The following is a 56890-nucleotide window of genomic DNA, read 5'->3' on the forward strand; positions in this document are numbered from 1 at the left end:
AACGCGATGCCAATGACAATTTGCTTCAGGGTGATGTGTTGCTAGAAGACTCCCAGCGCTGCCTGGTGCGTGGTGAGAGCCGCTTGGTCAGCCTTCTCGGTGTATCCGACCTGGTTGTTGTCGATACTGACGATGCGCTTCTGATCGCTGACCGGCAACGGGTCCAGGAAGTCAAAAAACTGGTCAGTAACCTCAAGAGCACTGGCCGCAGTGAGGCCCAAAGGCACCGCAAAGTATATAGGCCCTGGGGCTACTACGACTCGATTGATGCGGGTCCACGCTTTCAAGTGAAGCGTATTGTGGTGAAGCCGGGCCAACAGCTATCCCTGCAGATGCATCACCACCGCGCTGAACACTGGATTGTGGTGCAGGGAACTGCGAAGGTTACCCGGGGTGAAGAAGAGGTCCTGATCACCGAGAACCAATCGACTTATATCCCCCTGGGGGTGGTCCACCGTTTGGAGAACCCCGGTACGATTCCCCTGGAGCTGATCGAGGTGCAATCCGGCAGTTATCTCGGGGAGGATGACATTGTCCGCCTCGATGATGAGTACGGTCGTAACTAGTTGTGGATAAAAGTTGTGCTGTTTCCCCTACAGCCGGGAGGCGGCTCACTGTACAATGCGCGCCCTATTTGATGCTGTTCCGGGATTTGCATGAATTCCATTGAGCGCCGCGCCCTGGGTGGGCTGGCTTCCCTGTATGTCTTTCGTATGCTGGGCCTGTTTATGGTCTTGCCGGTTCTCACTGTGTACGGCGAGGGCTATCGCGATAGCACGCCCATGCTGCTGGGGCTGGCAATGGGTGCCTATGGCCTGAGTCAGGCGATACTCCAAATTCCTCTGGGGCTCCTGTCCGATCGCTGGGGGCGCAAGCCGGTTATTTATACCGGCCTTGCACTGTTTGCCCTGGGCAGTGTCATCGCTGCGCTGACAGATTCGGTTTACGGCCTTATTGTGGGGCGGGTACTGCAAGGTTGTGGTGCCATTGCCGCGGCTGTGATGGCGCTGGTTGCCGACTTAACCCGCGATGAAAAGCGCGGTATTGCGATGGCGATTATCGGAGCGTCTATTGGCGTCGCATTTATGCTGGCGGTGATCCTGGGGCCGGCGCTGGCCGGTGTGGGCGGCTTGCCGGCAATTTTCTGGGTCACTGCTGGATTAGCACTGCTGGGTGGACTGTTGGTTTGGCGCCTGGTGCCGACGCCAGAGGCGGCTAGGCGGCCGGCCGTTTATGGCAGTGGTTTTCGTACGGTAGTTAAAAGCGGTCTTGTTTGGCGCTTGGTTTCTGGGGCCTTTTTCTCCCACTTGTTGCTCACGGCATTGTTCGTCGCCTTGCCATTAGTGCTAGTCGATAGATTGGATTGGCCGGCGAGCGAACACTGGAAACTGTATGGGCCACTAATGCTCGGCACCTTCCTGGTGATGTTGCCAATGATGAGGGCGGCAGAGAAAAGTGATCGGGTGCCTTTTGCGCTTAATTTTGCTTGTTTAGCTTTGATCGGTGGCAGTGCGGCCTTGTTGTCTGCAAGCACCTGGGTGCTGGTAGTCTTGCTGGCAGTGTTCTTTACCGGTTTCAACCTGCTTGAAGCCCTGTTGCCAGCGCAGCTAACCAGGAAAGCTCCGGCGGAAGCGAGAGGTGCAGCTACGGGGCTCTATGCGACTTTACAGTTCTTTGGCACCTTTGTCGGCGGTAGCCTGGGTGGCCTGCTGTTCGGTCTGGGGGGCGCTTCCGCAGTTGCTGCTCTGGGCTTGGCGGTGCTGCTGCTATGGATGTTGCTGTGGTGGGGTTTGCGCGAGAGAGCGTGAAGGTAGCGCTTACTAACACTGAGCCGCTATTGTATCCTACTGGATAAAAATACAATATTTACCGATGGTGCAATGCAGCACTGACGGTATTTCATAACACTTGATAGATTAATTGATTGTTTAAATAGTTTATTGCCCCGGGTGGAGCCCGGGTTGACGAGAGGAGAGGGCCATGGCCAGGGGTATTAATAAAGTAATTCTGATCGGTAATCTGGGGAATGACCCGGAAACCAAATATATGCCGAGTGGCGGTGCTGTTACCAACATCAGCCTGGCTACCAGTGAGAGCTGGAAAGACAAGCAGACTGGCCAGCAGCAGGAGCGCACTGAGTGGCATCGCGTAGTATTTTTTAACCGCCTGGCTGAGATCGCCGGTGAGTACCTGCGCAAGGGGGCCAAAGTTTATGTAGAGGGCTCTCTACGCACCCGTAAGTGGCAGGATAAGAATTCCGGCCAGGACCGCTACACCACTGAAATCGTTGCCAGCGAAATGCAGATGCTGGACGGTCGCGGTGAGCAGGGCGGCTTTGGTCAGGGTATGGGTGGCGCTGGAATGGGCGCAGCCGCAGGTGGCCAAATGGGTGGCGGCCAGCCGATGGGTGGTTCCAGCGGTTTTGACCAACAGGGCGGCGGTTTCCAGGGTGGCTACCAGCAGCAGGGCGGCCAGGAGGCATACGGGCAGGGGCGTACCGCTCCCTCACCGATGGCGCCAGCTAACCAGCAGCCCCAGCAACAGCCGAACCAAGGTCCTGCCGGTGGTTTCGATAATAGCTTTGATGACGATATCCCGTTCTAAGAACTGGATTTACCAGTGTCTGAATTGAATACAGGTTATATGCCGGATACCGTCGCCATTATCACAGCAGGTAATGAGATTGATGGTGCGCTGCAAAAAAGACTGCAGCGCGCAGGCTTTCGCATACAGCAGTTGACCCCCGGGGAAATCGATCAATTGAGACCGGGCTCAATTGTGATTAATGCCTCCGCCTGTGCCGACAATCGAGGCATGCCGGAGTCACTGCTGGTGAGTAAGCGGCTTTGTGCTGCACCCTGTGAACATATTATTCATCTCTCATCCTACCAAGTTTTTTCTGGCGGTGAGCGCCGCCGCTATGACGAAGATGAGCCCGCAGAACCACAGTCCCCGAGTGGACGCGAATGGCTGGCCTGCGAAGATGCCTTTAATGGGCTACAAAACCTGACGATTTTGCGTTTTGGCTGGATGGTGGATAGTGGTCAGGATGCCTTGTTAGGGCGTATTTTACGCAACTTTGTGTCTGGGGAGCCTTTAGCCCTGGATGGAAGGAACAGCGGCAACCCGGTGACAGTGGTGGATATGGCTCGTGTCGCAGTGGCGGTTGCCCAGCAGCTCGCTAGCGGGGCCAAGGCAGGAGACGTTTATCACTACGGTAGTTCTGATAGCTGCACAGCGATGGAGTTTGCCCTGGAGGTGGTCGAGCGCGCCCAGGCTTTTTACGATGAAGAGCGCTTTGCGCAATTTACTTCATTAGGGGATGAGGCTGAGAAGCGGGATCGCAGCATAGTACTTTCATGTGGCAAGCTGCGGGATGTCTTTGGTGTTCAGCAGCGGAGCTGGAGACAGGGACTGACACGCCAAGTTGAGCTGTGGTTGGAGCGCTTGCACGCGACTCCTGAATAGTTTGGTTTCTGTTGTGCAGTCAATAAAAAGGGCGCCTCGCGGCGCCCTTTTTATTTCGATTAGATTTTATCGAATATCAGGCAAGCATTAGTTCCGCCAAAGCCAAAGCTATTGGACATAGCCCGTTTGACTTCTGTCTCACGCAGCTGGCGGACAAGGTCCATGCCTTCCGCAGCGGGGTCGAGGTTCTCTACATTAGCTGATGCAGCAATAAAGTTATTCTGCATCATCAGCAGGCTGTAAATGGCCTCCTGAACCCCTGCAGCTCCCAGAGAGTGGCCTGTCAGAGATTTGGTAGAGGCGAATGCCGGAACTGTATCCCCGAAGACTTCGCGCATGGCTTTCAATTCGGCGACATCGCCTACGGGTGTAGAGGTGCCGTGGGTGTTGATATAGTCCACGCTACCCTGCAGGCCTTTGCCGTCCATACCGGCCAGAGCCTGCTGCATACAGCGGGTGGCGCCTTCACCGCTTGGGGCAACCATATCGTAACCATCGGAAGTTGCGCCGTAACCGGTCAGCTCCGCATAGATGGTCGCACCGCGAGCCACGGCGTGCTCCATCTCTTCGAGTACCAGACAGCCACCACCACCGGCGATCACAAAGCCATCGCGATCGGCATCGTAGGGGCGTGATGCTTTTGTCGGAGTATCGTTATATTTGCTTGAGAGGGCGCCCATAGCGTCAAACAAGTGAGTCAAACTCCAGGCTAGTTCCTCACCACCGCCAGCAAACACTACATCCTGCTTACCCATCTGGATAAGCTCAGCTCCGTTTCCTATACAGTGGGCACTGGTAGCACAAGCGGAAGAAATACTGTAGTTCACCCCTTTGATTTTGAATGGAGTGGCTAAGCATGCGGAAACGGTACTGTTCATTACCTGGGGCACGCGGTAGGCGCCTACACGGCGAACACCTTTTTCCTTCAGAGTATGTGCAGCGTCAATAATCTGCTGAGTGGATGTGCCGCCAGAGCCCATCACGATACCCGTGCGCGGATTAGATATCTGCTCCTCCTGCAGGCCCGACATCTCGATTGCTTCACGCATGGCAATGTACGCATAGGCTGCAGCGTCGCCCATAAAGCGAAGTTGCTTGCGATCGATATGCTCTTTGAAATCGATGTCCACAGGCCCAGCCACATGGCTGCGCAGGCCGAGCTCCTTATACTCTTCTTGGAAGCGGATGCCGCTTCGACCAGTTTTCAGTGACTCGGTGACTTCTTTAGTGTTGGTACCGATACAGGAAGTGATACCCATTCCGGTAATGACGACCCGACGCATAGTGATCTCCAGCATAGCTTGTCGGCAGAGGACTGATGGTTTCTACCGGTATTAGTCTTAAACGAGTTTAAAAATTGTCCGTACGGGTAAATAAGCCTACGCGAAGATCCTTTGCTGTGTAAATTTCTCTTCCATCCACAGAGACACTGCCGTCGCCAATACCCATAACAAGCCTGCGCTCAACAATCCGGCTCATCTGAATATGGTAAGTCACCTTCTTGCTGGTGGGGAGAATTTGGCCTGTAAATTTAACTTCACCACAGCCCAGTGCTCGACCGCGGCCGGGGTTGCCTTTCCAGGCCAGGAAATAACCCAATAATTGCCACATAGCATCCAGGCCGAGGCAGCCGGGCATTACGGGATCGCCGGGAAAATGGCAGTCGAAGAACCATAGGTCGGGGTGAATGTCGAGCTCAGCGATCAGCTCTCCCTTGCCGAAAGCACCACCTTCCTTGGATATATGGGTGATACGATCGAGCATCAACATATTGGGAGCCGGCAACTGGGCGTTGCCTGGGCCGAACATCTCGCCACGGGAGCAGGTCAGGAGCTCCTCTCTGGTATACTCACTTTTTTGTACAAAATTACTCATCATTTCCCCGTTAGTGGGTGGTTATGCAATTGAGATTGGACACTTTTGCAAGAGCGGGCATTCTAAGGGGTCTGTGTCGCTTGTCCAGTCGGTCAAGGTGGTTTTTGTGACTGGCGTGAGAATTGTCTTCACAAATACCCCCTATTTAGCGTATTAATTCCTCATCTTATTCGTATAGTTTTGGTGTTTATCCTCGGGGGAATTAACATTTTGGGCCAAGCTTAGCGTTATCGAGTGTAAGTGCTTGCACAGCGACGCTATGATAAGTTGCCAGCCCTGCGCGGGGGGTGCTGTTTTAAATTGATTGGGGGAGCAGAATGCTCAAGAAATGCCTATTTCCTGTTGCCGGTTATGGCACTCGTTTTCTTCCTGCCACTAAGGCGATGCCGAAAGAAATGTTGCCGCTGGTGAATAAGCCATTGGTTCAGTATGGCGTTGAAGAGGCTATAGAAGCGGGGCTGACCGAGATCGGTTTTGTCACAGGGCGAGGCAAGCGCGCAATTGAGGATCACTTTGATACTAACTTTGAGCTGGAACACCAGATCGCGGGTACCGGCAAAGAGCGTTACCTGGACTCAGTGCGTAAAGTGATCGATAGGGCGAGCTTTTCTTATACGCGTCAGGGCGAAATGAGAGGCCTGGGTGACGCTATTTTGCAAGGACATCGCCTGGTTGGCGATGAGCCATTTGCTGTCGTGTTGGCTGATGACCTGTGTCTAAATGAAGATATGGGCGTTTTGGGGCAAATGGTTCAGCTTTATAAGCAATTCCGCTGCAGTATTGTTGCGGTAGAGGAAGTGCCGAAGGAGCAGATCCATAAATTTGGTGTGATCGGTGGTAATGAAATTAAGCCTGGTCTGTATCAAGTCACTGACATGGTCGAGAAGCCTGCAGCGGAAGATGCCCCCAGTAATATGGCGATTATTGGTCGTTATATCCTGACACCGGATATCTTTGATCTGATCCGAGATACTCCTCCAGGCAAAAATGGTGAGGTTCAAATTACCGATGCACTGATGGCGCAAGCTCAGCAGGGCTGTGTATTAGCCTATGCCTTCAAAGGTCGCCGCTTTGACTGTGGTTCTGTAGAAGGCTTTATTGATGCTACTAACCACGTTTACGAAAATGTGTATTTGCCAGAGCAAGCTGCTGAGGAGAAAAGCAAGTGAGTGAGCTGACTTGCTTTAAGGCTTATGACCTTCGCGGCCGTGTACCCGATGAACTTAATACCGATATTGCATATCGAGTGGGGCGTGCCTTTGCCCAGTTCCTGAATGCTCGTCGAGTAGTTGTTGGGCATGATATTCGGCTTACCAGTGGCGAGCTGACAGATGCGCTGGTCAATGGATTGCGAGATGCGGGTGCCGATGTTTTCCATATCGGCGAGTGCGGTACAGAAGAGGTCTACTTTGCCAATTTCCACGGGGACTTTGACGGCGGTATTTGTGTTACTGCTAGTCACAATCCTATGGACTACAACGGCATGAAGTTTGTACGTGCAGGCAGTAGTCCAATCAGTGGTGATACCGGTCTACTGGATATTAAGCGCTTGGCAGAAGAAAACAACTTTGCTCCGGTTGAGCAAAGAGGCACTTTGCAGCGCTTTGAACACCGCGCTGATTTTGTGCAGCACTTATTGGGGTATATCGATAATACTGCATTGAAACCACTAAAATTGGTGGTTAATGCGGGTAATGGTGGTGCAGGGGCGGTTGTTGATGCGCTGGCTCCACACCTGCCATTTGAGTTTGTGCGAGTTCACCACGAGCCCGACGGCAACTTTCCCAATGGTATTCCCAACCCAATTTTGCCAGAAAACCGCAATTCTACTGCCGAGGCAGTGCGGGCAAGTGGTGCTGATTTTGGTATAGCCTGGGATGGTGATTTTGATCGCTGCTTTTTCTTCGATGAAAGTGGTGATTTTATTGAAGGTTACTATGTTGTTGGCTTGCTGGCAGAAGCTTTCCTGGCAAAAAACAACGGTGCCAAAGTTGTTCATGATCCACGCCTGCTCTGGAATACCGAGGATATTGTCCGCGCTGCTGGTGGAGAGCCGGTACAGAGTAAAACCGGTCATGCCTTTATTAAAGAGCGCATGCGCAAGGAAGATGCCATTTATGGCGGTGAAATGAGTGCGCACCATTATTTCCGGGATTTTGCCTACTGCGATAGCGGTATGATTCCATGGTTATTGGTTGCTGAGTTGGTAAGTCGCAGTGGTAAATCGCTGTCACAGCTTGTTGGTGAGCGCATGGCTGCTTTCCCCTGTTCGGGAGAGATTAACTCTAAGGTTCAGGATGCTGCAGCACTGTTAAAGGCGGCAGAGGAAAAGTATGGACCTGCAGCTGACAGCGTTGAGCACGTGGATGGGTTGAGTATCGCTTACCCCGAGTGGCGTTTTAATTTGCGTATGTCAAATACTGAACCGGTTGTTCGCTTGAATGTTGAATCCCGGGGAAGTGAGGAATTAATGCGGGAGAAAACAGAGGAGCTGCTTCAGCTTATCGGTTAATACTCGTTTTTTATTATTAAAAAGCCCCGCAACTGCGGGGCTTTTTGGTTTGGGGGTACTCAAAGTTATTTATCTGGTTTTATGGAAGAAATTATAAGAGTCGGGTGACAGCTTGGATGGGGCCTTTGGGAGTCTTTACGTGTTGAGCGAAGATTTGCCACTGGTTCTTAACCCGTACTCCAATAATATAGGCGTAGTCGGAGTAGAGATGATGGTGGGGCCTTAGGGTTGAGCGCCCAAGGGATTTTGTGACGTTACCTAAAAACCTGAATTTTCCCCGATTGATAATTTCATTGTGTGTGGCCTTGCCATTGAGTCCCTGCTTTTTCCTTGGGCGAACATGAGCAACGGCCGGCATATTCGCATTGCGCCCGCCAATACAGAAACAGCAGTCACTGAGTTGCCCGGTAATCATAATGTCGGCACCGCTGCGCATTTGGTAGGGCTCAAGGCGATCTAGGGCAAGGTCTTCATCCCAATCGATCATGCGAATATGGTGGACCTTGATTGTTTGTGGATCTTCGATAAAGACCCCTTGGCGGTGGAAAGCAAAAATTTCATTGGGGCTATCAATACCAGGTGCGCCCATGCCCATGGTGTAGGTCCCGAATTGATAATCCATGACTCCAGTATCTTTTGTACCGGTAATTCTCACCAGGTTATTTTTTAAGAACATTTCCGGGTAATTTCTAAGCTGATAAAGCGCAGTAGAGCTTCTCATGTGCTGATCTCTCTATACCAATTATATTTTTCTCGTTATTTTTGCTCCTGAGGAATTGGTGTTGGCGCTTGAAATAACAAGAGGAACAATCGTACCCAATGTTGAAGGGGCAGAGGAAAATAGATACGAATAAATCTTGGAGTCCGGTCAGGGTTGGTAGCTGTTCGAGGGGGTGGGAACTGCGTTGCTTCGCATTGTGCTTAAGGTAGCGGCGCTGCTGCCCGTGCTATCGATATAGCCCGAGCAGCATTTACTTCTAGACGTTTCTCTCTATAGCAAAACTCGCCAATTGTTGCAGGGCGGTTTTTTGTTCGCTCTCGGGCATAAAGGCCAATTGCTTTTTGGCGTCTTCTACAGCGGCCCGGGCACGATCCATGGTGTAGTCCAGAGCACCGCAGGCTTCAATGGCCTCTACTATTTCACTGAGCTTTTCCGCACTGCGCTGTTCAATTGCAGTTTTTACCAGCAGTGCCTGGTCCTTGCTGCCGTTGGCCATGGTGTAGATCAAGGGCAGGGTCGGCTTGCCCTCCGCCAGGTCATCCCCAACATTTTTACCCAGTTCTTCCGAATTACCGCGATAATCGAGAGCGTCATCAACCAGCTGGAAGGCGAGTCCCAGGTGTTGGCCGTAGAGTTTCAGTGCAGTTTGTTCTTCACTTGAGCAGTTGGCTAATACGGCCGCAGTTTCACAGGCGGCTTCAAACAGTGCGCCGGTCTTTTTGTGGATAACGGTGAAGTAATTCTCTTCGCTTACTGTGGGATCACCGGCGTTGACCAGCTGCTGTACTTCACCCTCTGCGATGGTGTTGGTGGTCTCTGAGAGTATTGCCATGATGCTCATGTCTTCCAGAGCAACCATCATTTGGAAGGCGCGGGAATAGAGGAAATCTCCCACGAGTACGCTGGGCGCATTGCCCCACTTGGCATTGGCGGTAAGGCGGCCGCGGCGCATGTCAGAGGTGTCTACAACATCGTCGTGCAGTAAGGTAGCAGTGTGAATAAACTCGATAATTGTGGCGAGATCGATATGGTTCTCACCCCGATAGCCGCAAGCTTTGGCACAAAGCAGTACCAGTAGTGGGCGCAGGCGCTTGCCCCCGGCTTCGACCAGGTAGTGACCTATATTTTCCACCAGGGGAACGTCCGAGTGCAGTTGATCGAGAATGCGCTGGTTAACCGCAGCAAAGTCTTCGGCGGCGACCCGGTGAAAAGGCAGCATGTGAGAGTTCCTTATACGACTAGACAGAGGCCTCCCGGGGGCCGGAAGGCGAAGGGGCGCTATTGTATCAACCCGGCGAATTGATTAGAATCTGCGCCCCGCCAATTGCGGGCTCTTTGCGGCTATTGGGTCGTCTGCGGGCCTTTTGGCGAATAGATGTTAAACACACGGCGCAAGCTCCCGAAATGCGGAGCAGTGACTTACTGGTCCTCCCGCTGCTTCGTGTCGTCCTTACCGGAGCATAGAAATATGTACGCTGTTTTTGAGAGCGGTGGCAAGCAACACCGTGTAGAGGAAGGCGAAGTACTTCGCCTGGAGAAGCTGGAAGTAGCAACTGGCGAATCCATCGATTTTGATAAAGTGTTCATGGTTGTCGATGGCGACAAGATCAACATTGGCGCTCCCATTGTAGATGGCGCTAAAGTAACTGCTGAAGTGGTAAGCCACGGCCGCGGCGAGAAGGTGAAGATCATCAAGTTCCGTCGTCGTAAGCACTCCATGAAGCGCCAGGGCCACCGTCAGTGGTACACCGAAGTTAAAATCACTGGCATCAAGGCATAAGAGAGGAGTAACGACTCATGGCACATAAGAAAGCTGGCGGTAGTACGCGAAATGGTCGCGATTCCGAGAGTAAACGCCTGGGCGTGAAGCGCTTTGGCGGCCAGTCTGTAGCAGCAGGCAACATCATCGTTCGTCAGCGTGGCACCAAGTTCCACGCCGGTGTTAACGTTGGTATGGGCAAAGACCACACCCTGTTCGCCACTGCGGACGGCGTTGTGAAGTTTGAAGTTAAGGGCCCCAACAACCGCAAGTTCGTTTCTATCGAAACTGCTTAAGCGGCCATTAGCCCAAGCTTCATAAAAAGCCCCGCTATTGCGGGGCTTTTTTGTTGGAAAAGTCGCAAAAAGACAGCGACGGGAAGTTAGGGTGGCAGTTGCCCACAGGAGGCGGCTTGTCGGCTGGTATGATGATAGTGCGCGCATCTGCGCACCGGATGAGACAACCGCTGTGGCGGTGGAGTGATTATGAAGTTTGTCGATGAGGCGCCCATCTCTGTGCAGGCAGGCAAGGGCGGCAATGGCTGCCTGAGCTTTCGCCGGGAAAAATTTGTTGAGAAGGGTGGCCCGGATGGCGGTGACGGCGGCGATGGCGGCTCCGTGTACCTGGAAGCTGATGATTCCCTGAACACCCTGGTGGATTATCGCTACCAGCCCCGCTACGCCGCTGAGAGTGGTCAGCCGGGTCGAGGGCGCAACTGTACTGGCGCCAAGGGTGAGGACCTGGTCCTTAAGGTGCCGGTGGGCACCACGATCATTGATGCGGATACCGGCGAGACTATCGGCGATATGACCGAAGCTGGTGAGCGTCAGCTGGTGGCTCAGGGTGGCTTTCACGGCCTGGGTAATACCCGATTCAAATCCAGTACTAACCGTGCGCCGCGTCAGACCACACACGGCACTGAGGGTGAGATGCGCAGCCTCAAGCTCGAGCTAAAAGTTCTGGCAGATGTAGGCATGTTGGGGCTGCCCAATGCGGGTAAATCCACGTTTATTCGCGCCGTCTCTGCGGCCAAACCGAAAGTGGCCAACTACCCCTTTACCACTTTGGTACCAAATTTGGGGGTAGTGCAGGTTCAGAAGCATCGCAGCTTTGTGATTGCAGATATCCCCGGCCTGATTGAAGGTGCCGCCGAAGGGGCGGGCCTGGGGATTCGCTTCCTCAAGCACTTAACCCGCTGTCGAGTTTTGTTGCACCTGGTTGACCTGGCTCCCTTTGATGGCTCTGATCCGGTAGAGAATGCCCGAGCCATTGAGCGTGAGTTGTCCACCTTTAGCCCGACACTGGCAGGGCGTGAGCGCTGGCTGGTATTGAACAAGACCGACCTGGTTCCCGCTGCGGAGCTGGAAGAGCGCTGTCAGGCGGTAGTGGATGCTCTGGGCTGGGAAGGGCCTGTGTTCCGTGTGGCAGCTATTCGCAAAGAGGGTACCGATGCCCTCGGCGGTCGCCTGATGGATTACCTGGAAGAACGTCAGGAAATTGAGGCGCGAGATCCCGACTTGGCTGTTGCGGAGCTGGAAGCGCAGCGTCAAATGCAGCGCGAAGCTCGCGAGCGTATCGAAGAGTTGAGAGAGAGTCATCGCGCCAAGCGCAAAGCGGCCAAGGGGCAGGTGGATGACGATGAGGATTGGGATGATGACGACGACCACGATGTGGATGTCGAGTATCGCTCTTAAATTGTGTGGAGCGAGCAGTTGCTGAAGTAGCTTGGCTCGCTCAATAGTTATCTTGTCCTGAGGGGGAAGCATGGACTCCGCAACAGTGTCCCGGCAGGCGTTGACCAAGGCCCAGCGGTGGGTGGTAAAAATTGGTAGCGCCCTTCTGACAGATAATGGTCGAGGTGTGAATACCACCGCCATTTCTGCCTGGGTTGCACAGATGGCTGATTTGCGCCGTCGAGGGATCGAAGTTGTTTTGGTTTCATCCGGTGCTGTTGCGGCCGGAATGGATCGATTGGGTTGGTGTCGCCGGCCCGAGTCTATCCACCAATTGCAGGCGGCTGCCGCTGTGGGGCAGAGCCACCTTGTGCAGGTGTATGAGCAGGCTTTTGGGTGCTTTGATATTCGCAGCGCTCAGATCTTGTTGGATCACGACGACCTTTCCAATCGCACTCGCTACCTGAATGCTCGCAGCACCTTGCGCACGCTCCTGTCACTGGGGGCTGTGCCTATCGTGAATGAAAATGACACGGTAGTGACTGACGAAATACGTTTCGGCGACAACGATACCCTGGCGGCCCTGGTTGCAAATCTGGTTGAGGCAGATGCGCTGCTGATTTTGACAGATGCGGATGGGCTGTTTACTGAAGATCCCCGCGATAACCCCGAAGCAGAATTAATCAGTGAGGCATCTGCGCTTGATCCCAAGCTGCTGGAGATGGCGGGGGATTCCCGCAGCGGTCTGGGCCGTGGTGGTATGACCACCAAGGTGCGCGCAGCGCAGCTGGCAGCGCGCTCAGGGGCTCGCACAGTGATCGCTGGCGGCGCCCTGGAGGCGGTGATAGATAAAGTCTGTGCCGGCGAGCAGTTGGGTACCCTGTTGCTGCCAGAGGCAGATCCCCTGGCGGCGCGTAAGCGCTGGCTTGCGGGACAGTTACAGGTGCGCGGAACCCTGTTAGTGGATGCCGGTGCCGAGGCGGCTATGATTGGGAGTGGTAGCAGCCTGTTGCCGGTGGGGGTTACCGCCGTTGAAGGGCATTTCAGGCGGGGGGATCTGGTGTCTTGCAGGAATGCTGAAGGTCGCGAGATAGCGCGGGGCCTGGTCAATTATGACAGTAGTGAGAGCGGTCGGATTCTGGGGCAGTCATCGGAGAAGTTTGCCGACCTTTTAGGGTATCGGGATGACGATGAATTGATTCACCGCGATAACCTGATCCTGCTCTGAATTGGCAAGTGTTGAATACAAAAAAGCCCCGCAATGCGGGGCTTTTTTGTGTCTGCTGCCTAAGGGATTAGGCGGCCAGAGCTTTGATCTGAGCGTTCAGACGGCTCTTATGACGAGCGGCTTTATTCTTGTGAATAATGCCTTTGTCTGCCATACGGTCAATAACGGGAACTGCTTCTGCGTACGCAGTTTTTGCTTTTTCCGCATCGCCGGCATCGATGGCCGCAACTACCTTCTTGATGTAGGTGCGCACCATGGAGCGCAGACTGGCGTTGTGCATGCGGCGCTTGTCGTTCTGGCGCGCGCGTTTCTTCGCTTGAGGTGAGTTGGCCACCGGTTGCTCCTGTCTGGAATCTATAAATCTGTAACTAACAGGCCCTGGGGCCCGATCGGGACGCGACATTATCCCCACAGTTGGTTGTTTGTCAACCATAGCGGGCGTCTCGGTGCAGATATGTTGTCAATCCGCAACGGCGGTTACCCGGTCGGCAACTCCAGGCTGAACTCTACACCGCTACCGTCGCTGCGGTTTCGGGCTTTTAAGGAGCCGCCGTGGAAGTCTGCGATCAGTTTTGCGATATGCAGTCCCAGCCCCAGGTGGCCGGCATTATCGCCCTGGTTGCGCACAGAAACGAGAGAGTCGAACAGCTTGTGAGCGTAACCTTCCGGGAGCAGAGGGCCGTCATTGCCCACTGTGATCAAGTAGGTATCTCTGTTTGTTGCCACTGACAGGCAAATTTCACTGCCTTCGGGAGCGAAGCTACATGCATTATCCACCAGCTTGTCCAGCAGTTGAGCCAATAACTCCGGTGCGCCGTGGCAGGCTAGCTCTCCAGTGGGTTTGTTCAGAGTAAATCGGTGTTCGCTGTGAGCATCGCCATAGCACTGTGTCATAACTTCAAGCAGGTCTGCCAGGTCGAAAGGCTCCCGCTCCGCTTGGTGGATGCTGGTTTCAAGATTGCTGGCTGCGGAGAGACTGTTGAGAATCCCCGACAGCCTTGCACTGCCATCCATAGCCCGCCCTGCATAGCGGCGGCTGTGGTCGTCGAGTTCTCCGGCGGCGAGGTTATCCAGGGATGAGCGAACCACTGCCAGCGGTGTGCGTAGCTCGTGTGACAACTTACTGGCGAGAGTGCGCAGGTACTGGTGATATTGGTCCAGTTCTGCGAGCAGGCTGGCGAAGGCCCGGTTTAAGTCTCCCAGTTCATCGCTTGCCTTTGAATGGGGAAAGTTGCCGCGCAGTTTGCCGCTGGAATCTATTGCGTTGCGGGCGGCCTGGTGTAGCTTGCGCACGCGCCAGGAAAGCCAGCTGGCGTAGCCCAAAAGGAAGAGCAGGGCAGTTGCGGCCGCGGCGCAGCTGATCAACCACAACCGGTGGGCTGCTCCCTCGGTGACTGATTGCATCGCTTCGCCAGATTGCAGGACGACGACTTGCCCCAGAAGTGGCCGCTCAACCACTTCGTCGACCCGGGTGATAACGGGCACACTCACCGCACCAATTCGGGATTGCAGCGGTCCTGAATACCATTGCTCCCGGGTGCCACGGCTGTCAGGCGTCGCAAGAGGCAAGCTATTTTCCGGCAGCTGTGGCAAATCCTCTCTGGAAAGCAATTTGCGATAAGCCCAGTCTCTCAGCCACGAATTGCTCTCGGAATCTGCCAGCTGTAGTTGTCCGTTGCTGGCAAGAAGAAACCCCTCGCTGTCCACTACTGCGAGGCGCAGTCCAGGGCGCGCAAAGTGGTCGAGTTCTCTTTGAAGGTCTGGCAGAGGGCTTACCAGGCGCCCTGGGTGACCATCTGCCGGAAGTGTGCTGGCGCTTCGAGTCGGTGAGGAACCACTGCTGTTTGCCCTGTCGTGAATACGGATAGCGAGGGCTCCACCGGTTAGGGTTTGTGGTAGAGCCAGCTCCAATTGGTAACCGGCACCAGAAGTTGTCCAGCGGCCCCTTAAGCGCAGCTCGCGCTCGTAGCGGCCCTCTCTCGGGTTGTGCCACAAGGCGCTGGCGGCCCCCTGGCTGGCGACGGGCAGGATGTAGTGCTGTTCAGCGGTAAACAGCTCTACGGTGTCGCCTCCAGCGATTAGGCCTGTGCGGGGGTCCCGATAGGCGGGGGTTGAGTCTGAAACAGTGAGGAGCAGGTAGACTTGCTTATCCAGTTGCCCCAGCGTCACCTGGGCCATAGGGGATAGCTGCCCGTCCTTAAGGGTTCTGGGCTCAAGTTGCTGCGCTCGCCACTCATCGCCATAGCCGTCGACTCTCGGAGCTTGAGATAGGGGATTCATGTAGAGCTGAGCCCCTGGTGGGCGCGATAGGCGCTGAGGATCCGGGGCGATAAGCTGAGGGGCACTGGCCAAGCGCGCGGCAATTGCCGCCGCAGTTGCTTCAATTGCCTGGATCTGGCCTTGTGCTAGGGCGGCGTCCACCTGGCGGAGGTGCTGGCAGCCGGCCCAGGGCAGGGTGAGTGCGACAAGGCTGACGAGCAAGAGTTGGCGGCGTAGGTTCATACTTAAATTTTTGAAATTGTTCGCCCGATGGCGGTTTACAGCTGCCAGCGATACCCCATGCCGTAGGCGGTTCCTATGGCATTAAACTCGGTGTCCAGTGCCTGGAACTTGCGCCTGATTCTTTTGACGTGAGAGGTGATGGTGTTGTCATCCAGCACTACGCGGGCCGCTTCCATAAGTTGGCTGCGGGATTTAACGTGACCGGGCCTTTTGGCCAGGGCGTGGACAATCCAGAATTCGGTCACGGTCAGGTCCACGGGTTGCTCATCCCAGTGGCAATGGAGCCTGGAAATATCCAGCCATAGCTTTCCCTGAGTTAAGCTCTCGCCTTCATCGTTTTGATCTCGCAGTACGCTAACGCGGCGCAGTAGGGCGTTAATTCGCGCCTGCATATGGGGTAGGGAGATATCCTTGGTGAGGTAATCATCAGCCCCCAGGCGCAGTCCGGAAATAATATCCAGCTCTGAGTCCCTGGCGGTGAGAAATAATATTGGCAGGCTCGGCGCCATAGCGCGCAATTCCCGGCAGAGCTCAAAACCGCCCTCCACCTCGCTGCCCAGGCCAACATCGATCACGGCCAGGTCCGGCAGCCGCTGGCGAAAAGCATCCATGGCCTCAATCCTGGCGCTGTATAAATCGACCCGATAACCGTGGCGGCGCAGAGCATCGCGGTAGTTTTCTGCGATAGCGCGTTCATCTTCGACAATGGCGATGGTTGCACTCATGACAAATCCCGACTTAATTCCTTTCTGGCGGAGAATCATGCACGAAGTTGCAGGGGTTAGGCAAAAAGGCGGGCGCAAGGCGCCCGCAAATACAACAGGGTTTCTATCAGCTTGGAGTTGCGTGAGTGGATTTGCGATCCACTCACGCTTATGTAGTGCGGCTTGAAGGCGAAGGGATATGCGGATTTGTTGTCCGCCGTGCCCCTTTGACTCAGAAGTTTCCCGCCATGGACTCCGGAAGGGAGAAGCGGATGTCGACGCGGCGCTCCATGGCGTAGGCGTCTACATCACCTCGGGCTGCCTGGGAATAGGTGGAGCCGAGTGCGCTGCGGCTGATTCTTGAGGCATCAACTCCAAGTGATACCAAAGCCTCTTCCACACTCAGGGCGCGTTGATCGGACAGTACATTGTTGTAGCCGTCGCTGCCGCGAGGATCTGCGTGTCCCTCCAGGTGAATTTGCAGGTGGGGGTGTCGCTTGAGAAAGTCAGCCATGGCACTCAGCTGGTGCATTTGGCCCTCCTGAAGCTCGTCCTCCCCAGTGGTAAACAGCATTTGGAATTGCAGTGAATCCAGGGCCAGTTGGCTGGCGTCGTTCGCGGACAGTTGAGCCGCATCCAATTGCTGTGCCAGGTTGCTGAGCTCTGCACGGCTCTCTGTCAGTTGTGTTGCCAGCATATCTGCCTCGTCTGCTTGCTTGATCTGCTCTCCGAGCCAGGCTCCGCCGAGTGCTCCGGCGATAAAGCCAACGGGCCCACCCAATGCTGCACCGGCAATTGCAGAGCCGGTAAAGACTGAGGCCTGCTTGGCCGGAGTCAAATTGGATTCGTTTTGTTCCTTAGCGTGGGCTCCGGTGGCAATCAGAGAGCCCAGGGCGACGGCCATCACTACTTTTTTCATTGTTCTGCTCCTTAGCGGCTTTTCTTACTCGTGTGGGCCTGTTCTGTTGTGGCCCGTTTGAGTGTTATTAAAAAGCTCCAAGGAGGCGCTGGCGTGGCGCAGCTATGACCAACTGCGGCTCAATTGTGGCGAAATATGGCGATCGCTCCGAAACCCAGCTCAGAAGCTGGAAGGGGCTGGGCGACCGCAGTTATAGCAGGGGATGGATGGACAGACGGGGCTGGGGCCATCAACAGCTGCTATGTACCGCACAATTGCCAGAACCAGGGCAATAATCAAAGCACTAATGGTCATCCCTTCTCTCCCCGCACCACCAGCTCCTTGGGTGGCGCGACTAGCTCGCTCTTAGTATAGGCTCGCGGTCCCGCAGTCGCAGGGCCTCAGCTCTGTAGAGGAGCCCATATATCCCCTGGTTTTGGGGTAGACTTGCCGGCCAACAAGTTTCAACTTTCGCCAGGAGTCCGAGTTTTGTCGCAGTCATCCCCAGCTCAGGAACAGGCAGTCGAAAAATCTGGTGCTTCCAGATTGCTGCGGGGCAGTTCAGTTGTCGGTGCTGCCACTATGCTGTCGCGAGTGGCCGGGCTGGTTCGCGACGTGGCGCTGGCCCGCTTTGCCGGTGCGGGCGATGCTGCCGATGCCTTTTTTGTCGCATTCAAGATTCCCAACTTTTTCCGCCGCTTATTTGCCGAAGGCGCATTTGCCCAGGCCTTTGTGCCGGTACTGGCCGAATATCGCCAAAAGGGCGGTAAGGCGGCTGCGCGTGAGTTAAATGACCGGGTTGCGGGTGCCCTTGGCGGCGTACTTTTGTTGGTTGCTCTGTTTGGTGTTCTCTGCGCTCCACTAGTTACGGGTATTTTTGCTTTTGGTTGGTGGTGGGACGGCAGTGAGCGGGAGAAGTTCGATCTCGCTACCGGTATGTTGCAGATCACCTTTCCCTATTTAATGCTGATTTCCCTGGCGGGATTTACCGGGGCAATACTCAATACTTTCGATCGTTTTGCGATTCCGGCGCTAACCCCGGTGATGCTCAATCTGGTTTTGATTGCTGCGGCGACGGTTGCTACCAGCTGGTTTGATCCGCAAATTATGGCGCTTGCTTGGGGCGTTTTTGTTGCGGGGGTGGTGCAGCTGCTGTTTCAACTGCCTTTTCTCGCTCGTGAAGGTTTGCTGCCTAGCCCTAAGTGGGATTGGCAGCACAAAGGAGTGCGTAAAATTTTACGCCTGATGGCGCCGGCGATTTTTGGTGTGTCAGTGACCCAGATCAGCCTGGTGATGGACACTCTGCTGGCTTCATTCTTGCCCAGCGGCAGTGTTTCCTGGCTCTATTTTTCCGACCGCCTCACCGAGCTGCCCCTGGGGGTGTTTGGGGTTGCAGTGGCCACGGTAATTCTGCCGAGCTTGTCGCGCCAGCACACTGACGGAGACCCCCGCCGGTTTCGTCATACCCTCGACTGGGCTTTGCGCAGTGTCACGCTAATTTCCCTGCCCGCTTCTGTAGCCTTGGTGGTACTGGCTGAGCCGCTCCTGACAACCCTTTTTCAGTATGGGCAGATGCAGCCGCGCGATATGCAAATGGCCGCCTGGTCCCTGCGCGCTTATGCCATGGGGTTGTTGGCGTTTATGCTGATTAAAGTGCTGGCGCCGGGCTATTTTGCCCGCCAGGATACCTACACCCCAGTGCGCTTTGGCTTAATCGCTATCTCGGCCAAAATGGTGTTGAGCCTGCTGTTTGTGATACCGCTTAACTACTACTTCAAGCTCGGCCATATGGGGCTGGCACTGGCTACGGCTTGTCAGGCCGCTATTAACGCCTGGCTCCTCTATAAAGGCCTGCGTCGAGATGATGTCTATAAACCTGAGGCTGGGTGGGGCACTTACCTGGTAAGGTTGCTTCTGGCGAATTTGGCGATGGTTGCGATTTTGCTCGGGGCCCTGCACCTGTGGTCACAGTGGAGTGAATGGGCCTGGTATGACCGCGCCTGGCGTATGGGGCTGATCGTAGCTGCGGGGGGAGCGACCTATCTGTCCGTTTTACTGGTTTCAGGATTGCGCCCCCGCCACTTCCGCGCCACAAGTTAGTTTTTTAAGTGGGCATATCTGGATAAATATGGCCTCTGGCCGCCCAGTGGGAATCCGCTATACTGTGCGGCTCGATTTTATGAGGATGGGAAAATCGCTTTGGCCCAGGAGCGCGAACTAATTTGCGGGTTGCACAACCTGCGCCCCCGCCACCGGGGAAGCGTGGCGACAATCGGCTCGTTCGATGGTGTACACCTCGGTCACCAGGCGATTATTGCGCAGCTCAAGCAGCGCGCGCAGGAACATGATCTGCCCTCGGTGGCGATTATCTTTGAGCCCCAGCCACATGAGTTCTTCTCTGGGGAAAGGGCGCCCGCGCGCCTGATGCGCTTTAAAGAGAAGGTATTGGCGCTATTTGATGCTGGTGCCGACCGGGTGCTGTGCCTGCAGTTTAACGAGAAACTGCGCAACCTGAGTGCCGATGCCTTTGTGCGCCGTATTCTGGTGGATGGCCTTGGAATCCGCCATTTGGTGGTAGGAGACGATTTCCGCTTTGGCTGTGATCGCAGTGGCGATTATCAATTCCTCCAGGGCGCCGGGGCCGAAAATGGATTCACGGTGGAAGACACGGCTACGCTTGAGATTCGCGGAGCCCGGGTGAGCAGCACCCGCATCCGCGAAGCGTTGCAACGGGGCGAATTTGAGTTGGCCGAGGCCTTACTCGGACGCCCTTACAGTATTACCGGACGGGTTGCCCCCGGCCGCGCCTTGGGCCGGCAACTGGGTGCTCCCACAGCCAATGTGCGTTTGCACCGCTACCGCTCCCCGCTGGTTGGCGTTTACACCGTTCGCACCAAAGCCGCGAATGGAAGTGAACTCGCAGCTGGGCGGCCGGAAATTGACGGTGTTGCCAATGTGGGGTTTCGCCCGACAGTTGAGGGAGAGGGCGCCCGGCCACTACTAGAAGTCAACTTGTTTGATTTTGATGGCAACCTCTACGGGAAAGAACTAGCGGTAGAGTTTTGCCACAAACTTCGCAATGAAGAGAAGTTTGCCTCCCTGGAAATCCTCAAAGCCCGCATCGCTCAGGATATTGACGATGCTAAAGACTGGTTTGTGCAAAACCCCAAGGGGCACTAACCGGTGTATAGACGATGAATTATTCTCTACTAGAGCTGAAGTAGACATCCAATGACTGATTATAAAGTGACCTTAAACCTGCCTGAGACCGACTTTCCTATGCGCGGCAATCTGCCCCAGCGCGAGCCGGCTATTTTAAAGAAGTGGCAGGAAACCAAGCTCTACGAAAAAATCCGCGAAGCGCGGGCGGGGCGCGAGCAGTTTATCCTGCACGACGGCCCTCCCTACGCCAACGGGGATATTCACATAGGTCACTCGGTCAACAAGATTCTCAAAGATATTATTATCAAGTCGAAAACCCTGAGCGGTTTTGACGCTCCCTATGTGCCTGGCTGGGACTGCCACGGCCTGCCGATTGAGCACCGCGTCGAGAAAAAGATTGGCAAGGCTGGCGCAAAGGTGGATCACAAAACTTTCCGCCAGAAGTGCCGCGAGTACGCAGCCAAGCAGGTGGACGGACAGAAGAAAGACTTTATTCGCCTGGGGGTGTTCGGTGAGTGGGACAACCCCTACCGCACCATGGATTTCCAATTTGAAGGCGATATCATCCGAGCGCTTGGGCGAGTGGTCAAAAATGGCCATTTGGCACGGGGTTTCAAGCCCGTGTACTGGAGCGTTGTGGGCGGATCAGCTCTGGCGGAAGCGGAAGTGGAGTATCAGGATAAAACCTCCTACTCCATTTACGTTTGCTATCCGGCGACGGAAGAGACATCCCTGGCTATCGCCGATGCGGCAGGTGGACACGCGGGTGAAGGCCCCCTATCCGTTGTTATCTGGACCACAACCCCCTGGACGCTTCCTTCCAGCCAAGCGGTTTCTGTCAACGCTGAGCTGGAATATGTTGTGGTGCAAACGGCTGAGCGCCGATTGCTCGTTGCCGAAGCACTCAAGGACGCCGTATTGGAGAAGGCGGGGCTCGAAGGTGAAGTGGTAGGCCGTATTCGCGGTGCCGCCTTGGAGCACCTGAAGCTAAACCATCCTTTCTATGAGAAGCAATTGCCGATGATCCTCGGCGACCATGTCACCACTGATGCAGGTACAGGCTGTGTACACACTGCGCCGGACCATGGTCCCGATGACTTCCAGGTGGGCAAGCGCTACGGCATCGATACCCTGAACTATATCGATGACAATGGCGTATACCGCGATATGGTACCGCTGTTTGCCGGCGAGCATGTCTACAAGGTGGACGACAAAATTGTGGCCCTGTTACAGGAGCGCGGAGTACTTCTGCACCAGGGTAAGATGGAGCACAGCTACCCCCACTGTTGGCGCACCAAGACGCCGCTTATTTACCGTGCGACTCCGCAGTGGTTTGTGAGCATGCAGCAGAATGACCTTCTGGAGAATGCACAGAAGGCAGCGGATGAAGTTCAGTGGATCCCCGGTTGGGGCAAGGCTCGTATCGATGCCATGCTCGATGGCAGTCCGGATTGGTGTATTTCCCGCCAGCGCACCTGGGGCGTGCCCATCGCTTTGTTTGTTCACAAAGAGACCCATGAAATCCATCCGGACACTCCCGCTTTGATGGACAAAGTGGCTGAAAAGGTCGACGCCGAGGGTATGGACGTTTGGTTTGACCTGGACCCGCAGGAGCTCCTGGGAGATGAGGCAGACCAATATCAAAAGGTTACCGACACCCTGGATGTCTGGTTCGATTCAGGTGTGACTCACTACGCCGTACTGGAGCGCCGCAACGGCCTGCGCTTCCCGGCAGATCTGTACCTTGAGGGCTCTGATCAGCACCGTGGCTGGTTCCAGTCTTCACTGAAGACCTCCATCGCCATCAACGATTGTGCCCCTTATAAGCAAGTGTTGACCCACGGTTTCACGGTAGATGCACAGGGACGGAAAATGTCCAAGTCCATCGGCAATACCGTTGCACCACTGGATGTAATCAACAAGTTGGGTGCAGATGTATTGCGCCTTTGGGTTTCCGCTACAGACTTCAGTGGTGAAATGGCGGTTTCCGATGAGATCCTGAAACGCACAGCGGACTCTTACCGTCGCTTGCGCAATACGGCTCGTTTCTTCCTGTCCAATCTGGCTGGGTTTGACCCGGAAAAAGATTTGTTGCCGGAGAGTGAACTTCTGGCGCTGGATCGCTGGGCGCTGGATAAGGCTGCGCGTCTACAGGATGAAATTATCGCGGCTTACGATAACTACCAGTTCCACCAGATCTATCAGAAGTTACATAACTTCTGCGTCGTGGAAATGGGTGGCTTCTACCTGGATATCATCAAAGATCGCCAGTACACCACTAAAGAGGACAGTACTGCACGCCGCTCTGCGCAAACTGCCCTCTATCATATTGTTCAGGCATTTGTTCGCTGGATTGCGCCTATCCTGAGCTTTACCGCAGAAGAACTGTGGCAGTTTATTCCCGGTGCCAAAGCGGACAGCATCTTTATTGAAGAATGGTATTCGCTGCCGAAGCTGCCAGCAGACTCGGTTAAAGGTGCGGACTATTGGGCCGCCATCGCCGAAGTAAAAACTGCGGTAAACAAGGTGCTTGAAGAGCAGCGTGGAGCTGGTGCTATTGGCGGCTCCCTGCAAGCGGCGGTGACTCTGTTCGCCGAGGATGACCTGCGTGAAAAGCTCTTGGAGCTCGAAGACGAGTTGCGCTTTGTTTTGATTTGCTCCTCCACTTCTGTACAGCCACTCAGCGATGCTGCCGGTGCAGAGTCCACAGAGCTGGAAGGATTGAAAGTAAGCGTAAGCAAAGTGGATCACCCCAAGTGTGCGCGCTGTTGGCATTACCGTGCCGATGTGGGTGTATCAGCAGAGTATCCAGACATTTGTGAGCGCTGCGTGGAAAACGTTTCTGGTGAAGGAGAAGTGAGGCACTATGCCTAGTTCCAACCCTGTTTGGGGGCATCCATGGCGCTGGTACTGGCTGGCGCTGGTGGTGGTTGTCCTCGATATCGCCAGCAAAGTCTGGGCCGTGGATATGTTTATGCACGGCCCTTCAATGCAAATTATTCCCGGCTTGCTGCAATTTACTTATGCCGAAAACTACGGTGCTGCCTTTAGCTTCCTGTCTGATGCTGGGGGATGGCAGCGGTGGTTTTTCGGAATTATTGCCTTTGTATTTAGCGTTGTTGTCAGTGTTTGGCTATGGCGCTTGCCGGCAACAAAGCGCTGGGAACCCTGTGCCCTGGCGCTAATTCTGGGGGGGGCCTTGGGCAACCTTTGGGATCGAGTGCTGCTGGGTTACGTAAGGGATTTTATTTCGGTCTATTACGGCAACTGGCACTTCCCGGTATTCAATGTTGCGGATATGGGAATTAGTATCGGCGCTGCAATGCTGGTTATTGAGCTACTTTTTTTTGCAGAAAAAGAAAGTGGCAAAGCAAAAAATAACGTGGAAGTCTAACGAACTATGAGTAATGCCGTTATCGGTGAACACTGCCGGGTGACACTGCACTTTAGCCTGAAATTGGACGATGGCACTGAGGTGGATTCAACCTTCAAAGGTGACCCAGCCTCTTTCAGTGTTGGCGATGGCAGTTTGCTGCCGGGCTTTGAAAAAGCGCTTTTTGGTTTAAAAGCGGGGGATGAAGCCGAGATCGAGATACCGCCGGAGATAGGATTTGGTCAGCGCAACCCGGAAAACCTGCAAAAGGTGCGCCGGGATACCTTTTCTCCCGATATGGAGCTGGAGCGCGGGTTGGTAGTCTCTTTTGACAATGGCAGCGGCGAACTCCCCGGAGTAATCAGTGAGATTGGTGAGGACGATGTTACCGTCGACTTTAATCATCCATTGGCCGGTCAAACCTTAAATTTCCATGTGAAAATTATTGCGGTGGATTCGATCCAATAGGGTCGGATTCCCTCTTTGTAGCAAGTAGGGTACAGAAGTAGACATGCAAATCCGAATGGCTAACCCCCGGGGCTTTTGTGCCGGTGTTGACCGGGCAATTGATATTGTGAATCGCGCCCTGGATGTATTTGGTGCGCCGATTTATGTCCGCCATGAAGTGGTGCATAATAAGTTTGTGGTGGAGAGCCTGAAAGAGCGCGGTGCGGTCTTTGTCGATGAACTCGATGAAGTGCCCGATGATGTTATCGTTATCTTCAGTGCTCACGGTGTTTCAAAAGCTGTGCAGCGCGAAGCTGAAGAGCGCGGCCTGCGTGTATTCGATGCTACTTGCCCGCTGGTTACCAAGGTGCATATTGAAGTGAGTAAGTTCAGCACCGACGGTGCTGAGTGCATACTTATCGGCCACGCCGGGCACCCGGAAGTGGAGGGCACAATGGGGCAGTATGACAACTCTGCTGGCGGTGCCATCTACCTGGTTGAAGACGAAGAGGATGTTGCGAAGTTAACTGTTAAAGACGAGAGTAATCTCGCCTATGTTACCCAAACAACACTATCCATGGATGATACCGCTCGAGTCATTGATGCCCTGAGGGTGCGTTTCCCGGAAATCCGTGGGCCTCGAAAAGATGATATCTGTTACGCGACCCAGAATCGCCAGGATGCTGTAAAGCAGCTGGCCCTGGAAAGTGACCTGGTCCTTGTTGTTGGTAGCCCGAATAGTTCTAACTCTAACCGCCTGCGTGAACTCGCTGAACGCTGTGGTGCTACTGCTAAATTGATCGATGGTGCAGATGATATCGATGCGGATTGGCTTCAGGATAAGACGGCCATAGGGATCACAGCGGGAGCGTCAGCACCGGAAGTCCTTGTACAGGGAGTGATTGATCGACTGCAACAACTTGGTGCAAGCCTTCCTGAAGAAATGGATGGAAGGGCTGAGAATATACGTTTCTCCCTGCCTAAAGAGTTGAGGTAATCAATTAGATTCTTTTGTGCCCCTTGAGCCTTGGTTTTGGGGGCTAAGAACACTGGTTTTGGTCCGCCTCTTCGACTCTCAAACGACCGCTGTGAAACAATATCAGGGCCAGGCCCTGTGATCCATCAAGGGTACAAACATAGAGGCTCCCCATTTGTAATGCACCTTGGGGAGAACCTGTCTTACGACTCTCACCAGTTCCAATAAAAGATATGTAATCTTTAACTGGAGAGTTGGATAGAATCTGTACTTTCTCTACCCTAGACCCGGACATTATTAAAGAGTCATTGTCATCGCGTATACCGTCATGATCGGTATCGATAAAAATTTCCCATCCTAGATCCCAGCTCCCAAAGTTACGCATAGTGACACGCTGATTTTTCCCTACAGCTGTATTTCTTGTTAGCTGTATAGCGCTAAAGAAATCATCCCCCACAAGTTCCATCTGTGTCTTTTCAATGATTTGCGTAAAGCTTGGCAGACCAATTAATAAGAGAATCGATAAAATACATAGGCTGATTAGCAACTCGAGTAGTGTAAAGCCCCGTTGAGTCATGGTTCCCCTCCTGGGGTTTTTAGACGCAGGTCTCATTTTGTTGACCATTGAATCTGCTGAAATGGCCACTAGTCGGTTTGATCTGGTGCGTAAGTTCAGTGAAATGCTACTTTCGCGAATATATCTACAGTCTTTTTCTCTTTCTAGGTGTTTGGCGGTAAAGTGAACACTGAATTATTGGTACAGGCGTAAGAAATAGATGCAAATTAGGAATAGAAGATTGGGTACTTCTACTCGGCGACAATATGGATTTACCCTGATAGAAATGATGATCACTCTTGTGATTCTGGCTGTTCTTGTAGGTGTTGCGGTTCCGAGCTTCACTGACATGATCAACAATAGTCGTTCTGTAACATTGGCTGAAGATATTGCAGGTGCCCTAAATTACGCTCGCTCAGAAGCTGTAAGAAGCGGTGGAAGAGTTTCTATTTGTGCGAGCACAGATGGGGCAAATTGTACTGCAGCTGATACCTGGGATCAGGGATGGATAGTATTTGTTGATGGTGCAGTTACCGATGATGCAGAGGCACCTGTTGTCAGTGAGCTGATAAGAGTATGGGATATAGAGGATGAAGATGCCACTATTCAAGTTGTGCAAGGAGTAGTTACAAACTTTATCCGTTATACAAGTATAGGCACATTGGGACGTTTCACTGATACGTCAGTAATTGCTAAAAACTCTAATTGTACTGGCTTCAATGAAAGAACTATAACAGTTGGCGCGGCAGGTTTGATAACCGTGGCGAAAACAGAGTGTTAAGGGGGCGAAATGCAATTGCTAAATTCCCAGCGTGGAGTTGGATTAATTGAAGTCATGGTAACGGTATTAATTCTTTCGACTTCTCTACTCGGCTTAGCTGCCTTGCAGAATAAAGCCCTACAATATAATCACAGTGCTTACATGCGCTCGCAGGCAAATATTTTGGCTCAAGATATCTTAGAGCGATTAAGAGCTAATAGTGACAATTTATCTGACTATGAGCTAGCTATTGATGATGCCACGCCTACTGCGAATTCAAATCGTGCTGACATTGATTTAGGTGAGTGGCGCGGATTGTTGGCAGATCGGCTTGCGGCTGGAACTGGAGGGGTAACCTGTAATGCAGATAACTTATGCACGGTTACTGTCCAGTGGGGAGAGGAGGACTCCATCGGTACTGGCGATGATTCGGGTACCAGTAGCTTTCAATATATGACAAGAATTTAATGGGAGTGGCAATGTATAAGCAGCAGGGAATTTCTCTTGTAGAGCTGATGGTGTCTATTACCGTCGGCTTGGTATTGATGGCTGGAGTAGTACAGCTTTTCTTGTCAAGCAAAGTCACATTTACTACTCAGCAGGCTATAGCAAGGGTTCAGGAAACAGGGCGTCTTGCTATTGATTTCATCAGTGAAGATATTCGTATGGCCGGTTACGTTGGCTGTTTGAATACCGCCAATTCATCAGATCAATTTGTTAACTATTTAAATAACGGTGAAACCACTCTTTACAATTTTGCAGTTCCTGCCGAGGGAATCGATGAAGATCAAATTGATGTGAGCTATCCCGACCACTCCTCCAATTCAGATGTTTTATTGTTAAGAAGTGCTAATGGTGCGGCAGTGGGAGTAACGGGAAATACCGCAAAAGATCGAATTTATATAGAAAACACTGATTTCGAAGAAGATGGCTGTGATGAGGATGAAGATAAGTACAGTGGTATTTGTAAGGAAGATATTTTAGTAATAGCAGATTGTACTAAAGGGCGAGTTTTCCAGGTTACCGAAATTGAAGGAAGTAGTACCTCAGATACAATTACGCTATTTCATTCTGATGACGATGGCTTCACGCCAGGAAATAACATTGCCGACTCCGGTGATGACGCAACGGAGAAAGAAAATTATTTCTTCAGTGATGCCCAAGTCTTTGTGGCGACCAGTACTTTCTATTACATTGATGACGGTACCTCGGGCCGGCCTAGCTTGTTTAGAGAGATTAATGGGGAATCACAAGAACTCCTAGCTGGAGTTGAACAAATGCAAGTCACCTATGCACTGAATGGAGGTGATTATAGGGAGGCTAAGGATGTTGCTGATTGGGGACAGCTAACAGGTATTAGGGTTGAATTACTAGTGTCCTCCGATGACGACAATGTTCTTCAAGATGTACAGCTATACACTTTCAATGGGCAAGAGGATCAAAACCCAGGAGATAAGCGCCTGCGGCAAGTTTTCACCAGTACCATATCTGTCCGCAGTCGTATGCCGTTAATGGAGATAGGTAAATGAGAAAAAAGCTTTATGTAAAAAGCCTGCAACAGCAGGGCGGGGCAACACTGCTTGTTGGGCTGGTTATTTTACTGCTTATGACGTTCATAGGGCTGGCAGCAATTCGTGGCAGTGGTATGCAAGAGTTAATGGCTGGCAATATGCGTGATCGCCAATTGGCCTTCCAAGCAGCAGAAGCGGCATTGCGAGTTGCAGAATTTAAGCTGGAATCAGAATCTGAACTTGCGATAAGTACGTTATTTAATGGTACTAATACTGGGTATGTTGAACAAATGGATGGATCTTCCTCCAGCGAATTTTGGTTAGTTTATGACTGGGATGGGGGATCTGTATCGACAAATCTCGGGCTAGATAATGTAGCGAGCCAACCGGCTTATGTGGTTGAAAAAATAGAGGGGTCGGTCTGGAATTCTGATGAAGGAGGAGACATTGGCTTCACTCCATCAGCAGCTGCTCCTGCCCCTGAGTACTACCGAATTACCAGTCGAGGTGTGGGGGGAACAGAGAGCGCCATAGTGATTCTACATTCGACTGCTGACCCTTAATAAATTGCGCTTGGAATATAAATTATGATTAGTTTGTTAAAAAGATTAAAAAGCGCCTCAACACTTACGGCCGCATTTCTTAGCTTAGGGATAACACATAGCGCTGTATCCCTAGATCTTGCTCAACAGCCACTTTTTTTGAGTACTTCTGTTGATCCCAATATTATGTTTATTCTGGATGACTCGGGATCAATGCAATTTGAGGTTACGCCCTCAGAAATTATTGAATATTTTTATATTCCTAAGAAAAAGGGATCCACAAGCTATCCGGTACGTTATGTGTTTCCACAAACTGAAGCTGGTAGTGGTAGTTCCGATGTGCAATTAACCCCCTGCCCTTATAGTAGTTCTTCGACATCTGGTTGTGATTATTGGAATGGCTCAAGTGATAGACAGGCTATAGCAAAATTCGATAGTGATAACAAATGGGCGGCACATTTTCGTTCTTCTCATAATAATAAGTCCTATTATGATCCTACAGTTCTATATCTTCCGTGGGCTGAGGAGGACGAAAATGGTTCTGAGTTTGACGATGCGAATCCCGAGAGAGCGTATCATAATCCCTTTGATACTTCTAAAGGGTGGCGAAATCTTACGGTAGATAATACGCAAAGTGCAAAGTGCTGGATAAAGGATACTGCCACTATAGGTTCAAGTAATTCATCTAGTAGTCTATGTGAGAATGGAAGCCTTACTTTTTATCCTGCAACCTATTTTAATTACAATGGTTCGGGTGATGTGTACTTAGCTAGTAGCTATAGCCGAGTTGAAATTAAGAATGATGGGAACACTTACGAGGGTGGAAGTGCGCGAACTGATTGTGCAAATACAAGTGCCTGTACTTATGAAGAGGAAATTCAGAATTTTGCCAATTGGTATAGTTACCATCGTTCCCGAGTGTTGATGTCTCGGGCAGGCATTGGTCATGCTTTTTCGGCTCAAGGAGAGGGATTGCGAGTAGGCTTTGGCACACTAAATGCCGGTTCCCATTATGTTGATGGCTATAGTACCGACGTGGTCCTTGCGGGAGTGCGAACTTTTAAGGGGACGGATAGAGAGGACTTTTTTGAAGAGCTTTATGGAACAGATATTCCTTCACAAGGTACTCCTCTATTAGGGGCACTAGAAGCGGCGGGTGAATACTATAGCAGGACAGATAGCAGAGGGCCCTGGTCTTCGACTCCAGGCGAAAGTGGTAGCACAAGCTCTGATATTGCATGTAGATCCAGTTATACCATCCTTATGACGGATGGGTATGGCGGTGACTACGGAAGTTTTAGTAGCTATGGCAATGTGGATGGATCTTATGGTGCGCCATACTCTGACTCGTATTCGAATACATTAGCAGATATTGCCATGCACTACTGGGAAACGGATTTAAATACCCATTTATCAGATGACGTGAGCCAAGCTGAAGGTAGTATTGACACTGCTACATGGCAACATATGGTAACTTTTGGTGTAGCGCTTGGAGTTACGGGTAACGTCAATTCGACTACGGCATTTGAGGCTATTGATACTGGGGCAACTATTTCCTGGGGCAATCCAAGTTCTAGTGATTCGAATAAATTGGACGATCTACTTCATGCCGCCCTGAATAGTCGTGGAGGCTTCTATAGTGCTGGTGATTCTACAACCTTTGCTAACCAATTATCGGCGGTGTTAAGTGATATTGGTGGTCGATCTGGGTCGGCATCTGCAGTAGCTGCTAACTCTACTCGTTTAGGAACTGACACATTAATCTTCCAAGCCCTATTTGATTCAAATGACTGGAGTGGCGAGATCAAAGCCATCGAAATGGATACCGACGGGAGCTTGAGTGATACTGCTATGTGGAGTACTTCCTCATCAGGGAAAATACCTACCTCTGGTAGAACGATGCTAACTTACAATGGCACTAATACAGTTAGTTTTGATTGGAACAATTTGACGGATGCTCAAAAGTCAGCACTAAAGGGTTCTGACGATGATGCTGTTGGTGAGGAGCGTGTGGATTGGTTATGGGGGAAATCTATTACAGGGATGCGTAGCCGTACTTATTTACTAGGAGATGTTGTGAATAGTAGTCCGGCTTTAGCAGATAATAGCGATATGAATTTTTCGTATCTGCCTGCTAACCTTGGGGGAGATACCTATGCTTCTTATCTAACAGATACTAAACAAGTTCGCTCAAAAGAAATTCTTTATGTGGGTGCTAACGACGGAATGTTACATGCATTTAATTCTGCAACAGGTGTTGAGGAGTTTGCATATATTCCAACAGGAGCTTATGAAAAAATCGCCGATTTAACTGCTACTGACTATGGCACTGAGTCTAATCCTCATGAGTATATTTTGGATGGGCCGTTATATGTAAGTGATGCCTATTTTAAGAAAGGAGCTAGTGAGTCATGGAGGAATATTTTAGTTGGTACTTACGGCGCTGGCTCTGAGGGATTATTTGTCTTGGATGTCACTAACCCCTCTAGTCCAGAGGTTTTGTTTGAACTGGATAGTTCAGATGATGACAGTATAGGTCATGTCATTGGGCGCCCTGTTATTGCACCAACACCGGCTGGATGGAAGTTGATTTTTGGAAATGGGTATAACTCCATAGATGATACTGCGTCTCTGGTAATTGTTGACTTGGCTAACCCGAATGATATTGAAGTGTTAGAGGCCGGTAGCTTAACCAATAACGGGCTAGCTGGACCATCACTTTTACCTGATATATATGGAGTAGTGAAAACTGCATATGCTGGCGATATTTATGGCAATATGTGGAAGTTTGATTTGAGCAGTGACTCTGAGAGTAGCTGGAATGTCGCATATGGAAGTAGTTCGTCACCTGAACCCTTATTTACTGCAAATGACGTTAATGGAAACCCACAGCCCATAACTGCTGCCCCAACATTAGGGGCCAATTCAAAAGTGAGTGGGGCGATCATGGTATATTTTGGAACTGGTAGCTATCTAACTACGGCCGATGATGATGAGGGGGATGTGGTCCACAGCTTTTATGGTATTGTTGATAGTGGTTCTAATATCTCATCTACAAATAGATCTGAGCTGTTTGAGAAAACTATTTCGGAGTCAGGAGATTCTAGAACTATAAATGGAGATAGTGATACATCTTGGTGGAGCACTCAAAAAGGGTGGTATTTGGATTTTGGAGCAGTGGATGCGGCCACAACATCCGAAGTAGGAACAACTGGAGAACGAATTATTAGTAAACCTTTGCTAATTCGTGATCGATTGATTTTTCCAACTTTAGTGCCGTCAGAAGATCCCTGTGCCTATGGTGCTACGGGCTGGACCATGGAGCTTATAGCTTTGGGCGATCCTCGCTTTGCAAATGAGAGCATTTTGGATGAGCCCAACTCAAAGCAGGATAGTGCAACTACCGGTTACTCCGATGTTATTACTGCCGGAAAAAAAGTGTTTATTCCTTACTCAGACACTTCAGGAGAGTATGGAAACATGCCTGGCGAATTGTCAGCGGGACGTTCTCGTTTATCTTGGCGGCAATACTAAGAGGTAGGGCCTTATGAATAAATCTAGCTTTAGTAAATCTTGTGGGTTTACTTTAATAGAAGTAATCATCGTTGTTGCAATAGTTGGAATACTAGCGGCTATTGCTTACCCCTCTTATATGGAATCGGTCCGCAAAAGTAATCGATCAGAAGCTAAAGCTGAAATGAACGATGTAGCACAGCGCTTACAGCGCTGTTTTACAGCCTTTAGCTCTTACGACGATGCAAATTGCACTGCAGCGAGTGATATATCAAATGGAAACACTCTTGCAACAGAAAATAACTACTATTCAATTTCAGGTGTACTTACTGCGACTACATATACTTTGACTGCCATGCCCCAGTCTGGCTCTGTGCAAGCTGGTGATAATGACTGTGCAAGCTTTACTTTGACTCAAGCGGGGGTAAAAGGAGCGACAGGTTCGAGTAGTGATGATTGTTGGTGAGTCCTTGTAACAAATTTTTCCTGGACTAGTTGTTGAAAAATTGAGTAGCTCTGAAGATACACAGGGCTACTCAAGGTAGCTATCTAAGTCTCTAGACCTAACTTCTTTAATCTATAACGAAGTGAGCGAAAACTGATACCAAGCTGCTCTGCAGCTGCGGTTCTGTTCCACTTGGTTTTGCTTAGCGTACTCTCGATAACTTCTTTTTCAATCTCCTGCAAAAATTCATCAATAGTTTGGTGCTGAGAGGAATCAAATAGCTCCTGAGAAGGAATAGGCGGCGTGGGGAGTGGGGTAAGATCAGCAAACTCTTTGACCGGTGATGTATTTTGATCAAGCTTAAGGTCTAGTGCTTTAATTTCTCCGTTTTCGCATAGAGTCAAAGCTCTTTCTAGAATATTCTCAAGCTGCCTAACATTTCCAGGAAAATGGAATTTTTGGAGAGCTAACATAGCTAGGGGGTGGATTTTAGGTTTGGGCAAACCAGACTTCCGTACAATCCTCTGTATGATAGCATGTGCTAGAATTGGAATATCCTTAATACGATCACGCAGTGGTGGTATCGAAATTTCTATAACATTGATTCGATAATAAAGGTCACTACGGAAGCGCCCCTCTGCCACTTCCTTAGCTAAGTCCTTATGGGTGGCACTTAAAATTCGGACATCAATGGAGACCTCCTGATTTGAGCCAATTGGTCGGATCGTTTTCTCCTGAATAGTCCTAAGTAACTTAACTTGGATGTCTAAGGGAAGGTCTGCAACTTCATCGAGGAATAAAGTTCCCCCTTCAGCACTTTGTAACAATCCAGTTTTATCTTTATAGGCTCCGGTAAAGCTACCTTTTCGATGTCCAAAAAGTTCACTTTCCACTAGTTCATTTGGGATAGCACCACAATTAATAGGGACAAAAGGTTTATCGGCTCTAGCCCCTTGTTGGTGAATAGATCGAGCTGCTAACTCTTTCCCGGACCCGGATTCGCCACTGATATATATAGGGGCATCGCTACGTGCGACTTTTGTCAGTTGACTTCTTAAAATCTGCATGTTGTCAGCGTCGCCCAATAGTAGTTCTGTGTCACTTTGGGCTAATTCGCTGATTTGCTGGTGATTCAACCGGAGAGCAAGCTGGGATAAATTTCTCAACCGCTCCAAATCTACGGGTTTACTGACAAAGTCAAACGCGCCTAATTTTAACGCTTTAATTGCACTATCCATATTCCCATGAGCAGTAATAACAGCTATAGGTAAGTGTGATCCGACACTTTCTTGAATATGTTCAACCAGTTGCAAGCCATCACCGTCAGGTAGGCGTAAATCCGTTAAGCAAAATTGATAGTTATTGTTGTGTAGCAACTCCTTCGCTTGTGTGAGTGTACCTGCACTGTGGCAGTCCACATCCATACGCTTGAGTGTTAGGCTAATTAAGTTACAAATATCTGGTTCGTCGTCAACAACCAGTGCCAGAGGTCGCATTATTTCTCTGTCTTTTCTTGTTGTGTTGAAATTAGTAAGTAGTATACCAATTGTAATTATGTCAGAAATCTGAAAGCTATAATGGCTTGTAGATCAAAAAATATCTCTGCGGTAGATCAAGTAACGTCCTCATTGCAGGCAAACTCGATTCTAAAGCAACTTTTGTCGTCGTTGCTACGGCAATGATAAAGGCTAAGGTTATTGGTCTCACAAAGCTCCCGTGCGATATACAACCCAAGTCCATTCCCGTTTTGGCCTGTTGTGAAGAATGGTTCAAAAATTTTATCGAGGAGTTCTTCGGGAACGCCTGCGCCTAAATCTTTGACCTCCAGAATTGTTTTCCTGTGCACCTTATTGTAGTAGGCACAAATAGTAGCATGGTTTGTTCCAGTAGTTACTTGAGAGTGTTGAAAAGCATTATCAGCTAAGTTGGTGACTACTTGAGCCAACTGTGCAGAGTCAAAGTATGCTGGCAATGCTTGTTCTGTGATATCTAGCTTGATAATGTTTTCGGTTTTACCGGTATTAAAATCTATTAAAAACTGTTTGAGCCAGGCTTTAAGATCGTGTTTCTCGGCTGAGCTGGCACGTCTCCGCGAAAGCTGCATAACATTTTCAACAATCTGATTAATGCGTTGGCTTTGGCGGCATATTATGTCAGTTAATTCTTTGTCTTCCTCTTTCAATTGCGGAGATTCCGACAATAGCTGTGCAGCGTGCTTGATAGCGGCTAAAGGATTACGTATCTCATGCGCAATAGAGGCTGTTAGTTGGCCGAGGGATGCGAGCTTGAGCTTTTGGGCAGCTTCTGACAGCTTACGGTTATCTTCGACAAAAATTAATGTGCTATGACCTGCATCATGATGTAATTCTGAAAAGTTTGCATGAAGCTCGTCCCCATTTTTTGCGGGGATAAGGACATTATTTTGACTCTTATGACTGCGCCACTCCCTAACCTTTTGTCTCAGCTCTGCATGGTAGTCATGTGCTGTATCGATTTGGTTTTCTAGTAATCTCCTTGCTGATTTATTGATCAATTCTGGCTTGTAAGAAGGGCCTAAAACCAATACACCGGTATTCATTCTTTCAATGATTTCTTGAGCGAGGCGTTGAAGGTGTGCAGCCTGGCGGCTTTGTATGTCTGCGCGAATATTAGCCCTACGGATACGTTCTGATAGGTATTGGATGGCACTGACAGTTACAAAAAGGAGTAGGCCCAGTCCGCCGGCAGATACAATTTCTTGACTCGACCCCGATCCTGTCAACAAATGGTAAAGCTGGAGCGCGATAACACCCAAGCTAGCGATGGCAGCAAAAAATGCACTGAGGCGCTTATCAAGTAGGATGGCACCGATTGAACAACTGATAAGCAGTAAATAACCGAGGCCAGAATTTAGCCCTCCACTAGCCTCGATCAACAACAAGAAAACCAGAATGTCACAGCCCAAAATAATCCCGACTTGGCTGCTATTTGTCTGGTAAGCCTTCTGGCGCAAAAATAGTAACCACGCCACATTTAGAAGAGCATAGGAAGACGTTGTATATATAAATAGTGTTGGCAAGTACGTACCAAGCGAGCCTCCACCTATGTCGGAGTAAAATATTCCTAGCAGAACTAGGGCTATTGCTACTCGGTAGATTGCGCTTATGCGCAAAAGCTCATGGTGCTGTTGGGGGGATGTCTGGGAACTGCTCACTGTAGATGCCCGGTATTCTTGTAGTGGTGAGCCGCTGCTGTTGTTACCCCGATGGGGTTACAATAGCGGCCTGTCTTGTCCGAGGTTCAACGATGTCTACTTTGCAGTTAGTGCTGGCACAAATCAATTCCCTGGTGGGAGATATTCCAGGGAATACCAAGCAGGTGATAGAAATTGCGCGCCGAGCGTACCAGGAACTGGGTGCTGACTTGGTACTTTTTCCGGAGCTGACCCTGTGCGGCTACTCTCCTGAAGACCTGTTGTTGCGCCCCAGTATGCAGATTCGTATTGATGCGGCATTGGATCAGCTCAAAGCTGCAGAACTGCCCTGTGCCGTTGTTGTGGGTTACCCCAAGTTGCTCGATGGCGTTATGTTCAATATGGCGGGGGTAATAGTTGAGGGAGAGTTAATCGCAGAATATGCCAAACAGAAGCTGCCTAACTATCAGGTCTTTGATGAAAAGCGTTACTTCAAACCGGGTAAATCTCCCTGTGTAGTGGATATCAAGGGAGTTCCTGTGGGGCTGAGTGTTTGTGAGGACATTTGGTTTCCAGAGCCCATCAAGCAGTCAGTCGATGCTGGAGCCAAGTTGATTCTCAACATCAATGCATCACCTTTCCATCGGGGCAAGGCTCAGCAGAGGCTGGAGTTGGTTTCTAGGCAGGCAAAGAATGCCGGGGTCCCCATTGCCTATGTAAACTGGTGCGGTGGTCAGGACGAGCTGGTTTTTGACGGTGGCTCAATCGTTGTTGACGCGGAGGGAGAGGTATGCGCCAGGGCTGAGGAGTTTACAGAGCAGTTGTTGCCAGCTTCCATATCTTTGCAGGGACAGGATTTGACGGTACACCCTGGGGAAATTGCTCCTCCTCGCGGCGATTTGGCTTCCGTGTACCAAGCCCTGGTACTCGGGGTGCGCGACTACGTTAATAAAAATGGTTTTAATGGTGTTGTACTGGGGTTGTCGGGTGGAATCGACTCTGCTCTGACATTGGCAGTTGCGGTCGATGCGCTGGGTAAAGAGCGTGTTGAGGCGGTAATGATGCCGTTTCGCTATACCTCGGATCTGAGTAAAGGCGATGCGGCCGATCAGGCGGAAAGAATGGGGGTTCACTATCGGGAAATTAGTATCGAGCCCATCTTTGATTCGTTTATGGGCGCTCTCGCTGAAGAATTTGCTGGCAGTGAGAGGGATACCACTGAAGAGAACCTGCAGGCCCGCTCTCGTGGTGTTCTTTTGATGGCTATCTCCAATAAGAAGGGCGCGATGGTCCTGACCACCGGTAACAAGAGTGAGATGGCCGTTGGTTACTCGACCTTATACGGGGATATGGTAGGCGGATTCAATGCCCTGAAGGATGTTCCCAAAGTATTGGTATTCGAGCTGGCCCGTTACCGCAACACAATTTCTGAAGTGATTCCTGAAACGGTCATTACTCGCCCTCCCAGTGCTGAGCTGGCCCCAGACCAAGTGGATTCTGACAGCCTTCCGCCTTATGAGATCCTGGATCAAATTCTCAACCTCTATGTTGATCAAGACCACAGCGCTGAGGAAATCATTCAGCGTGGCTTCCAGAGAGAGGATGTAGAGCGTGTGGTCAGGTTAGTGGGGCGCAATGAGTACAAGAGGCGCCAGGCAGCCATCGGGGTGCGTATTTCTGAACGCGGATTTGGAAGGGATCGCCGTTATCCCATCACCAATGGCTGGAAGCTGGGTGACTAGCTATCCTGAAAATATAAACGGCGCCGAATGGCGCCGTTTATATTTTCAAGTGATAAGTTACAGAAGCTCTGGAGGCAGGGGAGTCTCGTCCCGGTTGTATTCGGGATTATAGAGTTCCCGGCTGTCAAAGCCCCGCGGGTCAGATTTTTCAAACAGGCCCAGGGTAACCCTGTGCACCAGACTGCGGCCGCTCGGACCTTTGTAAAAGTCGTAGTTGAAAGTGCCATCTTCGTTAAAAGCGGGGTGCTTTGGATAGTTATTGCGCAGTACATCCAGGGCATTAGCCTCGAGATCTTGCATTTCCATCAAATGGTAACCTTGAACCATAACTGCCAGGGCATCGGGGATTGCGGGTGTCTGCTGGAAGTTTTCCACAATGTAGCGACCGCGATTGGCTGCTGCGAGGTAGGCGCCGCGCTTAAAGTAGTAGTTAGCCACGTGAACTTCATAGCGGGCCAGCAGGTTACGCAAGTGGATCATGCGCTTCTGCGCGTCTGGAGCGTAGCGGCTTTCAGGGTAGCGGGCCATTAACTGGGAGAAATAAGCGAATGACTCTCGAGCCGATCCTGGATCGCGACTGGTCAAGTCGGTAGGCATAAAGCGCTCGAACAGGCCTGTGCCCTCAGTAAAGGAGGACAGGCCCTTCATGTAGTAGGCGTAGTCGACATTGCGGTGCTGGGGGTGTAGGCGAATAAAACGGTCTGCAGCGGCGATAGCAGCATCGTTTTCATAGTTGCGGTAGTAGGCATAGATCAGCTCAAGCTGAGCCTGTTCCGCGTAGTTGCCGAATGGGAAGTTGTCTTCCAGGGCTCGCAGGTTTCTGATGGCAAGATCCCACTGGCTGGTTCGCAGCTGTCGCTGGGCCATCTCGTAGTATGCCTGCTCTGTACGTGAACCTGTGGGTAGGCCCACTTCCGAATCATCTGTGTTGGCGCAGGCAACCAATATTGCGGACACCAAGGCCAGCCACAGCATTTTCCAGGTCTGCATAGCCCCTCGCTCTATCATTCTTACACTCTACCTTATTAAACTACCCACCAGTATTAACCTGGCGCGTCGGACATTTAACCACAGTCGCGGAGCTGCCCAAAGTATTTGCAATTGATTGATGATTGAACACCTAAAACTAGATATCCAAGTTCCTGCCAATATGGCTGGTCGACGCTTAGACCAGGCCGCAGCCGAATTAATTCCCGATTTTTCGCGCGCGCGCCTCCAATCGTGGATCAAAGGCGGCCAGCTCACTTTAAACGGAGCCCCAGCTAAGGCCAAGGAAAAGCTCTTTGGCGGCGAGCTTATCCAGCTTCGCGCAGAGCTGGAACCCCAAGGTAGCTGGGCTGCCCAGGACCTCGACCTCAATATTATGTACGAAGATGACTGCCTGATGGTGGTCAATAAGCCCGCGGGCCTCGTAGTCCACCCCGCTGCCGGTAACCCCGACGGCACTCTGCTCAATGGCCTGCTTCATCACAATCCAGCCCAGGAGCTGATACCCCGAGCCGGTATTGTTCACCGGCTGGATAAGGACACCAGTGGCCTGATGGTTGTGGCTAAGACTTTGGCCGCTCAGACCCATCTCGTGGATCAATTAAAGCAGAGAACGGTGAGTCGACAGTATGATGCCTTGGTCCAAGGATATATCACCACTGCGGGTCGTGTTGATGCGCCCATCGGTCGGCATCGTCAAAATCGTCTCAAGATGGCTGTTTTGGACTTTGGCGGCAAAGAGGCGATCACTCATTATCGTGTACAGGAGCGTTACAGTGCTTACACGCTCTTACGTTGCAAGCTGGAAACCGGTCGTACTCATCAGATTCGGGTACACATGGCCCATATCAGGCACCCGCTCGTGGGAGATCCACTCTACGGAGGCCGCCCAAAGTTGCCTCCAGAGGCCTCGGCAGACCTTGTTGAAGCTCTCCAGAGCTTCCCTCGGCAGGCTCTGCATGCGGCTGAACTAGCGCTAGTGCATCCCACCAGTGGACAGGACATGCATTGGTGTGCGCCAATGCCTGCTGACATGCAAGCACTGCTCGATCAGTTGCGCGCTGATGAGCCTTGAAGTACCGGTTATAAATTCGCCTGAGTACCTATCGCCGGTTCTCGAAAGGACAATTTCGCAAAGCAAGATATCTCAATGCCAAGTAACCACTACCTGATACCCGATTGGCCCGCACCCACAGGGGTGAGGGCGGCGACGACGCTACGCACTGGGGGCCAAAGTTGTGGCCATTTCTCCTCCTTTAACCCTGCTGCTCACGTGGGGGACAAGGAGTCAGCTGTTACTGCCAATCGCCAACAGTTGAGAGGGGAGCTTGAGTTGCCCTCAGAACCGCAATGGCTGGAGCAGATCCATAGCGACAAGGTAGTCGAGGCAAGTGATGACGCCTTAGTTCGAACCGCAGATGCCTGCTTTAGCATGAAAAGAGGTGTTGTCTGTGCCGTGCTAACCGCAGACTGTTTGCCTGTTTTGCTATGCGATAAGAGTGGTACCCGTGTAGCAGCAGCCCATGCCGGGTGGCGCGGATTGGCCGGTGGTATATTGCGCAACACCGTACGGGCGATGAAGTGTGATCCTGAGGAGTTGATGGTTTGGTTGGGCCCAGCGATTGGTCCGGAGGCCTTTGAAACCGGAATCGATGTCCTCGAGGCATTCTTTGAAAATGCAATTAGCAGTCGACACACAGAAAAAATCGCTAGCTGTTTCCGCCCACACACTAAGAAACCACTGCACTTTTTAACAGATATCTACGCCCTGGCTCGCGCGGAGTTGGCAGAGCTGGGGATTGGCGAGGTGTACGGTGGGGGGCTCTGCACAATGTCAGAACCTGAGAAGTTTTTTTCCTACCGCAGGGAGTCTGAAACCGGTCGTATGGCAACTTTGATATGGCGGGATAAAGACTGAACTGAATTTCTAGATGGCTTATTTTTTTCTGTGTAAGCCATTCGATAATATTGGGGCAGCTTGGGCAATTACAAGGCTGGGCGTTGACTGGGCTGTAAAAAATTATAAGAGATAGATTTGCCGCAAAACCACTTTGCATAGAATAAATGCCGCTATTGATTTAAATCATTGAAAACCCTTCCTGCGCCCCTATTTTACTTGTCAGTACCATAGCGAATGTAAAAGGCAAATTAGTGCCACTATTGCAGCGCTTCTGAAAAAATCGAGTAAAAGAGGTTTCGTTCATGCGAATTGACCGAATGACAAACCCGCTACAGGCGGCATTTGCTGATGCGCAATCCCTAGCGGTAGGGCGCGACCACAACCAGATTTATCCCGAGCACTTGATTCTGGCACTGCTTAACCAGAACAACGGAAGCGTACCCGCATTCCTGTCACAGGCGGGATTTAACCTAAACGGGTTGCGCAATGACCTTGCCAAGCGGTTGGATAGCCTGCCGCGGGTGACTTCCCCCACGGGTGATGTGGGGATGTCCCAGGAATTAATGCGCTTAATGAATCTCACGGACAAGCGAGCCCAACAAAATGGTGACAGTTTTATTTCCAGTGAAACTGTATTACTGGCGGCTTTCGACTCTGCGGCGGGAGAGATTTCCAAAATCCTAAATGCCAACGGCGACATTAAACAATTAGAGGCGGCAATTCAAAAAGTGCGTGGCGACGAAAAAGTGGATGACCCCAATGCGGAAGAAGCGCGCCAGGCGCTGGATAAATATACTCTCGACCTGACCGAGAGGGCTCTGGCCGGCAAGCTTGACCCGGTGATCGGGCGCGATGATGAAATACGGCGGACGATTCAAGTCTTACAGCGGCGTACCAAGAATAACCCTGTACTAATTGGTGAGCCGGGTGTTGGTAAAACTGCCATTGTTGAAGGGCTCGCTCAACGTATCGTCAATGGTGAAGTGCCGGAAGGGTTAAAGGACAAACGTCTTCTTTCCCTGGATTTGGGGGCATTGTTGGCGGGCGCAAAATTTCGTGGAGAATTTGAAGAGCGATTAAAAGCGGTACTCAACGAATTATCAAAACAGGAAGGTCGCATTATTCTCTTTATCGATGAGATCCACACGATGGTGGGTGCCGGTAAAGCTGAGGGGGCCATGGATGCGGGAAATATGCTGAAGCCCGCTTTGGCCCGCGGGGAATTGCATTGTGTCGGTGCAACCACTCTGGATGAGTATCGGCAATATATTGAAAAAGATGCAGCGCTTGAGCGGCGTTTCCAAAAAGTATTGGTTGATGAACCAACTGAAGAGGATACGGTTGCGATTCTGCGCGGATTAAAAGAACGCTATGAAGTACACCACGGTGTTGATATTACCGACTCTGCAATTATTGCCGCGACAAAATTATCGCAGCGTTACATCACTGATCGTCAATTACCAGATAAAGCGATTGATCTTATTGATGAGGCTGCCAGCCGGATACGCATGGAGATCGACTCCAAACCGGAATCCATGGATAAATTGGAGCGCCGTTTAATTCAATTAAAGATTGAACGTGAGGCGGTAAAAAAGGATACGGATGATGAGGCGACTAAAAAACGCCTGTCGAAACTGGAAGAAGAGATTCTACAACTGGAGAGGGAATACTCCGATCTTGAAGAGGTTTGGAAGGCGGAGAAGGCACAGCTTGCCGGCAGCCACGACCTCAAGGAAAAGCTCGAGCAGGCCAAGCTCGATATGGAGTCCGCACGGCGTGCAGGTGATCTCAATAGAATGTCTGAATTACAGTACGGTGTAATTCCACAACTTGAACAACAGCTTAAAAGTGCCGCTACCGCTGAAGCTTCTGAAGAACCCCGCCTGCTGCGCAATCGGGTTACCGATGAAGAGGTGGCTGAAGTGGTATCCCGCTGGACGGGTATTCCTGTATATAAGATGCTCGAAGGTGAGCGTGAAAAGCTACTGCGAATGGAAGATGAGTTGCACAAGCGGGTCATCGGACAGGGGGAAGCGGTGGAAGCGGTTGCTAATGCCGTACGCCGCTCGAGGGCGGGACTAGCTGACCCCAACCGACCCAATGGCTCATTCTTATTCCTTGGCCCAACCGGTGTGGGTAAAACGGAATTATGCAAGGCATTGGCTCAGTTCTTGTTTGACACAGAAGACGCCATGGTGCGTATCGATATGTCGGAATTTATGGAGAAGCACTCTGTGGCCCGACTGATTGGCGCCCCCCCCGGATATGTAGGTTATGAAGAAGGGGGGTACCTGACTGAAGCGGTGCGGAGAAAGCCCTATTCTGTTGTGCTATTAGACGAAGTGGAGAAAGCGCACCCCGATGTATTCAATATTCTTTTACAGGTCCTTGATGATGGCCGCCTGACCGACGGCCAGGGGCGCACGGTGGACTTCCGTAATACCGTCGTCGTAATGACTTCAAACCTTGGCTCAGATTTAATTCAAAAATACGCCACTGCGGAAAATGGCGATGACCTGGACGCTGAAATTCGTTATCGACAGATGAAAAGTGCGGTGATGGAAGTGGTGGGGAACCATTTCAGGCCAGAGTTCATAAATCGTATTGACGAAGTGGTTGTTTTCCATCCACTGGATAAGGCAGAAGTACGCTCTATTGCCGAAATTCAGTTGCAACAACTTTGCCGTCGACTGACAGAGAGGGACCTGAAATTAGAGGTATCTGAAAGTCTGCTGGATAAATTAGCAGAAGTTGGGTTCGATCCCGTTTATGGTGCACGGCCATTAAAGCGTGCTATTCAGGTATGGCTGGAAAACCCGCTGGCGCAAGATGTTCTCGCCGGTAAGTTTTCCCCTGGAGCAACGATCCACGCGGATGTTGAAGGCGATAAAGCCGTATTCCGATAAAAAAGCACTTGGGGGTGCCATATGGTGCACCCCTAAACTCCCACCGATTCCTCACTCTCTCCATATCTATACTCACAGGTGCGCTAATCCGTTTGTTCGGATATTTACGTAGAGGGGCACCCCTCCGTAGCGCATAGTTTCCCTTGCAAGTATCAGTTTATAGTTTTTATTGACGACACCTTACGGGGGCCTGATATCAGTAAGCGTATGTTGCTAATGCTGCTGGGATGCCTTTTGCTCTTCGGCGGAATTTTTGCTTATAAATTAATTGGCAGGCATATGGTGAATCAGTTCATAGACAACTTAGCCCTGCCTGCGGCCACAGTGACTTCAGCAACCGCCCAGTTTCAATATTGGAAGGAAGACCTGAGAGGAATAGGCACCATTCGAGCTGTTAATGGTGTAGAGGTTACTACCGAAGCTCAGGGGGTTATCAGCGCTATTCACTTCAAGTCGGGCCAGCATGTTAGGAAGGGCGATTTATTGGCGGAAATTTTTGCTGAACCGGAAAAGGCGCAGTTGCAGGTGTTGGATGCAGAGCTTCGCTTGGCCCGTCGTAATTACGTGCGGATCAAGACTCTGCTGGGGCGAGGTGTAACAACCGAAGCAGATTTGGATAGCGCTCGCAGTACTTTGGACCAGGTGGTTGCCAATATAGAAGTGCAGCGGGCCAGGGTGGATCAGCGAGTTATCGTGGCGCCGTTTAGTGGAGTGCTGGGAATTCGACAAATAGATCTTGGACAGAATGTAAGCCCGGGGGAGTCTGTTGTTTCTCTACAGCAACTTGATCCTATTTTTGTTGATTTTTCCCTCCCTGAACAAAAATATGCCTTGGTTAAGGCTGGGCTTGCTATTCAGTTGACAACAGATGCTTTCCCTAAAAATACCTACGAAGGAAGAATTACTGCTGTTGACCCTCAGGTGGATAGTGCAAGTAGGAACTTTCTGATTCAAGCTACTCTGAAAAACCCCCAACACGATTTACGTCCTGGGATGTTTGCCCAGGTATCCGTAAAGATAAGTGCACAGAGAAAAGTGCTTGTCATTCCCAGAACCGCATTGGCTTTTGCTCCCTATGGGGTGGCGGTTTTTGTGTTGGAGCCCGATAAAGATGGCGAGCATATGGTCGCAGTTAAACGATTTGTGAAAACTGGTGAGGAGCGTGGGGATCTAGTTGAAATTACACAAGGACTTTTGGTGGGAGATATAGTGGCTAGCAGCGGATTACTCAAACTTCGCAATGGAGAGAAAGCGGTTATCAATAATCAGAATCAACCCCCAGAAAGCGCGGACCCCACACCGGAAAATAGTTAAACCTGGAATTTATAGGTTGTGAATTTCACAGAAATTTTCATTCGAAAACCAGTGTTGGCCTGCGTAGTCAGCCTATTTATTTTTCTATTGGGTTTAAGGTCGCTAACGGAATTAAATGTCAGGCAGTACCCGGAACTTGAAAATGCGGTTATTACAGTAACCACCGTTTATGTCGGTGCCGACTCAGATCTAGTACAGGGGTTTATTACTACGCCGCTTGAGCAGGAGATTGCTACTGCTGATGGTATCGATTACATGGTCTCCACCAGCGTGCAAGGCCTCTCGACGATAAACGTTTATGTACGTTTTGATTACGATCCAAATGAAGTATTAACTCAGGTCGTTGCCAAGGTAAATAAGCTGCGCAGTGAATTGCCTGATGAATCAGAGGATTCCAGCGTGGAAATGCAGCAGGGAGAAACCACTGCTGCAATGTACCTTTCTTTTTCCTCAAATATTCTCGCTAATAATCAAATTACGGATTATCTGACACGCGTTGTTCAACCTAAATTGGCGACTATAGCTGGTGTGCAGCGAGCTCGCCTTTTGGGTGACAGTACTTTTGCAATGAGAGTCTGGTTAAAGCCGACAGAGATGGCGGCATTGGAAGTCACACCTGCAGATATTTCTGATGCGCTTAGGGATAATAATATTCTGTCGGCAGTTGGTTCGACAAAGGGAACCCGTGTGGCACTGGAAATACGTGCGGATACAGATATTGCACGTCAATTGGATTTCCGCAAGCTAGTGGTTAGAGCCGATGGGGATAAGTTGGTTCGTCTAGGTGAAGTGGCGGAGATAGAGTTAGGAGCTGAATCCTATGACAGCTCTGTGACTTTTAACGGACAATCGGCCACTTTTATTGCTATTGAGGTGGCACCCGATGCGAACTCCCTTGATGTTATTAAAAAAGTACGCGAGGAGTTGGAGCAGAAAATTTTTCCACAGTTGCCAGAGGGTATGCTAGGCGAGATTCCTTACGACAGTACTGAATATATTCAGGACTCCATTGAAGAAGTCGTCAAAACAATTGTTGAAGCAGTATTTATAGTAATTTTGGTGATTTATTTGTTTCTGGGGTCAGTTCGCAGCGTATTGATTCCAGCAATTGCACTGCCGCTTTCTCTCGTCGGTGCATTCTTTTTAATGTTTTTAATGGGATTTTCCATCAATTTACTCACATTGCTAAGCATGGTTCTGGCTATCGGAATTGTTGTTGATGATGCCATCATTGTTTTGGAAAATGCCCATCGACATATAGAAGAGGGCTTGCCTCCAAAAGAGGCTGCGATCGTAGGGGCTCGAGAGTTGGCATGGCCTGTAGTGGCTATGACTACGACGCTAATTGCAGTGTATATTCCTATTGGTTTTCTCGGTGGTTTAACCGGGACCCTATTCATAGAGTTTGCATTCTCCCTAGCTGGCGCCGTATTACTGTCTGGAGTGGTCGCTCTTACTTTATCTCCCATGATGGCCTCGAAAATATTAAAGCCTCGGGATGGTGGAGGTACCCGGTTTGAAATTTGGCTGGAACGCCAATTTAATCGACTTCAGACGAGATTTGAAAAATCGCTCCATTCTTCTCTTGATGAGCGCCGAGTTATTTTGGTTTTCGGCTTAATTGTATTGATAAGTTGTTACTTCTTATTTGTGACGTCCCCTCAAGAGCTTGAACCTACAGAGGATAGGGGGCTTGTTCTTACAATTTCTACTGCCGATGCTTACGCAACTTTAGATTATGTTGAACAGTACAGTGGTGAACTTAATGTCATTGCTGAGAGATTTACTGAGGTTGAAAATCTTTTTCTGCTTAATGGGGCGGGCACCTTCAGTAGTGGTGTTAATAATGCGGTGGCCGGGTTTGTTTTGGCTCCTTGGGAAGGGAGAGACCGCGATACGGAAAAGATGCAGGAGTTGATTAGCAGTGATGTACAGCAAATAGCCGGATTAAAAATAGCCGTTGTGGTGCCACCAAGTCTGCCAACTGCGGGAGGGCAGCTTCCGGTTGAATTTGTTATCGGTTCTACAGAGCCCATGGAGAATCTGGCATCGGTGGCAAGCGATATTATGACCCGAGCTTTGGAGAGTCGAAAGTTTATTTTTCTAGATTCTGATCTGAAAATTGATAAGCCAAAAATTGTAATAGAAATTGATCGTGATAAAGCGGCCAGTATGGGTGTGGAAATGGTGGACCTGAGTCGTGACTTAGGAGCGATGTTATCCGGGGCTTATGTCAACCGTTTTTCCCTGGATAATCGCAGTTATAAAGTTATCCCTCAAGTCGAGAGGGTTGACCGCCTTACCCCTGATCAGCTGGAGCAATATTATATTCGGGCGGTAAACGACAAGTTGGTTCCTGTGAGTACTTTGATAAGGCTCACGGAAACCGTTGAACCACAGCAACTAAAGAGATTTCAACAATTAAATGCCGTCACTATTTCGGGTGTGCCACGCCCTGGGATTACGTTGGGTGAAGCATTGATGGTGTTGGATAATGCGGCTAAAGAAATCTTACCAGTCGAATATTCTGTAGATTACTCGGGGCAGTCCAGGCAATTCAAAACTGAAGGATCGGATTTGGTGGTTACCTTTTTCTTTGCCTTGATAGTGATTTATTTGGTGCTGGCTGCTCAATTTGAATCCTGGCGCGATCCCTTGATTATGTTGGTCACAGTACCCATGAGTGTTTGCGGAGCGATGATTTTTGTCAGTCTAGGATTGACGACTCTCAATATTTACACGCAAGTGGGCCTGGTTACCCTGATTGGGGTTATTTCCAAACACGGCATTCTGATAGTGGAGTTTGCCAATAAGTTACAGCTCTCAGGGCTTGATAAGCGATCAGCGATTGAGCAGGCCACTTCAATCCGTTTGCGACCGATTTTAATGACTACCGCATCTCTGGTTTTGGCGATGGTTCCATTGTTAATAGCGTCGGGGCCAGGAGGAGGAGCAAGGTTTGCAATGGGCTTGGTAGTGGCGACCGGTATGACAATTGGAACGTTATTTACTTTATTTGTCGTGCCGGCGATGTATATGTATCTTGGGCGGAATTTTGAGGCGGAGGCTGTAGCGGCCTCCTGAGTTTCTTTACACTTATTTACGCTTCGAAAATATCTCTGTCGACATTGCTGCGACGGAACTCGGAAGGGGTGACTCCCTCATGTTTTTTAAAGAAGCGAGTAAATACCGCTCGTTCGGCAAAATGAAGTTGTACCGCAATACTTTCTACGGAATCCTTGGTTGAGAGAAGGAGTTTCTTGGTCAGAGATAGCGTAACACTGTCTTTAAGCTGCTGGAATGTTACTCCCTGTTCTCTCAATCTGCGCTGTAAAGTGCGGCCGCTGGTGCGGAAGTGGGCTGCGGCTTGTTTGATAGTGATTTCTTCACTGAGCAAGTGCTTCTCGAGCCAGGCTCGCAAACTGGCTGCCAGGTTATAGCTGGTCAAAGTATTGTGCAAAACTGCCTTTAAAATATTTCGGCTCTGGCTGCGAATGATTTTATGGTAACTGGGTATAGGGAAGTCCAGTATCTGGGAGCCCAGGATAATCGCATTTTCATCAGCGGAAAACTCAATTGGGCACTGGAAAATCCTCTTGTGGATAGAGTCATCTTCTGGCTTTTCACTGCGTAACTTTAATCCCCGGACCTCGGGAAACCTGGGGTTAAGAGTGCGCAAGAGATCTACTCCACGACTCATCAGCATTTCAGCAATAAAATGATTGACCGGAGCGCTAAAGAGTTCCTGCTGCCAGTTGAGTGTGAGCACTTCCGCATCGGCTTCCTGGTAAGTCTGGAACCGCAGGAGGGGGGCCAGAGTTTGTGAGAGCACAATTTCTGCAGGGCGAAAGATCTCCCTCGGCCGTCTCAAGGAGGGCTGAGCTTCGATAATAGTTTCTTCAAGCCAAAGCATAATTGGGAAGCGACTAAAGCTGAGGCCTGGTGAGGTAACAGGGGATAGCGCCAGTATGCTTTCAATTAGAGCATTGAATTCACTGTAATTGAGCCATTCACTCTCTCCTGGATTCCAGCTAAATGAGAATGGCAATCGTTCAATTAGCGTCTCGGTGGGGATGCCGAGCCTGGCGGCGGCAACCACAAAGTAAGGCGCAAATATCTTGGGCACGCCGGCATGGCCGGACATATTTTTATTTTGGTCTCTCATGACTTACTGCCGTCCGGGTGGCGTTGCCGGCATCATAGCAAAGGCGCCTCAAAGCACGAGTATAAATTGAGGAATATGACGAATTGGTCGCTTCGCGTGGCGGATTCGACCCCCCTCTGGCGCCTTTAATCCTATTCCGAAATAGAGCGTTAAGGATAAGTTTTAGTCGTCTGCTGTACATTGCGTTATTCAGATTTTTTAAAACTCTTCAGTCACGAGAGTTACCACTTACTAAAACAATAAAGGAAAATAACAATGGCACTGTCTAAAAGGCTGGGTATAAGCCTGTCTATTTTTTTCTCGGCGATAATTGGAGCTTCATCAGCGGTAGCGGAAAACTGCTATATCCTGGTTCATGGACACGGAGTCGAAGGACACACTACAAGTGAAAGTAATGATGGGAGTTTAGTGCAGCCAGCACTGGATTATTGGAGTGAGGCGGTTTTCGACGAATATTCTAGCAGTGATTTTATTGAGCAATTGTTAGTTGATGGCGGCAATTACGGCGTTGTCGGTTATAACTCAACTGATGAAGGTGAATTTCCCTACTGGCATGATGAGACTGCGGGTGAAATTGCTCGTCAAATTATAGAGATCCGCTCTGGCCAGGGAGATCGGTTTGAACACGAAAACCAGTGCTCAGCAGAGGACACTTTCTGGATTATTTCCCACAGCCAGGGTGCCGCCCAAATGATGTATATCGCGGGTAACGCTGTTGAAGGATCCCCATACTACAATCGCGCCTACAACCAGTTCGATAGCAATACAGAAATTCAAGAAGTAAAAAAATGTTCCACGACTTGGTATGGCAGTAAATCCTGTAAAACGGTTGAAGAAGAAGTTCGAGTTGCCGGGCTTAACGAAAGCTATGCAGTGAGCGTTGATTTTGATGCGGCTATCAGCGGTGTTGCTGCAATATTCACCACAGGGGGAGCAATTACCGGTACTGAAGGCGTTGATCGGATATGCAATGGAAGCTGGTATGACGATTTGGTCAACGCACTATTTCTTGGGCGTGAGTGTTCGGCGGTTCGCTATATGCAGACTAATGATGTTTACACTGTGAGAAATTATGTAGGGACTAATCTCGGTGCGCCGGTGTACACCATTGGGGGTTATGCGGGCTTCCCAGGTGTGGAAAGTGCTACCTCCATGCTGCTGAATGGTGAGGATGACGGTTACATTAATTTGGCTTCGCAAATGAACTGTTCCGGATCTGCCAAGCGCAACCTGTGGTCGAATCTCAAAGAATATGAAACCCTGTTTGGCGTAGCTTACGGCAGCGCGATTTTCTCTTGTGATAACGACAGTAAAGGCACTGCTCGATCTTACAATTTGGCCAGTATCTATACAGATCATGATGCGCAGCGTAACGGTGGCATTCTATCCCCCGATTATGATTCTATTCCCGATGGGCTGGACTGTGGTTCAGGAAAGAACAGCGCGGGTAGAATCTCAGCCTGCACAAATTAACTAAAAAAATAAAAGGCTTCGGAGATATTGATGTCCACATCAAACAAAGATCGCTCAAAGGCCCGGCTGGCAGGCTGGGGTGTACTGGCCGTAGTTACTGGATTGGTGGGTTACTGGGCCCTGGCTGGTGGTGAAGAGGCGACGCCCGTTGTTGTAACCAAAGCAAAAGCTGAAGAGCAATCTATCCGAAGCCGCAAGCCTGATAACGTTAAGCCGGCGGAACTGGAGCAAGAGGAAGAGGATCAGTCTGTAAAACTATGGAAGGGAATTCAGTCCCTGCCCAACAAGACTGAGTTACACGAATCCCTTCTCTCGGATCTGGCCCGCTTTCATCGCTATCCGCCAGAAAACCGAGCAATTAAAACTCCTGAACAGGACCCGATTACTCAGACATTTGCGGTGGATGAAAGAACCACTCACAGTGAGGAAGGGGATTCTCTGACTATATGGACAGATGAAAAGTTTTATTTGCGTGGGGATACTATTCGGGTTTTTGCCTATCAGGCCGATAGTGATGGAGATCGGGTCAGTGCTGACCTGACTGCGCTGTTGGTTTACGAAGACCAACAAGTCGTGGGTACCTTGGCTTTTAGTGATTCGGATGGAGACTTAGTCTACGAAGTATTGATGGAGGCGGGCTCCTTTAATAGCCAGGTGCTGGAAGCGGGCATTTTTAAGGTCATTGTGGATACGGATATTGATGGTCTCCGAGATGCGGCAGCATTCACCCTATCTGAGGATACGGGAAGCTATACGGGCTCGTTGCGGGATTCCGTTACCGCCGATGGCAATTTATTAATTGAGGCGGAAGTCGATATCAGCAGAGAGGGGCGCTACTATTTTCAGGGCTCCCTGTATAACGATGAGCAATCCCCGATAGGCACAACGCAAAATGCTCTTGAGTTAACGGCGGGGCGGCACTGGATTCCCCTAGAGTTTTATGGGCTCTTAATTCGCGATGCCGGGCAGGACGGCCCCTACTTGGTGAAACAATTGAGTATTGCCAGGGTGACGGTACCTATGGCCAGGGATAGTGCTTTTGAACCAGGCTATTACACTGAACGCTATAGCCTGGATCAATTTACTGATAGCCCCTACCGTGAGCCTTAGGAATCGGCATCGTTAGAAGGGCGACTAGCAGTTTTTCTTGATTTGCTCTCGGGCTTTGGTAATGCGTTCTTGCCGCTCATCTTCTCCGAGCCTGCGATAGTTTCCATCTTTATCTTTTTCGCGCACTCTCGCGTGTGTGGTCAGGCTCTTAAGGTTCTTTTGGTACGCGACACAGAGCTCTGCTCGTTTTGCTGCCTCTTCTTTAGCTCTGGCCTCCAGTTGTCTCTGTTGCTCAGCGTCGGGCAGCTGTTCTTCCTTTGACTGTTGAGGTACTTGAGGTGCATTTTTCTGTGCTTCACGTGCGGCTATCGCATTTTGTTCAGCTTCCCATTTCTTATAGCGCTCTGACTTGGGCTTTTTGATCACGTCCACTTGAGCGTCCCCTGGAGGTTGCTCACCGAAGTGGACAACACCATTCTCATCTACCCATTTATAGATGCCGTCGGCTTGAGTGGTCGTAGCTGTTACTGCAATCAATAGCGCCAGTAAGATGCGCATGGTGCTTACCCCTTGTGTTGATGTTCCTTCCGTCCCCTTATTGTACCGGTACTGGCGGGTTTTCCTGTAACTGTCTTAACACTTTCGCAGACACCTATTGACAGCTAGGACTCAATTGGCAAAATCGGGGGTTTACTCAGTGACTAGATTTCACCGCAAACCCGTGGTTTTGAGTCTAACCCTGGTGGAACATCCTCCATCGAAATTCTACTGAGTGGCCCTCCCCACCCCTGGAGGCCTGCTAACCCCGTAGTGAACCTTTGTAGATTTACTTGGGGTTGGGTGTTTATGCGCGATCAGTTCATCCTAAAAATCGGCAGCTAAACACGCAACAGGCTGATATTTGTCACCATTTTCCCCTATAATTGCTGCCTGGCATTCTTGCTAGTAGGCGTTTTATACGTTTTCGGTGATGGCTATCCTATAAAACAGGAAAATTGAGGAGACTCAAGTGGAATTACTTTCCGGCGGCGATATGTTGGTTCGCGCGCTGCAGGATGAAGGGGTGGATCTGATTTTTGGATACCCGGGCGGCTCAGCGTTACATATCTATGATGCTATTTTTCGGCAGAAGTCGATAAAGCATATTCTCGTGCGTCACGAGCAGGGTGCAACCCATGCTGCCGATGGCTATGCACGGTCTACTGGTAAGGCGGGTGTGGTACTGGTGACGTCTGGTCCCGGTGCTACGAACGCGATTACTGGCATCGCAACGGCCTATATGGATTCTATCCCTATGGTGGTGATATCCGGCCAGGTACCCAGGGATAAGATCGGTGAGGATGCGTTTCAGGAAACAGATATGGTCGGTTGCTCGCGACCGATCGTGAAGCACAGCTTTTTGGTAAAAAATGCTGAAGATATTCCTACGATCGTCAAAAAGGCATTTTTTATCGCCAATACTGGCCGTCCCGGTCCCGTAGTGATCGATGTTCCAAAGGATGTAACCAACCCGGCGGAGAGATTCCCCTACCACTACCCTGAAAAATTGCGGATGCGCTCCTATACCCCAGCAGGTAAGGGGCATAGCGGCCAGATTCGCAAAGCGATTGCTATGTTGCTATCAGCTCGCCGCCCGGTGATTTATGCCGGCGGGGGAGTGGTGCAGGGTGGCGGCGCCGAGCTTCTCACCGAGCTGGCTAGAAAGTTGAACTACCCGGTGACTAATACCTTGATGGGGCTCGGAGCATTTCCCGGAAGTGACAGGCGTTTCTTGGGAATGCTCGGTATGCACGGCACTTTCGAGGCAAATACAGCCATGCATCACGCCGACGTTATTCTGGCTGTAGGTGCACGCTTTGATGACCGGGTGACTAATACTCCAGGCAAATTCTGTCCGGGTGCCAAAATTATTCATATCGACGTCGATCCGGCTTCGATCTCTAAAACGATTGTTGCCGATATCCCGATTGTCGGCACGGTCCAGGCTGTCCTTCGGGAGATGCTCGAAGCGTTGAAAGCCAACGATGAGCAGCCGGATCACTCCGCGATAGTTGACTGGTGGCGCCAAATAGATGATTGGCGTGAGCGTCACGGGCTCTACACGGCTCCTCGTTATCAGACTAATGGTGCTCTGATAATGCCGCAGGATGTGATCAAGGCGGTGTATGACATTACTGAGGGTGATGCTTTTGTGACATCCGATGTAGGGCAACACCAGATGTTTGCTGCGCAATATTACCTGTTTGATAAGCCGCGCCGCTGGATTAACTCCGGTGGGCTGGGGACTATGGGTTTCGGCTTACCGGCAGCCTTGGGGGTGAAAATAGCTCACCCGGATAAAGAGGTTGTGTGCGTAACTGGCGAGGGAAGTATCCAGATGTGTATTCAGGAGCTTTCTACGGCTACCCAATATCATCTGCCAGTAAAAATCCTCTGCCTTAACAACCAGGCTCTGGGGATGGTGAAGCAGTGGCAGGAGATGCAATATGAAGGAAGGCTTTCCAATAGTGTTTACGAGGAATCGCTGCCTGATTTTGTGAAACTCGCCGAGGCATACGGTCACGTCGGAGTGAAAGTGGAGCGTCGTGAAGACCTACACAACAAGTTACAAGAAGCTTTTGCAATTAAGGATCGCACTGTATTTATCGACGTATACGTCGACCCATCTGAGCATGTCTATCCCATGCAAGTGCTACCAAATGGCTCCATGCGTGACATGTGGCTGAGCAAAACTGAGAGAACTTAAAGGGTAGGGCGATGCGTAGAATAATTTCGGTTCTGATGGAGAACGAACCAGGGGCTTTGTCTCGTGTTGTTGGCTTATTTTCCCAGCGTGGCTACAACATTGAAAGCCTCACCGTGGCGCCTACTGAGGATGCGACTTTATCGCGTCTCACTTTGGTGACGATTGGTGACGATCACAAGATTGAGCAAATTACCAAGAACCTAAACAAGCTTATCGATGTTGTGAAATTGGTGGACCTCACTGAAGGCTCTCATATCGAGCGGGAGCTGCTATTGGTGAAAGTGCGGGCCAATGGTGCCCAGCGCGATGAGGTGAAGCGCAGTGTCGATATTTTTCGCGGGCAGATCGTCGATGTCACCAGCAGTATGTACACGGTACAGGTGGCAGGAACTGGCGAAAAACTCGATGCGTTCCTCCAGGCGCTGGGGGAGCACACAATTATGGAAGTGGTGCGATCCGGAGTTTCCGGGATTGCCCGCGGTGAAAAAGTATTAAGTGTATAGAGCAAAAAGCAGGAATTGAGCGATGCAAGTATATTACGACAAAGATTGTGACCTTTCTTTAATTCAGGGAAAAACAGTAGCCATTATTGGTTATGGATCTCAAGGTCATGCCCATGCCAATAACCTGAAAGACTCTGGCGTAGCGAATGTTGTTGTTGGGTTGCGCGAGGGGTCTGCTTCCTGGAAAAAGGCTGAAGGCGCGGGCTTGAAGGTAGCTGAAGTTGTCGATGCGGTGAAAGATGCCGACGTGGTTATGATACTCGCTCCGGATGAATACCAGGCGAATATTTACAAAGAGCAAGTTGCTCCAAATTTAAAGTCTGGTGCAGCACTGGCTTTCGCACATGGTTTTAATGTGCACTTTGAATTGATTGAGCCACCAGCGGATGTCGATGTCATTATGGTTGCTCCCAAGGGGCCCGGCCATACCGTTCGATCGACCTACCTTGAGGGAGGCGGTGTCCCTACCTTGATTGCGGTTTATCAGGATGCGACAGGTAAAGCAAAAGACTTGGCGCTGTCTTATGCTTCAGCTAATGGTGGTGGCCGCTCAGGTATTATTGAAACCAATTTCCGCGAAGAGACTGAAACAGATCTCTTCGGTGAGCAGGCTGTTCTGTGTGGGGGTGTTTCTGCGCTTGTAACGGCTGGTTTTGAGACTCTGGTAGAAGCCGGCTATGCTCCGGAAATGGCGTATTTTGAATGTCTGCATGAATTGAAGCTGATTGTCGACCTGATGTACCAGGGGGGCATTGCCGATATGCGCTACTCTATTTCCAATACCGCAGAGTATGGTGACTACGTAACTGGCCCGCGTATTGTTACGGAAGAAACCAAGGCAGAAATGAAACGGGTTCTTAAAGATATTCAAACCGGTAAGTTTGCCAAAGACTTTATGCTCGAGTCCCTGGCGGGGCAGCCGCGTCTGAAAGCAGAGCGTCGCATTGGTAGCGAACACGAGATTGAGCAAGTAGGGGCAAAACTCCGCGCCATGATGCCGTGGATCAAAGCGAATAAAATTATTGATCGCACCGAAGGTAATAGCTGACTTAAGGTTGGCAAAAACGGCAGGGGCGACCCTGCCGTTTTTTTTTTGCTCTGGGCTCGGGTGGTAAATTGGCGTTAAACTCGCTGACTGCACAATGCATCAATGGAGAGTATATGAGCGGTCAAGGGGGCGAAAAACAGCCCATAGACTCAAGTAGTGAGGCTACTGAGGAAATTCGTTTGCCTGTCGATGAGCATGTTGAGGAAGAAGTTTCTTCCAGTGGTAAAAGAGTGCGCGCACGAGGTATCTATCTGCTGCCCAATCTTGTGACAACAGGCGCACTGTTTAGCGGCTTTTATGCCATTGTCGCAGGTATGAGTGGGCATTTTGAATCGGCTGCGATAGCGATTTTTGTCGCGATGGTACTGGATGGATTGGATGGGCGCGTCGCTCGCCTGACAGATACCCAAAGTGCCTTTGGTGTTCAATATGACTCGCTTTCAGACATGGTTTCATTCGGCCTGGCTCCTGCCTTGGTCGTTTTCAGCTGGGCGCTGGGAAACCTGGGTAAATTTGGTTGGGCTATAGCATTTTTATATGCGGCTTGTGCGGCATTGAGGCTTGCGCGCTTCAATACACAGGTAGATACCGTTGATAAAGGGGTCTTTATTGGATTAGCGAGCCCAACAGCTGCTGCGATCGTCGCGAGCATGGTGTGGGCAGGCCACAATGCTGAAGTAGGACCAGGCTTGGCTATAGTGGCGGCACTGGTTACTGCGGTTTCGGGTCTCCTGATGGTATCGAATTTCCGCTACTCCAGTTTCAAAGGGCTCGACTTTAAAGGTCGCGTGCCCTTCGTAATGATGCTTGCGGTTATATTGGTCTTTAGCTTAATAGCGATTGATCCGGCAGGTGTGCTCTTAACCCTGGCTGTTCTATACACGCTTTCGGGTCCGGCTATGTGGCTTTGGAATCATTTCCACCGCAGCTCGGAAACTGATGCGGTAGAGGATGACAAGGTAAAGGCGGATTACAAAGATCAGCACTAGTCTTTATTGATATCTCTTTTGGAATTCTGCTGGCCGACTCTAATATTGAGTAGCGGGAGTGCGAACTAACACGGAAAGTGATCGTCGGGAGGTCGGATGCGGCCTCAATTCTCCCCTCAAAATAAGAGGGCTGTGCAATTACTGAAAAAAGTCTTGCACAGAAGCACAGTAATCCGTATAGTTCGCGCCCTCGCTGCCTGAGACGGTGGCGAGAGGCAACTCCAAGCGATTGATTTTCTTAAGAAAATTTCTTCAAAAAAGAGCTTGCCA

The 56890-nt window shown here is 50.6% G+C and carries 49 protein-coding genes (1 of these 49 cut by a window edge); 34 read left to right on the forward strand and 15 right to left on the reverse strand.

The features are described from left to right. The 4 genes from ACJJI8_RS08915 to ACJJI8_RS08930 form a co-directional block, all read left to right on the forward strand. Positions 1–566 carry the 3' portion of a mannose-1-phosphate guanylyltransferase/mannose-6-phosphate isomerase gene (locus ACJJI8_RS08915; RefSeq protein WP_444934819.1) on the forward strand. It extends 841 nt beyond the left edge of the window, so the window shows 566 of its 1407 coding nt (coding positions 842–1407); its start codon lies off the left edge, out of view; it ends in the stop codon at positions 564–566. A 90-nt stretch (positions 567–656) separates the two neighbouring features. Further along, complete coding sequence (locus tag ACJJI8_RS08920) at positions 657–1808, forward strand: MFS transporter (protein WP_444934820.1); 1152 nt, start codon at positions 657–659, stop codon at positions 1806–1808. A gap of 172 nt (positions 1809–1980) precedes the next feature. Next, complete coding sequence (gene ssb, locus ACJJI8_RS08925) at positions 1981–2604, forward strand: single-stranded DNA-binding protein (RefSeq protein WP_282934376.1); 624 nt, start codon at positions 1981–1983, stop codon at positions 2602–2604. Positions 2605–2619: 15 nt separating this feature from the next. Further along, positions 2620–3468 carry a sugar nucleotide-binding protein gene (locus tag ACJJI8_RS08930; RefSeq protein WP_444934821.1) on the forward strand — a complete coding sequence of 283 codons (849 nt, stop codon included), beginning with the start codon at positions 2620–2622 and terminating at the stop codon, positions 3466–3468. A gap of 59 nt (positions 3469–3527) precedes the next feature. Here the strand turns inward: ACJJI8_RS08930 and fabB are convergent, their stop codons facing one another. Together fabB and fabA are read right to left on the reverse strand one after the other, a co-directional pair. Further along, positions 3528–4751 (reverse strand): beta-ketoacyl-ACP synthase I, encoded by a 1224-nt coding sequence (fabB, locus tag ACJJI8_RS08935; RefSeq protein WP_413664294.1) that lies wholly within the window; start codon positions 4749–4751, stop codon positions 3528–3530. A gap of 67 nt (positions 4752–4818) precedes the next feature. Beyond that, complete coding sequence (gene fabA, locus ACJJI8_RS08940; RefSeq protein WP_108731685.1) at positions 4819–5343, reverse strand: 3-hydroxyacyl-[acyl-carrier-protein] dehydratase FabA; 525 nt, start codon at positions 5341–5343, stop codon at positions 4819–4821. A 317-nt stretch (positions 5344–5660) separates the two neighbouring features. Between fabA and galU the strand changes: the two genes are divergently transcribed. Together galU and ACJJI8_RS08950 are read left to right on the forward strand one after the other, a co-directional pair. Beyond that, a complete protein-coding gene (gene galU / locus ACJJI8_RS08945; protein WP_413664295.1) occupies positions 5661–6512 on the forward strand; it encodes a UTP--glucose-1-phosphate uridylyltransferase GalU in 852 nt (283 codons plus the stop codon). Continuing rightward, entirely contained in the window at positions 6509–7855 is a 1347-nt protein-coding gene (locus ACJJI8_RS08950; protein ID WP_444906477.1) for a phosphohexomutase domain-containing protein, read from the forward strand. Before galU ends, ACJJI8_RS08950 begins: the two co-directional genes overlap by 4 nt. Positions 7856–7946: 91 nt before the next feature. On the opposite strand, the gene ACJJI8_RS08955 is transcribed toward ACJJI8_RS08950, so the two are convergent. Both ACJJI8_RS08955 and ACJJI8_RS08960 read right to left on the reverse strand, forming a co-directional pair. After that, complete coding sequence (locus ACJJI8_RS08955) at positions 7947–8576, reverse strand: hypothetical protein (RefSeq protein WP_444934822.1); 630 nt, start codon at positions 8574–8576, stop codon at positions 7947–7949. Positions 8577–8832: 256 nt separating this feature from the next. Beyond that, the gene (locus ACJJI8_RS08960; RefSeq protein ID WP_444934823.1) at positions 8833–9795 is read right to left on the reverse strand and encodes a polyprenyl synthetase family protein; all 963 of its coding nucleotides are present in this window, start codon (positions 9793–9795) and stop codon (positions 8833–8835) included. Positions 9796–10044: 249 nt separating this feature from the next. On the opposite strand from ACJJI8_RS08960, the gene rplU reads away from it, so the two are divergent. The 4 genes from rplU (at position 10045) to proB (ending at position 13236) form a co-directional block, all read left to right on the forward strand. Then, positions 10045–10356: a 50S ribosomal protein L21 gene (rplU, locus tag ACJJI8_RS08965; RefSeq protein WP_413664299.1), complete on the forward strand. Its 312-nt coding sequence runs from the start codon at positions 10045–10047 to the stop codon at positions 10354–10356. Positions 10357–10373: 17 nt separating this feature from the next. Further along, the gene (rpmA, locus tag ACJJI8_RS08970) at positions 10374–10631 is read left to right on the forward strand and encodes a 50S ribosomal protein L27 (protein ID WP_073277572.1); all 258 of its coding nucleotides are present in this window, start codon (positions 10374–10376) and stop codon (positions 10629–10631) included. Positions 10632–10820: 189 nt separating this feature from the next. Continuing rightward, positions 10821–12029, forward strand: coding sequence for an Obg family GTPase CgtA (gene cgtA / locus ACJJI8_RS08975; RefSeq protein ID WP_413664300.1), 1209 nt, complete (start codon positions 10821–10823; stop codon positions 12027–12029). 70 nt (positions 12030–12099) lie between these two features. Next, entirely contained in the window at positions 12100–13236 is a 1137-nt protein-coding gene (gene proB, locus ACJJI8_RS08980) for a glutamate 5-kinase (RefSeq protein WP_444934824.1), read from the forward strand. Positions 13237–13303: 67 nt separating this feature from the next. On the opposite strand, the gene rpsT is transcribed toward proB, so the two are convergent. The 5 genes from rpsT to ACJJI8_RS09005 form a co-directional block, all read right to left on the reverse strand. Beyond that, the gene (gene rpsT / locus ACJJI8_RS08985) at positions 13304–13570 is read right to left on the reverse strand and encodes a 30S ribosomal protein S20 (RefSeq protein ID WP_108731693.1); all 267 of its coding nucleotides are present in this window, start codon (positions 13568–13570) and stop codon (positions 13304–13306) included. 143 nt (positions 13571–13713) lie between these two features. Then, on the reverse strand, positions 13714–15738 hold the full coding sequence (locus ACJJI8_RS08990) for an ATP-binding protein (protein ID WP_444934825.1): 2025 nt from the start codon (positions 15736–15738) through the stop codon (positions 13714–13716). A gap of 35 nt (positions 15739–15773) precedes the next feature. After that, entirely contained in the window at positions 15774–16463 is a 690-nt protein-coding gene (gene pdsR, locus ACJJI8_RS08995; protein ID WP_108735148.1) for a proteobacterial dedicated sortase system response regulator, read from the reverse strand. 211 nt (positions 16464–16674) lie between these two features. Further along, entirely contained in the window at positions 16675–17361 is a 687-nt protein-coding gene (locus tag ACJJI8_RS09000; protein WP_108731695.1) for an OmpA family protein, read from the reverse strand. Between the two features lie 159 nt (positions 17362–17520). Next, positions 17521–17655 (reverse strand): hypothetical protein, encoded by a 135-nt coding sequence (locus ACJJI8_RS09005; protein ID WP_444934826.1) that lies wholly within the window; start codon positions 17653–17655, stop codon positions 17521–17523. 174 nt (positions 17656–17829) lie between these two features. Between ACJJI8_RS09005 and murJ the strand changes: the two genes are divergently transcribed. The 6 genes from murJ to ispH all read left to right on the forward strand — a co-directional run bounded on the left by murJ (position 17830) and on the right by ispH (position 25319). Then, on the forward strand, positions 17830–19440 hold the full coding sequence (murJ, locus tag ACJJI8_RS09010; protein WP_444934827.1) for a murein biosynthesis integral membrane protein MurJ: 1611 nt from the start codon (positions 17830–17832) through the stop codon (positions 19438–19440). 99 nt (positions 19441–19539) lie between these two features. Next, the gene (ribF, locus tag ACJJI8_RS09015; protein WP_444934828.1) at positions 19540–20520 is read left to right on the forward strand and encodes a bifunctional riboflavin kinase/FAD synthetase; all 981 of its coding nucleotides are present in this window, start codon (positions 19540–19542) and stop codon (positions 20518–20520) included. Positions 20521–20571: 51 nt separating this feature from the next. Further along, complete coding sequence (gene ileS / locus ACJJI8_RS09020) at positions 20572–23376, forward strand: isoleucine--tRNA ligase (RefSeq protein ID WP_444934829.1); 2805 nt, start codon at positions 20572–20574, stop codon at positions 23374–23376. Further along, positions 23369–23896 (forward strand): signal peptidase II, encoded by a 528-nt coding sequence (gene lspA / locus ACJJI8_RS09025; protein WP_444895261.1) that lies wholly within the window; start codon positions 23369–23371, stop codon positions 23894–23896. The genes ileS and lspA overlap by 8 nt, the downstream gene beginning before the upstream one ends. A gap of 6 nt (positions 23897–23902) precedes the next feature. Beyond that, positions 23903–24343 (forward strand): FKBP-type peptidyl-prolyl cis-trans isomerase, encoded by a 441-nt coding sequence (locus ACJJI8_RS09030; protein ID WP_282934364.1) that lies wholly within the window; start codon positions 23903–23905, stop codon positions 24341–24343. A gap of 43 nt (positions 24344–24386) precedes the next feature. After that, complete coding sequence (gene ispH / locus ACJJI8_RS09035; protein ID WP_444934830.1) at positions 24387–25319, forward strand: 4-hydroxy-3-methylbut-2-enyl diphosphate reductase; 933 nt, start codon at positions 24387–24389, stop codon at positions 25317–25319. 43 nt (positions 25320–25362) lie between these two features. On the opposite strand, the gene ACJJI8_RS09040 is transcribed toward ispH, so the two are convergent. After that, positions 25363–25875 (reverse strand): GspH/FimT family pseudopilin, encoded by a 513-nt coding sequence (locus ACJJI8_RS09040; RefSeq protein WP_444934831.1) that lies wholly within the window; start codon positions 25873–25875, stop codon positions 25363–25365. A 220-nt stretch (positions 25876–26095) separates the two neighbouring features. On the opposite strand from ACJJI8_RS09040, the gene ACJJI8_RS09045 reads away from it, so the two are divergent. Genes ACJJI8_RS09045 through ACJJI8_RS09070 form a run of 6 tightly spaced genes read left to right on the forward strand, consistent with a single transcriptional unit; the run spans position 26096 to position 32646 of the window. Then, positions 26096–26635: a GspH/FimT family pseudopilin gene (locus tag ACJJI8_RS09045; protein ID WP_444934832.1), complete on the forward strand. Its 540-nt coding sequence runs from the start codon at positions 26096–26098 to the stop codon at positions 26633–26635. Positions 26636–26644: 9 nt separating this feature from the next. Next, a complete protein-coding gene (gene pilV, locus ACJJI8_RS09050) occupies positions 26645–27082 on the forward strand; it encodes a type IV pilus modification protein PilV (protein ID WP_444934833.1) in 438 nt (145 codons plus the stop codon). Positions 27083–27093: 11 nt separating this feature from the next. Next, positions 27094–28143, forward strand: coding sequence for a PilW family protein (locus ACJJI8_RS09055; RefSeq protein ID WP_444934834.1), 1050 nt, complete (start codon positions 27094–27096; stop codon positions 28141–28143). After that, positions 28140–28688: a pilus assembly PilX family protein gene (locus ACJJI8_RS09060; protein WP_444934835.1), complete on the forward strand. Its 549-nt coding sequence runs from the start codon at positions 28140–28142 to the stop codon at positions 28686–28688. Before ACJJI8_RS09055 ends, ACJJI8_RS09060 begins: the two co-directional genes overlap by 4 nt. Positions 28689–28712: 24 nt before the next feature. Continuing rightward, positions 28713–32201, forward strand: a complete 3489-nt coding sequence (locus tag ACJJI8_RS09065; protein ID WP_444934836.1) for a pilus assembly protein — start codon at positions 28713–28715, stop codon at positions 32199–32201. 13 nt (positions 32202–32214) lie between these two features. Continuing rightward, the gene (locus ACJJI8_RS09070) at positions 32215–32646 is read left to right on the forward strand and encodes a type IV pilin protein (RefSeq protein WP_444934837.1); all 432 of its coding nucleotides are present in this window, start codon (positions 32215–32217) and stop codon (positions 32644–32646) included. Positions 32647–32729: 83 nt separating this feature from the next. Here ACJJI8_RS09070 and ACJJI8_RS09075 read toward each other — a convergent pair whose 3' ends face one another. Together ACJJI8_RS09075 and ACJJI8_RS09080 are read right to left on the reverse strand one after the other, a co-directional pair. Next, on the reverse strand, positions 32730–34121 hold the full coding sequence (locus ACJJI8_RS09075; protein ID WP_444934838.1) for a sigma-54-dependent transcriptional regulator: 1392 nt from the start codon (positions 34119–34121) through the stop codon (positions 32730–32732). A gap of 116 nt (positions 34122–34237) precedes the next feature. Further along, positions 34238–35818: a sensor histidine kinase gene (locus ACJJI8_RS09080; protein ID WP_444934839.1), complete on the reverse strand. Its 1581-nt coding sequence runs from the start codon at positions 35816–35818 to the stop codon at positions 34238–34240. A gap of 92 nt (positions 35819–35910) precedes the next feature. Here ACJJI8_RS09080 and ACJJI8_RS09085 point away from each other — a divergent pair, with 92 nt between their 5' ends. Next, positions 35911–37539 (forward strand): NAD+ synthase, encoded by a 1629-nt coding sequence (locus ACJJI8_RS09085; RefSeq protein WP_444934840.1) that lies wholly within the window; start codon positions 35911–35913, stop codon positions 37537–37539. Between the two features lie 57 nt (positions 37540–37596). Here the strand turns inward: ACJJI8_RS09085 and ACJJI8_RS09090 are convergent, their stop codons facing one another. Further along, entirely contained in the window at positions 37597–38547 is a 951-nt protein-coding gene (locus ACJJI8_RS09090) for an outer membrane protein assembly factor BamD (protein WP_444906458.1), read from the reverse strand. A gap of 100 nt (positions 38548–38647) precedes the next feature. On the opposite strand from ACJJI8_RS09090, the gene rluD reads away from it, so the two are divergent. From rluD to ACJJI8_RS09115, 5 genes are all read left to right on the forward strand, one after another. After that, a complete protein-coding gene (gene rluD, locus ACJJI8_RS09095) occupies positions 38648–39601 on the forward strand; it encodes a 23S rRNA pseudouridine(1911/1915/1917) synthase RluD (protein ID WP_413664317.1) in 954 nt (317 codons plus the stop codon). Positions 39602–39676: 75 nt separating this feature from the next. After that, the gene (gene pgeF / locus ACJJI8_RS09100) at positions 39677–40444 is read left to right on the forward strand and encodes a peptidoglycan editing factor PgeF (RefSeq protein WP_444934841.1); all 768 of its coding nucleotides are present in this window, start codon (positions 39677–39679) and stop codon (positions 40442–40444) included. Between the two features lie 284 nt (positions 40445–40728). Beyond that, positions 40729–43332, forward strand: coding sequence for an ATP-dependent chaperone ClpB (gene clpB / locus ACJJI8_RS09105; protein WP_444934842.1), 2604 nt, complete (start codon positions 40729–40731; stop codon positions 43330–43332). A gap of 207 nt (positions 43333–43539) precedes the next feature. Beyond that, complete coding sequence (locus tag ACJJI8_RS09110) at positions 43540–44646, forward strand: efflux RND transporter periplasmic adaptor subunit (RefSeq protein WP_444934843.1); 1107 nt, start codon at positions 43540–43542, stop codon at positions 44644–44646. Positions 44647–44664: 18 nt separating this feature from the next. After that, complete coding sequence (locus ACJJI8_RS09115) at positions 44665–47730, forward strand: efflux RND transporter permease subunit (protein WP_444934844.1); 3066 nt, start codon at positions 44665–44667, stop codon at positions 47728–47730. A 16-nt stretch (positions 47731–47746) separates the two neighbouring features. Here the strand turns inward: ACJJI8_RS09115 and ACJJI8_RS09120 are convergent, their stop codons facing one another. Next, positions 47747–48811 carry a helix-turn-helix domain-containing protein gene (locus ACJJI8_RS09120; protein WP_444934845.1) on the reverse strand — a complete coding sequence of 355 codons (1065 nt, stop codon included), beginning with the start codon at positions 48809–48811 and terminating at the stop codon, positions 47747–47749. A gap of 255 nt (positions 48812–49066) precedes the next feature. Between ACJJI8_RS09120 and ACJJI8_RS09125 the strand changes: the two genes are divergently transcribed. Together ACJJI8_RS09125 and ACJJI8_RS09130 are read left to right on the forward strand one after the other, a co-directional pair. Further along, positions 49067–50284 carry a hypothetical protein gene (locus ACJJI8_RS09125; protein ID WP_444895244.1) on the forward strand — a complete coding sequence of 406 codons (1218 nt, stop codon included), beginning with the start codon at positions 49067–49069 and terminating at the stop codon, positions 50282–50284. Between the two features lie 30 nt (positions 50285–50314). Next, positions 50315–51394: a DUF4785 family immunoglobulin-like domain-containing protein gene (locus ACJJI8_RS09130; protein WP_444895243.1), complete on the forward strand. Its 1080-nt coding sequence runs from the start codon at positions 50315–50317 to the stop codon at positions 51392–51394. Between the two features lie 24 nt (positions 51395–51418). Here ACJJI8_RS09130 and ACJJI8_RS09135 read toward each other — a convergent pair whose 3' ends face one another. Then, positions 51419–51892: a DUF4124 domain-containing protein gene (locus tag ACJJI8_RS09135; RefSeq protein WP_444934846.1), complete on the reverse strand. Its 474-nt coding sequence runs from the start codon at positions 51890–51892 to the stop codon at positions 51419–51421. A 451-nt stretch (positions 51893–52343) separates the two neighbouring features. Here ACJJI8_RS09135 and ACJJI8_RS09140 point away from each other — a divergent pair, with 451 nt between their 5' ends. The 4 genes from ACJJI8_RS09140 to pssA all read left to right on the forward strand — a co-directional run bounded on the left by ACJJI8_RS09140 (position 52344) and on the right by pssA (position 56620). Next, the gene (locus tag ACJJI8_RS09140) at positions 52344–54080 is read left to right on the forward strand and encodes an acetolactate synthase 3 large subunit (protein ID WP_413664326.1); all 1737 of its coding nucleotides are present in this window, start codon (positions 52344–52346) and stop codon (positions 54078–54080) included. Positions 54081–54091: 11 nt separating this feature from the next. Continuing rightward, entirely contained in the window at positions 54092–54583 is a 492-nt protein-coding gene (gene ilvN, locus ACJJI8_RS09145; protein WP_282934340.1) for an acetolactate synthase small subunit, read from the forward strand. 22 nt (positions 54584–54605) lie between these two features. Further along, positions 54606–55631, forward strand: a complete 1026-nt coding sequence (gene ilvC, locus ACJJI8_RS09150; RefSeq protein WP_282934339.1) for a ketol-acid reductoisomerase — start codon at positions 54606–54608, stop codon at positions 55629–55631. Positions 55632–55744: 113 nt separating this feature from the next. Beyond that, positions 55745–56620 carry a CDP-diacylglycerol--serine O-phosphatidyltransferase gene (pssA, locus tag ACJJI8_RS09155; RefSeq protein WP_282934338.1) on the forward strand — a complete coding sequence of 292 codons (876 nt, stop codon included), beginning with the start codon at positions 55745–55747 and terminating at the stop codon, positions 56618–56620. Positions 56621–56890 lie beyond the last annotated feature (270 nt).

The sequence above is a fragment of the Microbulbifer maximicatervae (SeqCode) genome (genome assembly GCF_052467695.1).

What these genes read in the sequence shown, in the direction of transcription:
- ACJJI8_RS08920 (WP_444934820.1), top strand. Translation starts at nt 657, where the DNA reads ATGAATTCCATTGAGCGCCGCGCCCTGGGTGGGCTGGCTTCCCTGTAT.
- ssb (WP_282934376.1), top strand. Translation starts at nt 1,981, where the DNA reads ATGGCCAGGGGTATTAATAAAGTAATTCTGATCGGTAATCTGGGGAAT.
- fabB (WP_413664294.1), bottom strand. Translation starts at nt 4,751, where the DNA reads ATGCGTCGGGTCGTCATTACCGGAATGGGTATCACTTCCTGTATCGGT.
- fabA (WP_108731685.1), bottom strand. Translation starts at nt 5,343, where the DNA reads ATGAGTAATTTTGTACAAAAAAGTGAGTATACCAGAGAGGAGCTCCTG.
- galU (WP_413664295.1), top strand. Translation starts at nt 5,661, where the DNA reads ATGCTCAAGAAATGCCTATTTCCTGTTGCCGGTTATGGCACTCGTTTT.
- ACJJI8_RS08955 (WP_444934822.1), bottom strand. Translation starts at nt 8,576, where the DNA reads ATGAGAAGCTCTACTGCGCTTTATCAGCTTAGAAATTACCCGGAAATG.
- ACJJI8_RS08960 (WP_444934823.1), bottom strand. Translation starts at nt 9,795, where the DNA reads ATGCTGCCTTTTCACCGGGTCGCCGCCGAAGACTTTGCTGCGGTTAAC.
- rplU (WP_413664299.1), top strand. Translation starts at nt 10,045, where the DNA reads ATGTACGCTGTTTTTGAGAGCGGTGGCAAGCAACACCGTGTAGAGGAA.
- rpmA (WP_073277572.1), top strand. Translation starts at nt 10,374, where the DNA reads ATGGCACATAAGAAAGCTGGCGGTAGTACGCGAAATGGTCGCGATTCC.
- cgtA (WP_413664300.1), top strand. Translation starts at nt 10,821, where the DNA reads ATGAAGTTTGTCGATGAGGCGCCCATCTCTGTGCAGGCAGGCAAGGGC.
- proB (WP_444934824.1), top strand. Translation starts at nt 12,100, where the DNA reads ATGGACTCCGCAACAGTGTCCCGGCAGGCGTTGACCAAGGCCCAGCGG.
- ACJJI8_RS08990 (WP_444934825.1), bottom strand. Translation starts at nt 15,738, where the DNA reads ATGAACCTACGCCGCCAACTCTTGCTCGTCAGCCTTGTCGCACTCACC.
- pdsR (WP_108735148.1), bottom strand. Translation starts at nt 16,463, where the DNA reads ATGAGTGCAACCATCGCCATTGTCGAAGATGAACGCGCTATCGCAGAA.
- ACJJI8_RS09000 (WP_108731695.1), bottom strand. Translation starts at nt 17,361, where the DNA reads ATGAAAAAAGTAGTGATGGCCGTCGCCCTGGGCTCTCTGATTGCCACC.
- ACJJI8_RS09005 (WP_444934826.1), bottom strand. Translation starts at nt 17,655, where the DNA reads ATGACCATTAGTGCTTTGATTATTGCCCTGGTTCTGGCAATTGTGCGG.
- ileS (WP_444934829.1), top strand. Translation starts at nt 20,572, where the DNA reads ATGACTGATTATAAAGTGACCTTAAACCTGCCTGAGACCGACTTTCCT.
- lspA (WP_444895261.1), top strand. Translation starts at nt 23,369, where the DNA reads ATGCCTAGTTCCAACCCTGTTTGGGGGCATCCATGGCGCTGGTACTGG.
- ACJJI8_RS09030 (WP_282934364.1), top strand. Translation starts at nt 23,903, where the DNA reads ATGAGTAATGCCGTTATCGGTGAACACTGCCGGGTGACACTGCACTTT.
- ispH (WP_444934830.1), top strand. Translation starts at nt 24,387, where the DNA reads ATGCAAATCCGAATGGCTAACCCCCGGGGCTTTTGTGCCGGTGTTGAC.
- ACJJI8_RS09040 (WP_444934831.1), bottom strand. Translation starts at nt 25,875, where the DNA reads ATGACTCAACGGGGCTTTACACTACTCGAGTTGCTAATCAGCCTATGT.
- pilV (WP_444934833.1), top strand. Translation starts at nt 26,645, where the DNA reads ATGCAATTGCTAAATTCCCAGCGTGGAGTTGGATTAATTGAAGTCATG.
- ACJJI8_RS09055 (WP_444934834.1), top strand. Translation starts at nt 27,094, where the DNA reads ATGTATAAGCAGCAGGGAATTTCTCTTGTAGAGCTGATGGTGTCTATT.
- ACJJI8_RS09060 (WP_444934835.1), top strand. Translation starts at nt 28,140, where the DNA reads ATGAGAAAAAAGCTTTATGTAAAAAGCCTGCAACAGCAGGGCGGGGCA.
- ACJJI8_RS09065 (WP_444934836.1), top strand. Translation starts at nt 28,713, where the DNA reads ATGATTAGTTTGTTAAAAAGATTAAAAAGCGCCTCAACACTTACGGCC.
- ACJJI8_RS09070 (WP_444934837.1), top strand. Translation starts at nt 32,215, where the DNA reads ATGAATAAATCTAGCTTTAGTAAATCTTGTGGGTTTACTTTAATAGAA.
- ACJJI8_RS09075 (WP_444934838.1), bottom strand. Translation starts at nt 34,121, where the DNA reads ATGCGACCTCTGGCACTGGTTGTTGACGACGAACCAGATATTTGTAAC.
- ACJJI8_RS09085 (WP_444934840.1), top strand. Translation starts at nt 35,911, where the DNA reads ATGTCTACTTTGCAGTTAGTGCTGGCACAAATCAATTCCCTGGTGGGA.
- ACJJI8_RS09090 (WP_444906458.1), bottom strand. Translation starts at nt 38,547, where the DNA reads ATGATAGAGCGAGGGGCTATGCAGACCTGGAAAATGCTGTGGCTGGCC.
- rluD (WP_413664317.1), top strand. Translation starts at nt 38,648, where the DNA reads ATGATTGAACACCTAAAACTAGATATCCAAGTTCCTGCCAATATGGCT.
- pgeF (WP_444934841.1), top strand. Translation starts at nt 39,677, where the DNA reads ATGCCAAGTAACCACTACCTGATACCCGATTGGCCCGCACCCACAGGG.
- clpB (WP_444934842.1), top strand. Translation starts at nt 40,729, where the DNA reads ATGCGAATTGACCGAATGACAAACCCGCTACAGGCGGCATTTGCTGAT.
- ACJJI8_RS09110 (WP_444934843.1), top strand. Translation starts at nt 43,540, where the DNA reads ATGTTGCTAATGCTGCTGGGATGCCTTTTGCTCTTCGGCGGAATTTTT.
- ACJJI8_RS09120 (WP_444934845.1), bottom strand. Translation starts at nt 48,811, where the DNA reads ATGAGAGACCAAAATAAAAATATGTCCGGCCATGCCGGCGTGCCCAAG.
- ACJJI8_RS09125 (WP_444895244.1), top strand. Translation starts at nt 49,067, where the DNA reads ATGGCACTGTCTAAAAGGCTGGGTATAAGCCTGTCTATTTTTTTCTCG.
- ACJJI8_RS09130 (WP_444895243.1), top strand. Translation starts at nt 50,315, where the DNA reads ATGTCCACATCAAACAAAGATCGCTCAAAGGCCCGGCTGGCAGGCTGG.
- ACJJI8_RS09135 (WP_444934846.1), bottom strand. Translation starts at nt 51,892, where the DNA reads ATGCGCATCTTACTGGCGCTATTGATTGCAGTAACAGCTACGACCACT.
- ilvN (WP_282934340.1), top strand. Translation starts at nt 54,092, where the DNA reads ATGCGTAGAATAATTTCGGTTCTGATGGAGAACGAACCAGGGGCTTTG.
- ilvC (WP_282934339.1), top strand. Translation starts at nt 54,606, where the DNA reads ATGCAAGTATATTACGACAAAGATTGTGACCTTTCTTTAATTCAGGGA.
- pssA (WP_282934338.1), top strand. Translation starts at nt 55,745, where the DNA reads ATGAGCGGTCAAGGGGGCGAAAAACAGCCCATAGACTCAAGTAGTGAG.